This window comes from Brevibacillus sp. HB1.3 (assembly GCF_013186635.1).
Classification (GTDB): Bacteria; Bacillota; Bacilli; order Brevibacillales; family Brevibacillaceae; genus Brevibacillus; species Brevibacillus brevis_D.
In genome coordinates, this window is record NZ_JABMIT010000004.1 from 345,595 (window position 1) to 403,265 (window position 57,671).

General features: G+C 45.4%; 54 protein-coding genes (2 of these 54 only partly in view). 14 read left to right on the plus strand and 40 right to left on the minus strand.

Going from position 1 to position 57,671, the window contains the following annotated elements:
- The 3 genes in view from HPY31_RS12115 to HPY31_RS12125 are tightly spaced (at most 15 nt apart) and all read right to left on the minus strand, a layout consistent with a single transcriptional unit that may run on beyond the window.
- On the minus strand, window positions 1–224 hold the 5' portion of the coding sequence (locus tag HPY31_RS12115) for a metal ABC transporter substrate-binding protein (protein WP_172140909.1). It extends 721 nt beyond the left edge of the window; the window shows 224 of its 945 coding nt (coding positions 1–224); its start codon is at window positions 222–224; the stop codon falls past the left edge of the window.
- 15 nt (window positions 225–239) lie between these two features.
- Window positions 240–1,100, minus strand: coding sequence for a metal ABC transporter permease (locus tag HPY31_RS12120; RefSeq protein ID WP_012685205.1), 861 nt, complete (start codon window positions 1,098–1,100; stop codon window positions 240–242).
- A complete protein-coding gene (locus HPY31_RS12125) occupies window positions 1,100–1,843 on the minus strand; it encodes a metal ABC transporter ATP-binding protein (protein WP_012685204.1) in 744 nt (247 codons plus the stop codon). Before HPY31_RS12125 ends, HPY31_RS12120 begins: the two co-directional genes overlap by 1 nt.
- Window positions 1,844–2,259: 416 nt before the next feature.
- On the opposite strand from HPY31_RS12125, the gene HPY31_RS12130 reads away from it, so the two are divergent.
- The gene (locus HPY31_RS12130) at window positions 2,260–3,630 is read left to right on the plus strand and encodes an amino acid permease (RefSeq protein WP_041749305.1); all 1,371 of its coding nucleotides are present in this window, start codon (window positions 2,260–2,262) and stop codon (window positions 3,628–3,630) included.
- Between the two features lie 49 nt (window positions 3,631–3,679).
- Here the strand turns inward: HPY31_RS12130 and HPY31_RS12135 are convergent, their stop codons facing one another.
- On the minus strand, window positions 3,680–4,021 hold the full coding sequence (locus HPY31_RS12135; RefSeq protein ID WP_172140910.1) for a hypothetical protein: 342 nt from the start codon (window positions 4,019–4,021) through the stop codon (window positions 3,680–3,682).
- Between the two features lie 106 nt (window positions 4,022–4,127).
- Here HPY31_RS12135 and HPY31_RS12140 point away from each other — a divergent pair, with 106 nt between their 5' ends.
- Complete coding sequence (locus tag HPY31_RS12140; protein WP_172140911.1) at window positions 4,128–5,957, plus strand: adenine deaminase; 1,830 nt, start codon at window positions 4,128–4,130, stop codon at window positions 5,955–5,957.
- 53 nt (window positions 5,958–6,010) lie between these two features.
- Here HPY31_RS12140 and HPY31_RS12145 read toward each other — a convergent pair whose 3' ends face one another.
- Window positions 6,011–6,718, minus strand: coding sequence for a MerR family DNA-binding transcriptional regulator (locus HPY31_RS12145; RefSeq protein WP_172141030.1), 708 nt, complete (start codon window positions 6,716–6,718; stop codon window positions 6,011–6,013).
- A 161-nt stretch (window positions 6,719–6,879) separates the two neighbouring features.
- On the opposite strand from HPY31_RS12145, the gene HPY31_RS12150 reads away from it, so the two are divergent.
- Window positions 6,880–7,515, plus strand: a complete 636-nt coding sequence (locus HPY31_RS12150; protein WP_172140912.1) for a DUF5701 family protein — start codon at window positions 6,880–6,882, stop codon at window positions 7,513–7,515.
- A gap of 79 nt (window positions 7,516–7,594) precedes the next feature.
- On the opposite strand, the gene HPY31_RS12155 is transcribed toward HPY31_RS12150, so the two are convergent.
- A complete protein-coding gene (locus HPY31_RS12155; protein WP_172140913.1) occupies window positions 7,595–7,975 on the minus strand; it encodes a MerR family transcriptional regulator in 381 nt (126 codons plus the stop codon).
- 114 nt (window positions 7,976–8,089) lie between these two features.
- On the opposite strand from HPY31_RS12155, the gene HPY31_RS12160 reads away from it, so the two are divergent.
- Window positions 8,090–8,851 (plus strand): SDR family NAD(P)-dependent oxidoreductase, encoded by a 762-nt coding sequence (locus HPY31_RS12160; protein ID WP_172140914.1) that lies wholly within the window; start codon window positions 8,090–8,092, stop codon window positions 8,849–8,851.
- A gap of 70 nt (window positions 8,852–8,921) precedes the next feature.
- On the opposite strand, the gene htpG is transcribed toward HPY31_RS12160, so the two are convergent.
- Window positions 8,922–10,802, minus strand: coding sequence for a molecular chaperone HtpG (gene htpG / locus HPY31_RS12165; protein ID WP_172140915.1), 1,881 nt, complete (start codon window positions 10,800–10,802; stop codon window positions 8,922–8,924).
- Window positions 10,803–11,120: 318 nt separating this feature from the next.
- Here htpG and HPY31_RS12170 point away from each other — a divergent pair, with 318 nt between their 5' ends.
- Window positions 11,121–12,113, plus strand: coding sequence for a GNAT family N-acetyltransferase (locus tag HPY31_RS12170; protein WP_172140916.1), 993 nt, complete (start codon window positions 11,121–11,123; stop codon window positions 12,111–12,113).
- A gap of 298 nt (window positions 12,114–12,411) precedes the next feature.
- Window positions 12,412–12,780: a hypothetical protein gene (locus HPY31_RS12175; RefSeq protein ID WP_172140917.1), complete on the plus strand. Its 369-nt coding sequence runs from the start codon at window positions 12,412–12,414 to the stop codon at window positions 12,778–12,780.
- Window positions 12,781–12,909: 129 nt separating this feature from the next.
- Here the strand turns inward: HPY31_RS12175 and HPY31_RS12180 are convergent, their stop codons facing one another.
- On the minus strand, window positions 12,910–14,073 hold the full coding sequence (locus HPY31_RS12180) for a PstS family phosphate ABC transporter substrate-binding protein (protein ID WP_172140918.1): 1,164 nt from the start codon (window positions 14,071–14,073) through the stop codon (window positions 12,910–12,912).
- Window positions 14,074–14,153: 80 nt separating this feature from the next.
- On the minus strand, window positions 14,154–14,813 hold the full coding sequence (gene catA, locus HPY31_RS12185; RefSeq protein WP_172140919.1) for a type A chloramphenicol O-acetyltransferase: 660 nt from the start codon (window positions 14,811–14,813) through the stop codon (window positions 14,154–14,156).
- A gap of 203 nt (window positions 14,814–15,016) precedes the next feature.
- On the opposite strand from catA, the gene HPY31_RS29295 reads away from it, so the two are divergent.
- Window positions 15,017–15,847 (plus strand): S-layer homology domain-containing protein, encoded by an 831-nt coding sequence (locus tag HPY31_RS29295; RefSeq protein WP_253901775.1) that lies wholly within the window; start codon window positions 15,017–15,019, stop codon window positions 15,845–15,847.
- A gap of 173 nt (window positions 15,848–16,020) precedes the next feature.
- Here HPY31_RS29295 and HPY31_RS12195 read toward each other — a convergent pair whose 3' ends face one another.
- From HPY31_RS12195 to HPY31_RS12210, 4 genes are all read right to left on the minus strand, one after another.
- Complete coding sequence (locus HPY31_RS12195) at window positions 16,021–17,400, minus strand: HAMP domain-containing sensor histidine kinase (RefSeq protein ID WP_172140920.1); 1,380 nt, start codon at window positions 17,398–17,400, stop codon at window positions 16,021–16,023.
- Window positions 17,387–18,094 (minus strand): response regulator transcription factor, encoded by a 708-nt coding sequence (locus HPY31_RS12200; protein WP_172140921.1) that lies wholly within the window; start codon window positions 18,092–18,094, stop codon window positions 17,387–17,389. Before HPY31_RS12200 ends, HPY31_RS12195 begins: the two co-directional genes overlap by 14 nt.
- A 50-nt stretch (window positions 18,095–18,144) precedes the next feature.
- On the minus strand, window positions 18,145–20,148 hold the full coding sequence (locus HPY31_RS12205; RefSeq protein WP_172140922.1) for a serine hydrolase domain-containing protein: 2,004 nt from the start codon (window positions 20,146–20,148) through the stop codon (window positions 18,145–18,147).
- Window positions 20,149–20,292: 144 nt separating this feature from the next.
- Entirely contained in the window at window positions 20,293–20,709 is a 417-nt protein-coding gene (locus tag HPY31_RS12210; protein ID WP_172140923.1) for a VOC family protein, read from the minus strand.
- Between the two features lie 219 nt (window positions 20,710–20,928).
- On the opposite strand from HPY31_RS12210, the gene HPY31_RS12215 reads away from it, so the two are divergent.
- On the plus strand, window positions 20,929–21,666 hold the full coding sequence (locus HPY31_RS12215) for a cyclase family protein (RefSeq protein WP_172140924.1): 738 nt from the start codon (window positions 20,929–20,931) through the stop codon (window positions 21,664–21,666).
- Between the two features lie 73 nt (window positions 21,667–21,739).
- Here the strand turns inward: HPY31_RS12215 and HPY31_RS12220 are convergent, their stop codons facing one another.
- Window positions 21,740–22,771, minus strand: coding sequence for a LacI family DNA-binding transcriptional regulator (locus tag HPY31_RS12220; RefSeq protein WP_172140925.1), 1,032 nt, complete (start codon window positions 22,769–22,771; stop codon window positions 21,740–21,742).
- A gap of 285 nt (window positions 22,772–23,056) precedes the next feature.
- Between HPY31_RS12220 and HPY31_RS12225 the strand changes: the two genes are divergently transcribed.
- Window positions 23,057–24,109, plus strand: coding sequence for a 2,3-butanediol dehydrogenase (locus tag HPY31_RS12225; RefSeq protein WP_172140926.1), 1,053 nt, complete (start codon window positions 23,057–23,059; stop codon window positions 24,107–24,109).
- Window positions 24,110–24,281: 172 nt separating this feature from the next.
- On the opposite strand, the gene mleBRB is transcribed toward HPY31_RS12225, so the two are convergent.
- The 7 genes from mleBRB to HPY31_RS12260 form a co-directional block, all read right to left on the minus strand.
- Window positions 24,282–25,127 carry a BRB family alpha/beta fold macrolide esterase gene (gene mleBRB, locus HPY31_RS12230; RefSeq protein ID WP_172140927.1) on the minus strand — a complete coding sequence of 282 codons (846 nt, stop codon included), beginning with the start codon at window positions 25,125–25,127 and terminating at the stop codon, window positions 24,282–24,284.
- A 100-nt stretch (window positions 25,128–25,227) separates the two neighbouring features.
- Window positions 25,228–25,380 (minus strand): hypothetical protein, encoded by a 153-nt coding sequence (locus HPY31_RS12235; protein ID WP_172140928.1) that lies wholly within the window; start codon window positions 25,378–25,380, stop codon window positions 25,228–25,230.
- Between the two features lie 165 nt (window positions 25,381–25,545).
- Complete coding sequence (locus tag HPY31_RS12240) at window positions 25,546–25,947, minus strand: DoxX family protein (RefSeq protein ID WP_172140929.1); 402 nt, start codon at window positions 25,945–25,947, stop codon at window positions 25,546–25,548.
- A gap of 165 nt (window positions 25,948–26,112) precedes the next feature.
- Window positions 26,113–27,495: a TraB/GumN family protein gene (locus tag HPY31_RS12245; RefSeq protein WP_172140930.1), complete on the minus strand. Its 1,383-nt coding sequence runs from the start codon at window positions 27,493–27,495 to the stop codon at window positions 26,113–26,115.
- A 230-nt stretch (window positions 27,496–27,725) separates the two neighbouring features.
- A complete protein-coding gene (locus HPY31_RS12250) occupies window positions 27,726–29,240 on the minus strand; it encodes an S-layer homology domain-containing protein (RefSeq protein WP_172140931.1) in 1,515 nt (504 codons plus the stop codon).
- Between the two features lie 125 nt (window positions 29,241–29,365).
- Entirely contained in the window at window positions 29,366–30,562 is a 1,197-nt protein-coding gene (locus tag HPY31_RS12255) for a DUF418 domain-containing protein (RefSeq protein WP_172140932.1), read from the minus strand.
- Between the two features lie 108 nt (window positions 30,563–30,670).
- Window positions 30,671–31,204 (minus strand): 3'-5' exonuclease, encoded by a 534-nt coding sequence (locus HPY31_RS12260; RefSeq protein WP_172140933.1) that lies wholly within the window; start codon window positions 31,202–31,204, stop codon window positions 30,671–30,673.
- A 226-nt stretch (window positions 31,205–31,430) separates the two neighbouring features.
- On the opposite strand from HPY31_RS12260, the gene HPY31_RS12265 reads away from it, so the two are divergent.
- Window positions 31,431–32,645, plus strand: coding sequence for a GDSL-type esterase/lipase family protein (locus HPY31_RS12265; protein WP_172140934.1), 1,215 nt, complete (start codon window positions 31,431–31,433; stop codon window positions 32,643–32,645).
- Window positions 32,646–32,714: 69 nt separating this feature from the next.
- On the opposite strand, the gene HPY31_RS12270 is transcribed toward HPY31_RS12265, so the two are convergent.
- Entirely contained in the window at window positions 32,715–33,434 is a 720-nt protein-coding gene (locus HPY31_RS12270) for a metallophosphoesterase family protein (protein WP_172140935.1), read from the minus strand.
- A gap of 136 nt (window positions 33,435–33,570) precedes the next feature.
- Here HPY31_RS12270 and HPY31_RS12275 point away from each other — a divergent pair, with 136 nt between their 5' ends.
- The 3 genes from HPY31_RS12275 (at window position 33,571) to HPY31_RS12285 (ending at window position 38,610) form a co-directional block, all read left to right on the plus strand.
- Complete coding sequence (locus HPY31_RS12275) at window positions 33,571–36,666, plus strand: GNAT family N-acetyltransferase (protein WP_172140936.1); 3,096 nt, start codon at window positions 33,571–33,573, stop codon at window positions 36,664–36,666.
- A gap of 14 nt (window positions 36,667–36,680) precedes the next feature.
- A complete protein-coding gene (locus HPY31_RS12280; RefSeq protein ID WP_012685177.1) occupies window positions 36,681–37,538 on the plus strand; it encodes an amidohydrolase family protein in 858 nt (285 codons plus the stop codon).
- A gap of 226 nt (window positions 37,539–37,764) precedes the next feature.
- Entirely contained in the window at window positions 37,765–38,610 is an 846-nt protein-coding gene (locus HPY31_RS12285) for a DegV family protein (protein WP_172140937.1), read from the plus strand.
- 65 nt (window positions 38,611–38,675) lie between these two features.
- Here HPY31_RS12285 and HPY31_RS12290 read toward each other — a convergent pair whose 3' ends face one another.
- From HPY31_RS12290 to HPY31_RS12345, 12 genes are all read right to left on the minus strand, one after another.
- Window positions 38,676–41,606, minus strand: a complete 2,931-nt coding sequence (locus HPY31_RS12290) for an AAA domain-containing protein (RefSeq protein ID WP_172140938.1) — start codon at window positions 41,604–41,606, stop codon at window positions 38,676–38,678.
- A 97-nt stretch (window positions 41,607–41,703) separates the two neighbouring features.
- Window positions 41,704–42,633 (minus strand): NAD(P)-dependent alcohol dehydrogenase, encoded by a 930-nt coding sequence (locus HPY31_RS12295; RefSeq protein ID WP_172140939.1) that lies wholly within the window; start codon window positions 42,631–42,633, stop codon window positions 41,704–41,706.
- Window positions 42,634–43,009: 376 nt separating this feature from the next.
- Window positions 43,010–43,141: a hypothetical protein gene (locus tag HPY31_RS29020; protein ID WP_256434407.1), complete on the minus strand. Its 132-nt coding sequence runs from the start codon at window positions 43,139–43,141 to the stop codon at window positions 43,010–43,012.
- Between the two features lie 161 nt (window positions 43,142–43,302).
- A complete protein-coding gene (locus HPY31_RS12305) occupies window positions 43,303–43,740 on the minus strand; it encodes an SRPBCC family protein (RefSeq protein WP_012685170.1) in 438 nt (145 codons plus the stop codon).
- 87 nt (window positions 43,741–43,827) lie between these two features.
- Window positions 43,828–44,589, minus strand: a complete 762-nt coding sequence (locus HPY31_RS12310; RefSeq protein WP_172140940.1) for a DUF4253 domain-containing protein — start codon at window positions 44,587–44,589, stop codon at window positions 43,828–43,830.
- An 82-nt stretch (window positions 44,590–44,671) separates the two neighbouring features.
- Window positions 44,672–45,808: a VanZ family protein gene (locus HPY31_RS12315; RefSeq protein ID WP_172140941.1), complete on the minus strand. Its 1,137-nt coding sequence runs from the start codon at window positions 45,806–45,808 to the stop codon at window positions 44,672–44,674.
- A 46-nt stretch (window positions 45,809–45,854) separates the two neighbouring features.
- Window positions 45,855–47,270, minus strand: a complete 1,416-nt coding sequence (locus HPY31_RS12320; protein ID WP_172140942.1) for a sensor histidine kinase — start codon at window positions 47,268–47,270, stop codon at window positions 45,855–45,857.
- 3 nt (window positions 47,271–47,273) lie between these two features.
- A complete protein-coding gene (locus tag HPY31_RS12325) occupies window positions 47,274–47,972 on the minus strand; it encodes a response regulator transcription factor (RefSeq protein WP_172140943.1) in 699 nt (232 codons plus the stop codon).
- Between the two features lie 106 nt (window positions 47,973–48,078).
- Complete coding sequence (locus tag HPY31_RS12330; protein ID WP_172140944.1) at window positions 48,079–48,450, minus strand: YxeA family protein; 372 nt, start codon at window positions 48,448–48,450, stop codon at window positions 48,079–48,081.
- A 20-nt stretch (window positions 48,451–48,470) separates the two neighbouring features.
- Entirely contained in the window at window positions 48,471–50,399 is a 1,929-nt protein-coding gene (locus HPY31_RS12335; RefSeq protein ID WP_172140945.1) for an ABC transporter permease, read from the minus strand.
- Window positions 50,386–51,153, minus strand: a complete 768-nt coding sequence (locus HPY31_RS12340; RefSeq protein WP_172140946.1) for an ABC transporter ATP-binding protein — start codon at window positions 51,151–51,153, stop codon at window positions 50,386–50,388. Before HPY31_RS12340 ends, HPY31_RS12335 begins: the two co-directional genes overlap by 14 nt.
- 220 nt (window positions 51,154–51,373) lie before the next feature.
- Window positions 51,374–51,820: an SRPBCC family protein gene (locus HPY31_RS12345; RefSeq protein WP_172140947.1), complete on the minus strand. Its 447-nt coding sequence runs from the start codon at window positions 51,818–51,820 to the stop codon at window positions 51,374–51,376.
- A 267-nt stretch (window positions 51,821–52,087) separates the two neighbouring features.
- On the opposite strand from HPY31_RS12345, the gene HPY31_RS12350 reads away from it, so the two are divergent.
- Window positions 52,088–53,560, plus strand: coding sequence for an MFS transporter (locus tag HPY31_RS12350; RefSeq protein ID WP_172140948.1), 1,473 nt, complete (start codon window positions 52,088–52,090; stop codon window positions 53,558–53,560).
- A 36-nt stretch (window positions 53,561–53,596) separates the two neighbouring features.
- Here the strand turns inward: HPY31_RS12350 and HPY31_RS12355 are convergent, their stop codons facing one another.
- The 6 genes from HPY31_RS12355 to HPY31_RS12380 all read right to left on the minus strand — a co-directional run.
- Window positions 53,597–54,802, minus strand: a complete 1,206-nt coding sequence (locus tag HPY31_RS12355; RefSeq protein WP_172140949.1) for an MFS transporter — start codon at window positions 54,800–54,802, stop codon at window positions 53,597–53,599.
- Between the two features lie 74 nt (window positions 54,803–54,876).
- Window positions 54,877–55,428, minus strand: coding sequence for a MarR family transcriptional regulator (locus HPY31_RS12360; RefSeq protein ID WP_172140950.1), 552 nt, complete (start codon window positions 55,426–55,428; stop codon window positions 54,877–54,879).
- Window positions 55,429–55,492: 64 nt separating this feature from the next.
- Complete coding sequence (locus HPY31_RS12365; protein WP_172140951.1) at window positions 55,493–56,155, minus strand: formylglycine-generating enzyme family protein; 663 nt, start codon at window positions 56,153–56,155, stop codon at window positions 55,493–55,495.
- Window positions 56,156–56,157: 2 nt separating this feature from the next.
- Window positions 56,158–56,526 carry a DUF4180 domain-containing protein gene (locus HPY31_RS12370; RefSeq protein ID WP_012685156.1) on the minus strand — a complete coding sequence of 123 codons (369 nt, stop codon included), beginning with the start codon at window positions 56,524–56,526 and terminating at the stop codon, window positions 56,158–56,160.
- Between the two features lie 11 nt (window positions 56,527–56,537).
- Window positions 56,538–57,194, minus strand: a complete 657-nt coding sequence (locus HPY31_RS12375; protein WP_172140952.1) for a TetR/AcrR family transcriptional regulator — start codon at window positions 57,192–57,194, stop codon at window positions 56,538–56,540.
- Between the two features lie 130 nt (window positions 57,195–57,324).
- Window positions 57,325–57,671, minus strand: partial view of an AraC family transcriptional regulator gene (locus tag HPY31_RS12380; RefSeq protein ID WP_172140953.1) — the 3' portion only. The gene runs 673 nt beyond the window's last position; 347 of the gene's 1,020 nt are visible here — the last part of the coding sequence; the start codon falls outside the window, past its right edge; its stop codon occupies window positions 57,325–57,327.

The following is a 57,671-nucleotide window of genomic DNA, read 5'->3' on the forward strand; positions in this document are numbered from 1 at the left end:
GGATCATATTCATGCGGATTGGAGCCAATCGGAGCGAGACTATGGATCTCTACCCGATCTCCCCCAACGTTCTTCACGATGTCATACAGGATGGAATACGTGGTTACGACCTGTAGCTTGTCATTCTCTGATTTCGTGGGCTCGTTCGCACTTTGCGGAGCACCACACGCTGCCATTAATACGGTTGCTAGTAGAAAAACGAAAAACAGATTCCATTTCTTCATGACGATGATTCTCCTTTACTTTAAGAGCTCGATTCGTTTTTGCCGAGCTCGGATTGATTTCCATACCACCCCGTGTTTTCGGGAGAAGAGAAAGGCCAGGAAGAAGAGCACAGTTGCAACCACGACAATCGTGGCACCAGAGGCCAAATTATAGGTAAAGCTAAAATAAAGGCCGATAACCGAAGACAGCATCCCAAAACCGCCAGCCAAAAAGATCATGATCGACAAACGATCCGTCAAAAGATAAGCGGTAGCAGCCGGTGTAATCAGCATGGCGACGACGAGCACGATTCCTACGGTTTGCAAGGAAGCGACAGTTACCATCGTCAGCAAGGTCATCAGCAAGTAATGAATGAGGTTGTTACGCAAGCCGTAAGCAGCAGCAATGGTCGGATCAAACGAAGTCAATAACAGTTCTTTGAAAAAAGCGTAAACTGTCACGATGACGATGACCCCGATGCCAACCGTCACCCACATGTCTGAGGAACGCACAGCCAATACATTCCCGAACAAAATGTGATACAGATCGGTACTGCTTTTCAGCATCGTAACCATGATGATCCCGATTGCAAAGGCAGACGTGAACAAAATTCCGATCGCCGTGTCATTCTTGATGCGGCTATTTTGGCTCACGTAGCCAATTCCAACTGCGGTGAGCACACCCGTTAAAACAGCGCCCACGAAGAAATTGATTCCAAATGCATAGGAGAGAGCCACCCCAGGCAAAACAGCGTGTGAGATGGCATCCCCCATCAAGGACATTCCACGCAAGATGATAAAGCTACCTATGACGCCGCAGATTAACCCAACCACTACAGATGTAAACAATGCTTTTTGCAAAAACTCATACTGTCCAATTGCCATCAAGAAATCCATTATGCAAGCACCTCGGTCTTTTCGAGAAATGGTAACTGATAGGAATATGCTCTCGACATGACTTCTCGATTCAGGACTTCATCGACCGTACCGAACTTGATCAATTCTTTGTTCATTAAAAGGAGCTGATCAAAATACGCATATGCTTTGGACAAGTCATGATGGACGACCACGATTGTTTTATCCTGAAATTGCAGCTCTTTCAAAATACGAATAATGGTGTCCTCACTCGCCACATCAATCCCCACAAACGGCTCGTCCAGAAGCAGTAGCTCCGGTTTTTGTGCAAGTGCCCTTGCCAAGAAGACACGCTGTTGCTGCCCACCGGAGAGCTCCCCAATCTGCCTGTCGCGGAAATCCTCCAGCCCTACTCTTCTCAAGCATTCCAGCGCCCACGCTTTTTCCTTTTTTTTCGGAAATTTGAATAGTCCGACGCTTGGATAGGTTCCGATCAGTACGGTGTCCATGACGGTGATCGGAAACGTCCAATCAATCATGCTCCGCTGTGGTACATAGGCGATTTTCTTCCGGAATTCATTTGTCTCTTTCCCAAAAATCCGCACATTCCCCTTATCTCTCGGAATGAGGTCCAAGAGCGCTTTGATCAGGGTTGACTTCCCTGCCCCGTTTGGACCGATGATTCCAACCATACTCCCTAGCTCAACGTCAAACGAGACATCTCGAACAACTTCGTTCCCAAAGTAGGAGACATGTAAGTCCCTTACCGCGATAGCAGATTCCATGCTTCTTCCCTCCAAATCATAGCCCGTTGTATGATCCCGTCCAAAAAACGATGGTGAAACGGGTAATTCCTCTATGCATATATGCCTACACACAACAATGTAGTCTTGCACCAATAATATTTTCTCAAGAAAACTAATGTGGTTGTGTATAAAAAAGTTTCCCTAATGCAAAATTAAATGATTTCCATTCTCATGTCAATATCTTCTTTTTTCTGAAATACAAAAAAAGTGCGGCCTTTGTTTAAAAGAGCCAACACTTCCAAAATGTTACTATTCCGTTCATAATTAAAAGCTTTTTTTCTATAAAAATAAATAAACATATGTGAAACAACAATAGTTATGTTAATATGAACATTATCTGTTTGGTAAAAATCTAAAAATTAAAAACTAACTAAAAATAGAGAGAGGTGGATCGTATGCAGGATCAAAAATTGGAGAGAGGTCTGAAAAACAGACACGTACAACTTATCGCGATCGGCGGAGCAATCGGAACAGGATTATTTTTGGGCGCAGGAAAATCGATTCATTTGGCCGGCCCATCCATTTTATTTGCTTACTTGATTACAGGCATCATCTGTTTTTTAATCATGCGCTCACTCGGGGAGCTCCTCTTGAGCAATTTGAACTACCATTCTTTTGTGGATTTCGTCAAAGACTATTTGGGGAATATGGCCGCATTTGTCACGGGCTGGACTTACTGGTTTTGCTGGATTTCCATCGCCATGGCCGACCTGACAGCTGTTGGTCTTTATACGCAATTTTGGTTTCCAGAAATACCGCAGTGGATGCCAGGCTTAATCGCCCTCGTGATTTTGTTAATCATGAACCTAGCGACAGTGAAGCTTTTTGGAGAAATGGAATTTTGGTTCGCGCTGGTTAAGGTCATCGCGATTCTCGCCCTGATTTTTGTTGGCATTTTCATGATCATTAAGGGCTTTTCTACGAATGCAGGTGCTTCAAGCTTTACGAATCTCTGGAGTCATGGCGGTATGTTCCCGAACGGCTTTAATGGGTTCCTTCTCTCCTTCCAGATGGTCGTGTTCGCATTTGTTGGGATTGAGCTCGTCGGTCTGACAGCTGGTGAAACAGAAGACCCAAAACGAGTCATTCCAAAAGCGATTAACCAAATCCCGATTCGGATTTTGATTTTCTACGTTGGCGCACTCATCGTCATCATGAGCATTTATCCTTGGAACGCGATCAACCCGTTAGAGAGTCCGTTTGTGCAGGTCTTCGCAGCGATTGGCATTGCAGCCGCTGCCGGTATCGTCAACTTTGTCGTACTGACATCTGCCGCTTCCGCATGTAATAGCGCCATTTTCAGTACAAGCCGGATGGTCTACTCCCTTGCCAAAGAAAAAAATGCACCTGTGCCCCTTACCAAATTGACTGCCAATAAGGTTCCGGCAAATGCACTCCTCTTTTCGACGATTGTTATCCTTATCGCCGTTGTCTTGAATTACGTCATGCCAGAAGGCGTATTTACACTGATCACTAGCGTTTCGACCGTTTGCTTTATCTTTATTTGGGGAATTACCGTCATCTGTCATTTGAAATATCGCAAAACGAGACCAGATTTAGCAAAAGCGAATTCGTTTAAAATGCCGCTCTATCCTTTTGCCAACTACCTGATCCTGGCATTCCTTGCCTTCATTCTAGTCGTGCTGGCACTCGCGGAAGATACACGAGTCGCCTTGTTCATCACACCTGTGTGGTTTATTTTACTCGTTGCGATTTACAAACTGCGGAAAACAAAGACAAATGAAATAGAGGTAGCAGAACACTAAGCGGCGCCTCCTGTTTTCACTTTCAACAACGGTGAAAATGGGAGGTGCTTTATTTTGGTATGTTCTCGTGATGCTCCCCTTCAAAAACCCCTTCGATCACAAGCCCCTTTTTGCATTTTAGGTAGTACATAAACGGAAAATAGGAGACACAGCCAAACAAGACTGCACCCACCCCATACAGCAGCGGTACAGAAAGCAACTGCAAAATTCCCGCTACCCATCCCTTTACCTGCATACTGAAGAGCAAAGCTTCCGAAGTGCTCAACTGCCCCATTACGAGTAATAATAGAAAACGGAAGGCCCCATCCAAAATCCCAATTGAAACCCCAGCTCCCACGCACAGCTTTAGGTAGGACGATATTTTCAGGTATTTGACTTTTACTCTCGTCATCCACTGCACCCTCTTTTTAAATTTTTTCTCAAAGAAAACTAGCTTCCTTCTGCTTCGATGTGTACGATATGTAAAAAACCAAATCCAGCATGAGGTGATAGTAAACATGACACAGCAGCATTCGTCCTTTGCAAGACCTCCACTCGCAGATTGCATTCCTGATCTCGTTGCCTTTTCCAGAGGGGATAAAAAAGCCACCCTCTTCATCCATAATGGCACTCTCGTCAATGTTCTCTCCGGTGAAATCTTGCCGAATATGTCCATCGCTGTCGTTGGCACCCGTATCGCCTATGTCGGTCCTTTTGTGGAAGGAATGACGGATGAATCCACCACGATCATCGATGCAAAAGGAAAGTATATGGCACCAGGACTGTTGGACGGGCACTGTCATATCGAAAGCAGCATGCTGTCCGTGACACAGTTCGCCAATGCGGTATTGCCTCTTGGTACCACAGGCGGCTTTTTCGATGCGCATGAGATCTCGAATGTTCTCGGTCTACCTGGTTTGCGCATCATGCTGGATGAGGCAAGACAAACCCCGATGGCTGCTTACATGCAGGTCGCTTCCTGCGTCCCTTCTACAGATGCTTCTTTTGAAACGGCTGGGGCAGAATTCGGGCCAGTGGAGGTCGCGGAAGCATTGAGCTGGGGCCCCGATATGATCGCACTCGGCGAAGTCATGAATTTCCCTGGTGTCGTGTACGGAGACCCGAAAATGATTGGAGAGATTCAAGCGACACTTCGGGCAGGAAAAGTAGTGGATGGTCACTATACATGGCCGTCAAGCGATCCACGTCTGGCTGCTTATGCCGCAGCGGGTGTAACCGGCGACCATGAGTGTGTGACCAGCGAAGATGTCGCACAGCGTGTACGCCTCGGCATGTATGCCAAAATGCGCCGCGGCTCAGCCTGGCACGATGTTGCAGCAACGATCAAAGCACACACCGAACAGGGCATTGACTCCCGCCGGATGATGCTCGTGTCCGATGACCGCATCTGTGATTCGTTGAAAGAAGAAGGACATATGAATTTCATCGTTAGACACGCAATCTCGCAAGGAGTGAAGCCCGTTACTGCCTTCCAAATGGCAACCATCAATACAGCAGAGCGCTTCGGTGTGGCAAGAGATGTAGGCTCGATCGCACCGGGTATCATCGCCGATATCATTTTGCTCGATGGGAATCTGGCTGATGTGAATGTCGTGATGACGATCGCACGCGGTGAAGTAGTGGCGGAAAACGGTGAAATGACGCTCGAACTTTCTCCGTTCCCTTACCCTGAGTTTGCCATCAACTCTGTGAAAATCAAGGCTGAGCTCACTCCTTCTGACTTCATCATCAAGACCCCTGTTCCGTCCGGGACGATCAAGACGCGCGTGGCAGTTGTCCGGGAAAATCACGTAGAGACGGACGAAGTGTTTGTCGATGTGGCTGCCGCAAATAGCGAGCTGCAGATTACGCCTGAGAGCACGCTGTGCAAAATGGCTGTTTTCGAACGCCATGGGAAAACTGGCGGCTCCGGCATCGGGATTGTCGGCAATGTCGGATTTAACCAACCAGCAGCGATTGCCATGACTGTTGCCCATGACTGCCATAACGTGCTTGTCATTGGAAACGACGATGAGCGGATGGCACAAGCAGCCAATGCTGTGATCAGCATGCAAGGTGGTATCGCTGTCGTGACTGGAGACGGCGAAATGGTGGAGCTTCCGCTGCGTTTAGCTGGACTGATGTCGACCGAGCCTTATGAAACAGTTGTGCAGCAGTCCATGGAGATTAGCCAAGCCTTGGTGAAGGCGGGCTGCACGATGAACTACGCCTTTATGACATTGTCTTTGCTTGCTCTGGTCGTCATACCGACGTTGCATATATCAGATACGGGCTTGATTCGCATTTCAGATGCGGGATTTGAGCGAGTATCACTGTTTGTGGAATAACGATAACCCCTCTTTTGCAAATGTGCAGGAGAGGGTTTTCTCTTTTTGCTACCCTATTCTTCGACCAGCTGAACTACTTTGACTAATTGATAGAGATAGAAAACCCCACGCATTTGTACGAGATTCATCTGATCCAGATAGCGCAGCGTTTCCAATGCAATGTTTCGCGCCTCTTTCACATCCTCTTCATTCATGCCCGCAATGGCTTCCTTTAACTCCACAACCGATAAAGAATAGACAGCAGGTCGCAACGTACGAAGCAGCATGATTTTGCGGATTTGCGAGCGATTGAAAAGACGATAGCCATTTTTCTCATCGCGGGAAGTCGTAATGAGTCCGACCTTTTCCCAGTGGCGGATGGTTGAGCTGGGCAGAGAAGTCATGGTTGCTACTTCTCCAATCGTCATCCATTCGCTGATTCCAGCTTCCTCGACCTTACCTGCTCGGCCGTCTTCAAGCATCGCCAAATTTCGTTCCGCTAACTGCTTGTCCCTCTGCAAGTTAGCCTGTACTTCATTCACAAGCCACAGAGCAGCCTGCAACTGTTTATCCTGGATCAACCGCATCACCTGCGCCGTCACATCCATCCCAAAGCCAGGAGACATGGCTTGAATACAAGTAAAATAAGCGACGTGTTCCTCCGTATACTTCCGGTAGCCGCTCGTTGACCGCTCCACAGGTGGAACAAGCCCATGCGCTTCATAATTTCGCAAGGCGCTTGTACTCAGCTTCAGCTTACGTGCAATATCAATAGGGCGTATAGCAGACAGCCCCCTTCCGATTTTCTTCCATCAAGATTAAAGCTAAGTTGTAAAGTTACTTCAACCCAAATCTGCTTTATTCCTTTTATTTTGGAAAAACCTTTGAATTAGCACGAATGTTGTAAGATGAATGTGACAAGTGGAGGGAGGCGCATTAACCCATGCACAGAGCTGAATTCGAACGGCAACTAACAACACTCATTCAAAAGGGCTATCCTGAAATGGCGGGCATGACAGCTGATGAGTTCAGGAAAAGTCTGGCCCCGCTGCAACCGCTGGCAGAAGCTCTTCCCATTCAAGAAGACGAACAGCAAGAGGGCCTCGTACCCTTTGTTCTCGTGGTAAAAGGCGATTGGTTCGACGGAGAAAAAGCGATGCAAGCCATCGAGCGGCAAAGGAAAGCTGGCTTCAGTGTGATGGATACAGAAGAAATCCGGCGGTTTACACCCATCGAGGGCATTGAGATTCCTACAGGAATGGCTTACCTCATGACCGGAATTGATACAGGAAATGAGACGCTGAACGTTACTCCGAATGACGCGATGCCCATCCTCTTGGAGCAACAGCGTTCTCCGCTCACGTTGGAGGAAGGGATTGCCCTGATCACTCACTTCCCGGATCGGGTAAAGAAAAACAACGGCTTTTCCCTGCTCGGCTCTCGTTGTGGCGACCGACGCGTAACAGCCATGTGGATCAGCGAAAATAAACCGAAGCTAGGCTGGTGCTGGGCTGGCAATCCACATACGTGGCTCGGTTCAGCTTCCTGCCAAGCTCGTTTGGACGAAAAAAAACCTTGAAGCCTCACTCAAGGTTTTTTCTATCCATGAATCCATCTTCCACAAGCCTGCTTGTTTCAATGCGCGCGGGCAATGGAGCTTAATCTACCTGAGCTTTAGCTGCTCGGTTACTGATAATATCTTTGTAACCAACAATTTTACGTTCTAGCATACCATCCACATCAATTAAAGTTTTTATTTGTTGCTCAATATAGTGTTTATGATCTTCTAAAAGACTCAATCGAGCTGAGGCAGTATGTTCTCCTTCTAAAAACAGAGAAGCGTACTTCTTAATTTTCGAGATCGGCATTTGCGTTTCTTTTAATTTGATAACAAATCGCAGCCATTGAATATGCGAATCGCTATATCGCCTGTCACCGCGTTCATCACGATCCGGAATCATTATTTTTTCCTTTTCATAATATCGCAACGTATGTGTGCTTATCCCTAATAGATGTGCCACTTCACCAATCGTGTGCATGAGAAACCTCCGAATAGATTTTATACCCTTGACTTAGAGTTTACTCTAATCTGTATACTCAATGAAACATTCCATCTCAATGGAAGCTATTGAATAAATTTAGGAGGGATATACATGAATTATACGGTCATTACGGGAGCAAGCTCAGGAATTGGTTTTGAAACCGCTCTGGCATTTGCTGCTCGTGGAAAAAACTTAATTTTAGCAGCTCGTCGAACAGAGGAATTAGAAAAGCTCCAATCAAAAGTGGCTGAAATCAACGCAAAATTGGATGTAGTCATTCGAACAGTTGACTTAAGTGTGCGTGCAAATGTTCATGACTTTTACGACAGTCTAAAGGATTATGAGATTGAGACCTGGATTAACAATGCGGGGTTCGGAAACTCTGCTACTGTCGGGGAACAAGATTTGAATAAGATTGAGTCCATGCTTCACTTGAATATTGAAGCACTAACGATTCTATCTTCTCGTTATGCTCGTGACTATGCACATGTGAATGGAACGCAAATCATCAATATTTCTTCAGGCGGAGGTTACAGAATCATCGCTAACGCCGTGACCTATTGCGCGACAAAGTTCTATGTTAGTGCCTTTACGGAGGGTCTGGCACAAGAATTGAGGGAGAACGGAGCAGCCATGCAAGCAAAAGTGTTGGCACCTGCTGCAACAGAGACCGAATTTGCAAAGCGTTCCCGTGATATCGATCACTTTGAATATGCCGGTGCATTTCCTAAGTACCATACAGCTAAACAAATGGCCGGTTTCTTGCTCGATTTATATGACAGTGAGAAGGTCGTTGGAATCGTCAATGGAGCAACATATGAGTTCGAGCTAAGAGATCCACTCTTCACGTATGTACCGAGGCCAAGCAATTAGTTTTTTGTCACTCCGAGACGGTTTCCGCATAAAAAAAGAGGATGAGCAAGTCTCATCCCCTTTTTTGTGATTACACCATTACTTTGCAAATATCGTTCGTAAACTCTACCGGGTCTTGAATCGGCAAGCCTTCGATTAAGAGAGCCTGATTGTACAGAAGTGCCGTATACAAATTGACCTTTTCCTTGTCTGTGTCAAATGCACCCTTCAATGACTGGAACACCGCATGGTTCACATTAATCTCCAGTACCTTGTCTGCCTTCACACTCGGATTGTTTGGCATCGCGTTTAGGATTTTTTCCATTTCAATCGTCACTTCACCCTCTGTCGACAAGCAGACAGGGTGTGACTTCAAGCGCTTGGAAGCTTTTACGGCTTTAACTTTTCCTTCGAGCAGCGATGCCATATAGTCGAACAGCTCTTTGTTGTTCTCGTTTTCGGCTTCGGCTGCTTTTTCTTCTTCGCCCGGTTCGATTCCCAAATCCCCGCTCGATACGGATTTGAATTCCTTTTCCTTGTAGTTCATCATCATTTTGATCGCGAACTCATCGACGTCATCTGTGAAGTACAGGATTTCGAAGCCTTTCTCGGATACGAGCTCAGTTTGCGGCAGCTTCTCGATTCGCTCGATCGACTCGCCGGATGCGTAGTAGATGTACTTTTGATCTTCTGGCATTCTCTCTACGTACTCTTGTAGCGTTACCAGCTTTTTCTCTTTGGAAGAGTAGAACATCAGCAGGTCTTGCAGTGTTTCTTTATGCGTTCCGTAGTCGCTGTACATGCCGTATTTCAACTGTCTGCCAAATGACTTGTAGAACATCTCGTATTTTTCCCGCTCTGTTTTCAGCAAGCTTTGGAGCTGGCTTTTGATTTTGCTCGTGATGTTTTTCGCAATCAGTTTCAATTGACGGTCATGCTGGAGCATCTCACGAGAAATGTTGAGAGACAGGCTTTCGGAGTCAACCATCCCTTTAACAAAGCTGAAGTAGTCTGGAAGCAGGTCCGCGCATTTGTTCATGATCAGTACGCCGTTCGCATACAGCTCCAGACCTTTTTCGTACTCCTTCGAGTAGTAATCAAATGGCATACTCTCCGGGATGTACAAAATCGCCTGATAAACAACGGCTCCATCTGCATTAATGTGGATGTGTCCCAGCGGCTTGTCGAAGCCGTAATGCTTGCTCGCATAAAACTGTTCGTAATCCTCTGTTGTCAGCTCGCTTTTATTTTTACGCCAAATCGGAACCATGCTGTTCACGATTTGTTCTTCTGTCACTTGTTCGTACTCGTTTTCGCTGCCCTCTTTTGGCTTATGCTGGGTAATGTCCATTTTGATCGGGTAACGAATGAAGTCGGAGTATTTTTTGATAATGGCTTTTAAACGGTACTCTTCCAAAAACTCGTCGTAGTTCTCTTCTTCTGTATTCTCCTTGATTTCGAGAATGATTTCGGTCCCGACCAAATCTTTGTGATAAGGCTCAATCGTGTAGCCATCCGCACCGCTGGACTCCCATTTGTAGCCCGTGTCGCTTCCAAGTGCTTTACTGATGACCGTAACCTTGTCAGCAACCATGAAAGCCGAGTAGAAACCTACGCCGAATTGACCGATGATGTTGTAGCCATCCTTTGCGTCGTTTTCTTTTTTGAACGCCAACGAACCGCTCTTCGCAATGACACCCAGATTATTTTCCAGTTCATCCTGCGTCATGCCGATCCCGGTATCTGTCAGGGTCAAGGTTCTGGTATCTTTGTTAACCGCTATTTTGATAAAATAGTTCTCTTTATCAAACACCAATTGATCATCGACGAGCGATTTGTAGTAAATTTTGTCAATCGCATCACTCGAATTGGAGATCAACTCGCGCAAAAAGATTTCCTTTTGTGTGTAAATAGAATGGATCATCATTTCCAACAGACGTGTAGATTCTGCTTGAAACTGCTTTTTTTCCATGAAAAAATACCCACCCTTCCGGACTTCTTATGTATTCCTTTTTCAATATTAGCACTCTCACCTCGCGAGTGCTATTTACTATTTTTATAACAGCCTTAGATTTTTCTGTCAATATGATCTAGCTAGAAAGAAAAACCTCCAGCGTGAAGATTATCGAAAGACTGCGCCTATTTAAGAAGTACACTTGAGATTTGACACGTCTGCAACAGTAAAGGTCTACAGAATAGTAGTAGTATCAGGTCTCCGTTCTATTTGAGGAACGTATTGCAATAGATTAAGACCAGCTTTATGATGATACAAAAACAGAGGTGGCATTTCATGTATTTCATACCATTTACTGATGAGTTAATCTCAGAGGCTGGGCAACTATTGTCCAAGCGACATAGACAAGATCGAGAAATCCTTCCCGTATTACCAAGTGAATGTGAAGATGAAAATTATGCAACGAATGCTGTTAAAACGATATGGTCAAAACCAAACAGTAGCGGAGTCGCAGCAATTGAAGATGATAAATTAATCGGGTACCTCATTGGACAAAAGATTGAAAATCCTCTTCGGGATCGACATGTCTGGATGAATTTGGAGGGTCACGCAATCTCTCGCAATACCGCCGTTGAATTATATAGAGATCTTTATTCAGAGGCTTCTCAGCTATGGGTAGATGAGGGGTATTTCAGTCATTTTGCGCTAATCCCAGCCAGTCAACCGGAATTACTTCATTCTTGGTTCCGTTTAGGATTTGGCTTTGAACAAACACATGCATTACTCTCATTACTTGATCAGGAACCTCCCCTTCCCTTGAGTATTCCAGATGTGGAAATTCGCCTGGCATCCCCAGAAGACCGTAGTTTGGTAGAGGATATTGCAAATATTATTAGAACTCATCAAAATAAGGCACCCGTTTTTGCTTATTCTTTACGTGATGACCCTCATGAATTACGTAAAGGCTATGCAAGTCTCCTTGATGATCATGATGTCAATTTCTGGATCGCCTTAAAAGATGGAAAAATTGTTTCTTTCCAAGGATATTTTCCCTTAGATAAAAGTCATGTAAATTTGAATGTACCGGATCGTTGTGTTGAATTAGGGGTGGCTGGTACTCTAGATCAATATCGCGGGCAAGGTATCAATTATGCACTTACACTACATGGACTTGCCCATGCGAAGAAAAAAGGATATACCTACTGCATGACAGATTGGAGAGAAACGAATATACAATCTTCACGTTATTGGCCTCGTCAAGGCTTCCTTCCTGTTTCTTACAGAGTTTCTCGCCTTATTGATAGCAGAATAGCCTCGGTGAAAGAGTAGTTCCAAATCCCCGTTTCACGAATCCTTCTAATTCTTACAAATTTCCGTTTAAGCTGATCTACATTGGATCAGCCTGTTTCCTTTAAGAAATGACACTTAATGCCGGTGTCGGTTACCTTATTACCGAGCTTCCCAACTCTTCACCTATTATCCATGCCCTCTTCGCCAATTCAATTTATACAATTTTATTAACAGATTAATTTTTATTAATTGAGTCATACACTTACCAAATCCTCATAAATTTGAAATTGTGTTCCAGTTGCACAAACAAATTGTGTGCTAAGGGAGAGAATGAGTAATGGGTAAATTTCGGGTCACGTTTAAAAGTATTGTCGTTCATAAATCTGATGATGGCGCATTTGACAGCACTTTAGAAACGAAATGGAATTTCATTATTAATGGATCAATTTTTTCTTGGACAAAAAATCTAAAAGCACAAAACACACCGTACGCCATTGATATTAGTCATGATCTTGATGTTCCTGATAATTCGATCATTCATATCGAGGTTTATGGAAATGAAATTGATACTGTTAGTGATGACGAATTACCAGGCTTTATTCATACCTGGAACAGAGATAGCAGTTGGGGCTTAGGATTTCATCCTGAGAAACAGTCCAATGATCACATAACTTACACACTTAATTATGAAATTTCCCAAATATAAGGTATAGTTGACACCTACCCATTACTAATTCTCGCCCCACGTTTTTTGAAAGCGTGGGGTTATCACGTCAAAGCTGAAGAAGAAACCCTCGGGTCAATTGCCCAAGGGTCTCCTTTGCTTGCTACTTAATTATTCCACTGGAATATAACCCGTTTTTTCTACTAGTTCTTGTCCCTGCGGAGACAAAATCCATTCGATCAGTTTCTCTGCATTCGGATTGTCTGTCCCTGCTGTCACTACGTAAAACTCGGCCGCATACGGATACGATCTGTTTTTTATCGTTTCCTTATTAGGCTTTACCCCATCAATTGCGAGTAAACGAATGTTTCCGTTTCGCACCATCTCCGTGGCATAAAACAAGAACGAGTAACCGATGGCATTCGAATAATTTTTGTAATTGGCTGTTTGCTCGATGATTTCACCCATTCCTGTTACCACGTCTTCTTGCGGTGCTTTCATGAGCTCTTTACCTCCCATGATCTTCTTGAGCATCGTCTGACTTCCGCTATTTTCAGGACGCTGAAAGGAGCGAATAAACTCATACCCGCCCCCGACTTGATCCCAGGAATTGATGTCTCCCGCATAAATGTCCTGAATCTGCTGGGTAGTGAGTCCCTGCACAGAATTCTCTGCATGGACAAAAAAGACAAACGCTTCCCTTCCAATCGGGGTCAGCTTCAGCTCTACGCCTTTTTCTTTGGCCGCTAGGAGCTGTTCCTCAGAAGGAGCTGCCGCAAAGATGACATCGACTTTGCCATCCAGTAAGTTTTTATAAGCATTTGGCGTTTTGCTTACCATGACTTCGCTGTCGTCAAGGTCGTAATCCTTCTTGGGATAAACAGCCTGCACAAAGGAAGCGTAAAGAGGATACAAGGCGGTCGCTCCATCTATTTTGGGCAAATCAGACTGTATCGACAGTGTCGCAGGTTGATCAAGCTTTTTAATTTTGGAGCCTGTACGAAACGGTTTATATTGTTCCAGATCGACCTCTGCCTCACTGACAATAGGAATGCTATTATGGTAATAGCTGCTGATCTCATATCCTGCAACTGGCAGCGTACAAAAGAGAAAATAGACAAAGAGGGCTCTGTTCCATAACCGACTCTTTTGCGGGGCGAACATTTGCCCGATGATGTAAAGGATAAAAACGACTGTCGTGACAGCGACAAGTAGGGAATAAACTCTTCCCTGTGCGTTCAGGGCAGTCATTACCATCGCCACGACTCCGATCACAGTAATGATCGCACCCAAAACGATACAGCCGAAGACTTTTCCTACCATTTCTTTATTCATTCCTTCTCCTCCCAGTTCTCCTACCGTTATTATAAATGATTGGAAGAGATTAGGAAGGAGAAGCTACCAAACGAGCCAATTCACTCGACACCTAACCATTCCTTATAGTTTGTTGCCCATTTTTGCAGATCATGGATGAACACGCTGGCGTGATAGCCATCACAAACCGCATGATGGACCTGCAAAGAAACAGGCAAGAACGTTTTTCCTTCTTGCTCGAAATACTTTCCGCTCGTAATGATAGGCAGCAAATATCGCCCATCTCCCGAAATATTCAGATTAAACCCACTGAAGCTCACCCAGGGAATACACGAGACAGGGAAAGTATTAGGCGGTTCCAGTTCTTTCGCCACAAGACCTTTGTTGTCCCCGTACTGTTTCATATCCGCTACGTAATTTTGATAATACAAATGGAACTCGTCAGCGAATTCCGTCCACATCGTAGAAAAAGTTTGATCGTCCTGATGAAAAAAAGTATAGCTGGGTATCATGCTCTCCCAATAGCCCAACTCGCCATCTGTATGAAAAGAAGTCCGAAATTCACGGTGCGCATTGACAACGTTCGTCACCATATACAGAAAAGCCGGGTACAGCTTCATCCCCTTTTGCTTTAAAGCGGGCAGCAATTCCGTTATATCTATGTTGGCAGTCATACTGAAGGTGCAATTCACTCGGTTCAGATAATGCTCGAAATACGGCTTTCTGCTCCAGTTATCTAGATCGATTCGCTGAAATTTCATTGGATATCCCTCCTAAAATCGAAAACATCATGATTTTAGGAGGTGATTTTGCGTGTCCTTTTCATAACACCATCCCCTTCTCCAATCCTGCCTTACCCTTCCAGCATACCATTTGCATCTCTTCCTGACATCAGCCTGTGTATAGTCGAAATGTTTAAGTAGAAATAGGGTAGGGAAAAGGAAAGGGATGGTAAAGGAGGAACATGATGAGAAATATCATTTTATGCTTAGCTTTTTTCGCTTCTATTCTTTTTTCAACTCCCGTGCCTGTACAAGCCAGTCAGTTCAGCGATATCCCGAATGGACATTGGGCTCGGGAATCAGTTGATTTCATGGTGAAAAAAGGTGTATTAAGTGGTTATTCCAATGGGGCCTTCAGACCGAATGAGGCGATTGACAGAGCTGAACTCACTGTTATGTTTTATAAGCTGTTTAATAAACTTCGTCCGAATCTTAATCCCTCTTACCCGGACATGAAAATACAGAAGTTTGAAGACGTTCCCAAAAATCATTGGGCCTATCAGCCATTGATGGAAATGTACAGTGCAGACGCCCTTGGTGTTGTAGACTGGTTTGGATCAAAAATTTACGTCTATCCCGAAAGAAAAGTGACTCGCTGGGAAGCTATGTACATCTTCCAATCATTTTTTAGTCAAAGGATGCATCAAATGCCCGACGTTCAAGTTTTGCAAATACTTGCCGGAATTGATGACATTACCGTGCAGTCGTTTGACTCAACTGGGTATTCATCACCTTATCCTGGTTCAACTGCTGTGGATTTAATCGAAAGCGACGAATACACGATTAGCTATAGTCCCCTCGACACTGGAGAAATTCTATTTGCCAACCGTGGCAGAGACGCATTAAAAGCTTATGCACTTGCATGGCTTGTGGGCAATAACATCATGAGTACGTGGGGAAACGAATTGGAAATACACGATCCTCTCACACGAGCGGAGGCTGTGGTTATGCTACACCGTACTTACAACGTCTTATTGGCAGACGGTTCTCTCTCAACTTATACGAGTAAATAACCCTCTCCAAAACTCTCATTTCGAAAAAGGAGCCCTCCCATTTGGAAGGCTCCTTTTTCAGCAATTGCACTTTTACTCCATCTGCATTTTGCTCATATCCATATACAAGCAGATTTCAGCGATGACCATCCAAATCAGCGAAGCCCGCTCCATACATTCCCGGACAGTACAGCTCATTCAAGAGGCAACGTTATTTTAAAAAGAGTCGTATACCGTTGATTTCTTTCCAAATGAATGGTCCCCTGATGTAACGTTATAATTTTTTTGCAAATGGCTAGACCGAGTCCTGTGCTATCTTTCACAGGATTACTCCCTTTTATGAACTCTTCAAAAATGTGCTCCCTAACATCCTTTTGAACACCTGTACCGTTATCACCTAACCACAGAGCAACGCCGGCTTCTATTTTCTCGCATGAAACGAATAGCTGCGTTCCCGGAGGATTATGTTTTAGTGAGTTACCGATCAAATTCGTAATAACGCGGTTCATATGCATTTTGTCGAACATGACAAACAGCGGTTCCTCTGGAATTTTCACTTCCAACTGAAATCCCCTATCTTCTATTTCCGGATAAAATTCCGCAACAAGCTGCATAAACCACTTACTAATATTCACCTTTTCTTGATCCAGTCTCACGTGCTGGTCTTCCAGCTTTGCCAGTTCGAACAAATTTTGAATCAAATGGGCCATATAAGACGATTTGTCGTTAATATATTGAACATACTGACGCCTTTGCTCTTCTTCTAGCTCCGGCCTATCCAGCAACAACTGAGAATACCCGAATACAGAGGTAATCGGTGTTTTCAGATCATGAGACAAATGCAACAGCATGTTTCTTTTGTTGTTCGCTACCGCTTCTTTCTCTTCAGAGGTCTGCTGTAGTCGTTCTGCCATTCCGTTAAATGCTTCTCGGATTTCTGCAAATTCCATTTCAGCCGAAAATGTAAGCCTCTTCTGATAATTGAAGCCTTCCATCTCTTTAATGCCCTCTACAATTTGCCGGAGAGGCTTCTTCATCTTCAAGACGGAGTACCGGGTGTAGAAATAAAGGGCAATGAACAACAGAACGACAAACAACGCTAGTAAGATTCCAAGCGCCAATGATATAATTTCCGACCGCTCAGGAATTTTCCATAACAGAACATAGGTCTCACCCTCTGGCCCTTGCACTTGAAAGGCATGGTAGAAAATTGAATCATCATTGCGCAATATGTCCACTTTAGCGTACAGCATTCCATCGCTATATGTCATGATATTGTCTTCCTTGTTGCCTTTTACATAGATGACTGTCCCCGATTCATCCACGATCTCGAACCAGCCGCCGTACTCGTCTAACAACCGACCATCAATCTTTTCAAAAGGGTACTGGTATATTTTACTGCCGTCCACTCGGGTCAAATCAGGTGATTTATCAAAATAGTTGTCCATCAACAGGTCTGTCCCCAAAAGAGCAATCATAATCGTGCATAAGAACAAACCGCTTATCACAACATAGTGCCGAAAAAACAGTTGTTTTAACGGCGGCTTGTCGGGGATGCTCTCATTTTTTTTCAAAACGGTAGCCTAACCCCCTGATCGTAATAAGATAAACTGGCTTTCTTGGGTTATCCTCAATCTTCTCCCTGAGTTTGCTGATATAGACCATGATGAGGTTTTCATCCCCTATGTATTCCTGCCCCCAAACATGCTCGTAAATGGATGCTTTTGTAAAAACTCTCCCCGCCTGCTTCATCAGTAAAGACAAAATCTTGAACTCGTACGATGTCACTTCTTTCTGCTGTCCATTTTTGTACAGCTTACAGCTCACCAAATCGAGCATGACATCGCCAATTTGTATGATTTCATGGTTCTGCTTTTCACCTTTAGAAAATACATCCATTCTTCTGAATAACGCTTGAACTCTGCTGACGACTTCTATGGGGTTAAAAGGCTTCCCCACATAGTCGTCAGCGCCAAGCTGCAGTCCAATAATTTTATCCATATCGTCCGATTTCGCGGACAGGAACAAAAACGGAACTTCAGAAATATGTCGCATCTTTTTTAATAACTCGTATCCATCCATCATCGGCATCATAATATCAGCAATAACCAGATCGATTTGCACGTTTGAGAATACAGCCAGCGCATCAACCCCATTACCTGCTTCATAAGTAGCAAACCCGTAATTTTTCAAATAAATACTGAGTAGTTCACGAATTTGTGCTTCATCGTCGATGATCAATATCGTTTTGATTGTATTTCCCTCCATCGCCTCATGTCGCAACGAAGCACAAATAAGAAGTCACGGCTTGTTGTACACTAAAATAATTGGTCTGCGAACCGAGATAGTAACGCAGCCGCTTCTTTCCTTACCATCGGCTGCTCTGATTTATAATCGAGACTGCCATCTCTGCCTTTCACCACTTCTGGTCCGTATAATCCTTTTGCCACTACGAAATGGACTCCCTCTAAAGCCCAAGCATCTGTCCTACCACTCAACTTGGCTTTTTTCGGCTCTGCATGAAAATAGCCAAATGCCATGCGCCATACGATGGATGCTGCTTCTTGACGCGTCAATGGCTCGTTCGGATTAAATTTGCCATCAGCTGATGCTTTTAGTAAACCTAACTCGTAAGCTGCTTGAATTTCCCGCGCATACTTGTTACCTGAAAGATCCGTGTAAATCGGTTTATGCTTTGATGGGGCAATGCCACTCCACTTGATGAACCAGCCAACAAACTCTCCTTTTGTTATCTGTTGTTCGGGCGAAAAGCGATTGTCTCCTTCCATATCAGCAAAGACACCGATCTGTCTCAGGTGATAAATATAGGACGCATATGGATGGTCATTTTCCACATCCTGATAACGTTGCGGCTCAGGCATTTTTTCTGCCCAACTATCTGATTTTAACTCGTAATAGAAAGCCCGCACATCTCCGTGATCGTTCAGCTTAAAAGCAGCTTTACTACCTTGTTCATCCTGGAATAAGAGTGGCTCCACCTCATATAGGACATGTTCTCCCAGCGAGTCTTTTACAATGAGTTTGCCGCCTTCAGCACGTATACGAGTCGTCCACATCCGGTTTCGCAAATCGCTGTATGTCCCTTCAAACTTCGTGAGTTCTTGTTTCGCTAACTCAATCCCTTTTTTCTGCTCATTTTTCGGGTAGTAATGATCCATAAACGCTTTAATCAAAGGCAGACGAATTTCGAAGTCCTTATTGACTGTAACAAATACTCCCACTTTTTCTTCCGGGATCAACCACATCCCGGTATGGTATCCTTGTAAATCTCCTCCTTTTTCAATAACATATTGTCCATTGTAATTTTGCTGGTTGGCATATTCGAAACCAAGGGCCATGTTATTCAGCTTTGGATGCACGGAAAGATGAGGTCTGTGCATTTCTGCTGCCGTTTCTTCTTCCATAATCGTCGCATTCCCAAGCTTTCCTTTATTGAGATGAGCAATCATGAATTTAGCCATATCAGAACCAGTTGAGAGCATTCCACCATCAGGAAGCTCAGTTGGTACCATTGCATAAGTCGGGATCGGCTGTCCGATAATATTATAAGGTACAGCCAATTCTTTGACTATTGAGGGTGTAAGTCGAAAATCACTATTTTCCATGCCAAGTGGCTTAAAGATGCGTTCCTGCACGTATTCACCAAATGGTTTTCCTGCTACTTGTTCTACAACATAACCTTGAATGGTGAAGCCGAGGTTGTCATATCTGTAAAACTCTCCTGGCTTGCGAATGACATTTGGGAGATTGTCCATAACGAATTTCTTTAAAGAAACCTCCCGTTTCAAGTCGGTTGTTGAACCGTCAGAAGTGTCTCCAAAGTCAAATCCAGTGGAGTTCGTTAACAGATGTTTCATTGTAAGAGGAGCGCCTGTCTTATTCGGAATCCGGGCATCCCCCATATATGCGGATACATCTTTGTTCAAATCTATTTTTCCTTGCTCCGCCAATTGCATAACGGCTGTAGCTGTAATAACCTTGGTTACTGACGCTACACGGAATACAGTCCGATCAGGATCGACCGGAATCTTCTTCTCTACATCCGCATATCCATACCCTTTTTTAAAAAGGACCTTGTCTCCTTTTACAACTACAAACGTAGCTCCTGCCATGTTGTTCTTAATTTCTGACTGGTTAAAAAATTCATCTGCAAATTGCTCTACCTCTCTCGGATCATCCGGCCCAGATACAGAAGATGCGAACACTTTGGTTGGAGAAACAACTCCACTTACAAGGCTGACGCTCATAGTAGTTACAAGTACAGTCGCCATTAATGTCTGTAACTTCGAAAACATTTTCATAAGATTGCTCCTCTCCTTTACCCTTATTTCCTTCTCTAGAAGAATAAACAATCAGTCTTAATCGTATTTCTATACAACCTTAATAGAACATGAATTTTTTGCTTGTTCATGCAAAAACCCCTGATTTCTCAGGGGCACGCTCCTCTATTCTCTCGATATCTGTCTCATATCCATATACAACACATTCCACCGATGACCATCCAAATCAGCGAAGCCTGCCCCGTACATCCCTGGACCGTGTTCCCGTGGCCCACTGAAAACAGTGCCCCCAGCCTCTTTCACCTGTTTCACCAATTCATCCACTTCTTCTCTGCTCTCGGCATCGATCGAAAACAACACTTCCGTTCCGCGCTTCGTATCTGCCAATTCATTTTGCGTAAACGATTGGAAAGTAGCCTCTGGGAACAGCATGATGAGCATGTTTTTTTCGCCGATTACCAAGCCCGCCATCTCTTTGCTATTCTCATGGCGAGGATGAAAAGAGAATCCGAGTGCGGCAAAAAATGATTTGGACTTTTCGAGGTCCTTGACGGGCAAATTGATCCAAAGCTCTTTTGTCATGGGAAATTCTCCTTCGCGTTTTGTTTGGATGATACTCATTCTTCTCCTTTAAAGCATAGCAGAATCATGCTCGAACGCTTCTTCTCGATTGCTATTTTTTGTTAAACATTTCATTTATATAATTTCCGATATTGACACTCGGAATTAGAACCGATAAAGTATTGGATAAACTCGGTTTTATAAGCGCGAAAATTCAAAAAATAGTTACGAGGTGGGCACATGGCAAACGATTTGATTCAAGCAATAACCCTGTTAAAACAAAAAGAATGGGTCGATCTCACGCACACATTCGGACCGGAATCCCCGCACTTTCACGCCTTTGACGCCGCCGAATTCCAAACACTGTTCACACATGACGACGGCTTCTTTGCCCAGCGCTTCTCTTTTCCTGGACAGTACGGTACGCACTTGGACGCACCGATTCACTTCGTGCGCAACAAGCGTTACTTGGACGAGATCGAGCTAAAAGAACTCGTATTGCCGCTCGTCGTCATCGACAAATCAAAAGAAGCCGAAGCCAACAACGACTATTCGCTTTCCGTGGAAGACATTTTGCATTTTGAAAACGAGCATGGTCAAATCGAGAGCGGCTCCTTCGTCGCCTTGCGCACAGATTGGAGCAAGCGCTGGCCAGATGTGGAGTCCTTCAACAATAAGGATGCAGATGGAAACAACCACGCTCCTGGCTGGTCCTTGGAGGCTTTACAATTTTTGTTCGCGGAAAGACAAATCAAAGCAATTGGTCACGAAACCTTCGATACGGATGCGACGATTGATTACCGAAAAAACGGAGCGCTTTTGGGTGAGTATTTCGTCCTCGATCAAGACACCTATCAAGTAGAGCTGCTCAAAAATCTCGATAAGCTACCAGCAAAAGGCGCTGTCATTGTAAACATTACACCCAAGCCTGAAAAAGCCTCCGGGTTTCCCGTTCGTTCGTTTGCGATTTTGCCTTAAACCAAAGCCGAGGAAACGCCAGGTATCATCAACGATCACCTGTCTTTCACTCGGCTTTTCAGCTGAAAATGCCCTACGTATCCAATGACGATTTACGGATAACCGCCACACTGGACTCCCTTACAATCAGCCGGGGCTCGAACTGTACGCGTTCGTACGCTCCTGCCCCCTGCTCGCGAATCCGTTTCAGCAAAAGCTCAGTCGCCAGCCTTGCCACCTCTTCCCCCATGATCGAAACAGAGCTGATCTGCGGAGTCGTAATCGTCGTCCACACATTGTTGTCAATTCCCACGACCGCGACATCTTCTGGTACGCGGACTCCGAGCTCCTTGAACCGATTCACGATCCCGATTGCCACCATGTCATTGATCGCATAGATAGCATCCGGCATGTTTTTCAGGCTAAAAAAGTAATCAGCAGCACGGAGGCCCGTCTCAAACGAGAAGTCCTCACCAAAATACACCAGCGAAGGATCGACGTGCTGAAGCGACGCCTCATAGGCAAAATACCGCTCCTCGATCTTGTCCTTCGGCGCACCAGCGTATGCGATTCGCGTACGGCCAATTTTGATCAGATGCTCCATGACGAGTCGACCTTCTTGGCGGGCCATGCTGACCACATCTGCTTTCACATTGTCTTCGAGCTTTTTTCCATAGTTTATAATAGAAACGGGAACACTCGCTTTGTTAATCATCTGGACCAACGTCTTCGGATAGGCGAGCGGCATGATAATCAGCCCGTCTACATGCAGCTTTTTGACCTCACGCACAGTCTCAAGCTCCATTCGGGCATTTCCTGCTGTATTAATTTGTACGACACGGTAGCCATGCTGCTTGGCTGCTTGTTCGACTGACCAGGCGATATCCGGAATGATCGCATTGCGAATGTCAGGGACAGCCAATGCGATTTGATAGGTTTGGCGTACCTTTAGACTTTGCGCGGAAGTATTTGGAATAAAGCCCAGCTCATCGATCACTTCCAAAATCAACGCTTTCGTCTTCGGACTGATCCCCCCGCTGTCATTGATGGCCCTCGATACGGTTGCGATTCCTACGCCAGCCTTCTTCGCCACGTCTTCTATAGTCACTTTATTTTTTGTATCCAACGCCCTGCTTTCCTTTCCATACCGGAATCGTTTTCTATGTTTCCGAGCTATAATGTGTTTTCCTACCGCAATTATAGCAGACAACTCCGGCATCTGTTACACAACAAGTATACGACTTCTCGACTTGGCTAGAATCAACATCCTCTCTTCTACCAATTGCACACCCCGCCTAGGAAATCAAATTGACAAGATGCTGAACTTATGACATATTATTTTTCGGAAACGTTTCCTATTTTACTTGCTGAATTTCATATAGAATCCAAATCAAACGAGGAGATGACAGATATGAAAGCATTACGTTGGCACGGTTTGAAGGACCTCCGTTTGGAAACCATTTCGGAACCGGTTGCGACCAAAGGTAAAGTGAAAATCAGAGTCGAGTGGTGCGGGATTTGTGGAAGCGACTTGCACGAATACGTGGCTGGCCCGATCTTCATCCCACAGGGAGCTGAACATCCCCTTACAGGCGAAAAAGCCCCGATTGTAATGGGGCATGAATTTTCCGGACAAGTAGTGGAAATCGGCGAAGGCGTAACCACTATCAAGGTTGGCGACCGCGTCGTCGTCGAGCCAGTTTTCGCTTGCGGAACATGCGCCGCGTGCAGACAAGGCAAATACAATCTTTGCGAAAAAATGGGCTTCCTCGGTTTGGCAGGCGGTGGTGGCGGCTTCTCGGAATACGTGGCTTGCGATGAGCACATGGTCCACAAAATCCCAGACAGTGTCTCCTATGAGCAAGGTGCTCTTGTGGAGCCATCTGCCGTAGCCCTTTATGCAGTTCGTTCAAGTCAGTTGAAAGCTGGTGACAAAGCTGTCGTATTCGGTGCAGGCCCTATCGGCTTGCTTGTCATTGAAGCACTGAAAGCAGCAGGTGCAGCTGAGATTTATGCAGTGGAGCTGTCCCCCGAACGTAAAAGCAAGGCCGCTGAGCTGGGAGCTATCGTCATCGATCCAAAAGAATACGACGTAGTCCAGGAAATTCACAACCGGACAAACGGTGGTGCAGATATCGCCTTTGAAGTCACAGGCGTGCCTCCTGTCCTCACGCAAGCCATCGAATCTACCAAAATCGCTGGACAAATCATGATCGTCAGCATCTTCGAAAGAGAAGCTTCCATCAAGCCAAATCACATCGTCATGAAAGAGCGTAACATGACAGGCATCATTGGCTACCGCGACGTATTCCCTGCCGTCATCAGCCTGATGGAAAAGGGCTTCTTCCCGGCAGACAAGCTGGTCACCCAGCGCATCAAGCTCGACGACATCATGGAGAATGGTTTTGAAGCGCTGTTGAAAGAGAAAAACCAGGTAAAAATCCTCGTTAGCCCGAGAGCATAACCGAAAACGATTCCATAAATATCGTGCTGTTTCCTTCCACATAAGGAAATACGCCATTCCGCTACAAAAAAAACGGAGAGAAAGCAGGGTTCATTCCTGTTTTCCGCTCCGTTTTTTCTTGTTACCCTCTTCGATTTGTAACCTTGCGCTCAGTGAAGAGGAGGAAGTGTCATTACGCTTCCTTTTCTTGCGTATGCTTCAAAATCGCTTCGATGACGACATCCCAATCCCCATACGGAAGCTCATGCCCTGTCCCTTCCAACGTGAGCAAGACTGCTCCCGGAATGGTGTCCGCAAGATGTAAGGCATGCGCGAAAGGAATGAGCAAGTCTTCTGTACCGTGAATCACGAGAGCTGGCACAGCGATTTCCGCTGTCCGCAACAAATACGGTTCACTGGCCGTCACAAAGGCGTGGTTGTTTCTACTCGCATAATGGTTGCTTCTGGCGATATCCATTTTGGCCAATTCACGGACGCGTTCCTCGTCAAAAGGATGCTTGGAACCGATCAAAACTTTCGAACTCGCCACTGCCGCAGCTAAAACCGCTTGTTCATCCTCCCAATTGATCTCCCCCATCTTGCTGAAAAACTCCATCAGCTTCTCATCGATTGGTGGTAGGCCAGGAGCAAAATTCGACGTTGCGTGCAATGTGATCGTGCGAACTCTTTCGGGATGTCGCAATGCAATCATTTGTGTCAACATTCCGCCCATCGACATACCAACGATGTGTGCCTGCTGTACACCGAATGCATCCAGGACGTGAACAGCATCATCCGCCATATCTTCAAATGTATAACCTGGATGGCCGACCTCGTACGTCGTGGAGCGTCCGACATCCCGATTATCAAACCGAATAACAAAGCGTCCAGCATCAGCTATTCGCTGACAAAATTCTTCCTCCCACCAAAGCATGGACATCTGAGCTCCCATAATCAGCAAAATCGCCGGATCTGTGGGCTTCCCAAAGCTTTCCGCGCATATTTCCACACCATTTACTTTTAGGATCTGTTCTGCCATTGTAAGTTTTCCTCCTCAACGAACTGAAATAAAAAAACACAGGCTAGGCTGCCTGTGCTTACGTCATCGAAAAAGGAAGAAGAAACGGAAACCATGAACATCAGATACCCGCATCTGATTGTACAGGATGGGTTCCATTTTCTTCACAGATCATGCAAATAGAAGGAGCAGCACACTCGCCTTCCTCACTCCCATTTGCCCATGATTCAATTGGGTTACCGTAGCGGCAAACCATTTTTCGATTCGTATGCACACAACATAGCCTTTTCACGCTATATCATCGATTGTGTTGTGCGAATAAAGCATCGAAAAATTAATTTGCCACACGTAACCCTCCGTTCTTGATAAGTTGTGCCCATCCTACCACATGCTTTTTCATCTGTCAACGATTGGCAGTTTCAACGGTTTTTCGTAGCTATCATTTTTCTTCTTTGGCAGCAAAAAGCAGCTTTCGCACCCGCTCATCCCGCAGCCACAATCCGCCCCACATTAAAATCGCGAGGTAGACAGCAAACAGTGTATGCGTAAAAAGAGGCGCATCGACACGAATCTGGGTCGCGACGCCCCCACCGAAAAATCCAGTCAACAGAAGTGCACCCAAAACTGCTGTCCGGGGTATCGCATACAACACCGTTGATACAAGGGCGAGAATTCCAATCACACCAATGTGGTGCTGCGCATAGCCGAGTACGAGGGTCCCCTCTACGACAGGAGCAGGCTGGATGAGTTTAAATACACCGTCAAAAAGCATAAAAAGAATGACAAGTCCGCTCATAATCCGTGCAATCCACAGACGTGTTTTAGAAATTTGACTCCGCATGGGGGTCCCACCTTTCATTTTTTTCCTAAGCAGATCGTAGCACATTCTAAGCGGAGAGATTTCTTCTGAATTGCTCTTTTGGGGAAATGTTCACTCGGTAACCTGGTTTTTCGGAGCAACAAAAAGAAGTGCCAGCCTGCGCGCCGACACTTCCTATTCCAGCTCTTATTGCAATTGTTGCACCTGATAGCCCTTGGCTTTCAAATGATCGATAACCATGCCTTTCATCGAGAAGTGGGCAGCACCGACCACGACAAAAGAAGTCGTTTCTCCTTTTTTCTCCAACACTTCTGCCAGTTTAATAGCCATGTTTTTGTCTCGCTCACCGAGCAGGCGCTGGTTCACTTCGCCTTCACCGAAATCGCCATTCGTCGTCATGATCTGGGTAAAGCCATTGAGATCGCCTTCTACCCATTCCGTCTGCATATCTTTTAAGAGCTTTGTGCCTTCCTCCAGCCCTTTTTCGGTCATCGCACTATCTAAAATAATGTTCAATTCTTTCTCCTGCTGCTCTGCCGGTACACCTGACAGCAAGTCCGCTTGCAGCTTAATGCCTTCCAGCTCCTTGATCGGCTTCTCATCCAGCATCGCCTTCGTCAGGAAGTACCTGTCGATGCCAGTCAGCATCGCGAACTGAAGATCCGTTTCACCGTCTGCGTAGCCGAGCGTTGGCACAGACAACGAAATAGCAAATGGCTTGTACGCATCAAAAGAATTGGCTGGCAGTTGCAGCTTTGCAAGCAATTTTTGCACCTTTTGGTACGTCTCAGCGGATACGTGATCCTTCAGTGTGGTGCCATCCGTATATACCATCTTTTGTGTTAAATAGTCATTGTCACCGTTGATAATATCGGCTTCGACCCACAGTTCATCCGATTCTTCATACGCTTCCCGGATGTCTTTTTGCATCGGGTACATATCTGCGATCCCCATGTGGATCGAGCCGAGCAAGTACATGGTATTTTTGCCATTAGTCACTTTCCACATGAGACCTTCGGCACCGCCGCCTACCGTATCGAATGCGAACTCGACCAGTCGGCTCGCCATCACCGTCGCTTGTTCAACCGTGCTTGGCTGGTTCAGCTCCAGACCTGCGCTTGTCCCTTTGACCAAGCCTTTTTTCTTCATATAGTCAATCGGGTTATCCCCGGTCATTTCGAATGCTGCTGGCAATTCGTAATTCGCCAGGAGATTGTACAGAGAAGTAATGACTGCTTCTCTCGTAATGACCTTATCAGTCGGAAAGGATAAGGAAGCGTTCTTTTTCTTCAATCTCAGAAGATCCAGCTTTTTCGCCGTTCCTTCCATCAACGAAATAAATTTGTCAGCAGGAATCGATTGCTGAAATGAACCGTCTTCATACCACGCCAGTGGAAAAATTCCGTATTTCTCCCCTTCGTTCAACGTGGTCACCGACCAAGGGCTGATTACGGGAGCTACGGGTGTTTGCCCGTGGACTGGAAGCACATACCCTAGCAAAAGCGCCAAACTGAGTGCACCTGTACCTGCCCAACGAGTCAGCTTGCTCCAGCGTTTGTTTAATTTCATGAAACTTTCTCCTCTCGATTCTAAGCTGAATGATTTTATGCCACTCTATCTTAGTGGTAGATTATACCACATTTTTCTGGAAGAGATAACCGAATGATAGAAAAGAATAGAAAACAGGGCCTTTTTCACTATACATAAAAAGCAACCACTCTGATCGTCAGGATCATGTTCATCACCATAAAAAAACTCACCCCCTATTTTACAAAAGGGTGAGTCCTTTTTCGAAATCGTTACTGAATAGATGCTTCTTCAATTTCTTTATACGCCCAATGACCAGGTGCGACATCCGGCCATCTTTGCGGGCCAGCCTGGTTATCTGGGACGCGATTCAGCACGCGATTGAGAATCGTTACAGCTTCGGCACGAGTCAGCGCTTTCTCTGGCTGGAAGGTGCCATCGGGGTAACCTGTCATGTAGCCTTTCGCAACAACCGCTGCAATGATTGGAGATGACCAGTGGTCTCCCCTCACATCAAAGAAGGCAGTGCCCCCTCCGCCACCTTGCAAGGCCTTGTATTTATAGATGACCGCGGCTATTTCCGCCCGGGTAATGTTGGCCGATGGGCGGAATGTACCATCGGTGTAGCCGCTCATCATACCCGCCGCACTTGCTTGATGAATCGGATTTACTGCCCAGTAGTTGTCGGCTACATCGAAGAACCTTCCCTTATTCACAGAAGACTGGCTCACCATTCCAGCGTTCAGTAAAATGGCAGCCATCTCCGCACGTGTCACCGTGCGATCCGGTTGAAACGTTCCGTTTGGATAGCCGTTGATATAGCCACGTTGGCTCTTACTTTTCTTATTGGTTGACGGGCGTTCTTCTTTCTTATCTGTGGAGCTGCCTCCAGTAAAAAAGCTGTTTGTCGGCGTAGTATAGGAACTTTTGTTACGGCCTTTATCCCGATCCCGATCCCGGTCTCTGTCCCGATGTTTGTCATCCTCTAGATCTCTCCATGCTTTCTTCAAATCGTACAGAGCATCGTCTACCTCCGACTGCGTGGCATGTGGATCGTCGATGACATCCCATGCTTGTTTGAGTGCATCTTCCAAATCACGCCAGCTTGATCTGGTGTAGTCGTCTTTATCCAAGTCTTTGTCCTCGATCTCTTCAACTTTCGCTCTCAATTCTCTTTTATAGACCGCGTCATCCTGTCTCTTTAAATCTTGTCTTGCTTTGATCAGTTTCTCAAGGGCAACATCTACGACAATCTGGCTCGCATGCGGATCATCTAGCACAAAGTAAGCATTCACTAGTCGATTCTGTAGCTCTTTCCAGCTGGCCCTCGTGTAATCTTTTTCTTGCAGCTTTTCTACTGCAATTTCCTCTACTTTCGTTTGCAGTTTACTCTTGTCAACTGTACCTTCCTGCTTCTTTAGCCCGTCTCTTGCTATGACTAACACGGACAAGGCACCATCAATTTCTGCTTGGGTGACGTTTGGCTTCGTCAGTACCGCTTTTGCAGCATCCAACGCATACACAAGCTTGCTCCAACTGTCTGGCGTATATTTTTCCTGGGTTAAGTTCTCGGCGTTAATTTCATTCACTTTTCCTTGTAAGTGACGAAGATCTACAGTGGATTCTACGGCAGGTGTTTCCTCTGCACTTGCTGCTTGGCTTACAGGCACGAATATGGATGCTTGGAAGATCAAGCAAAAGAGGCTAAAGAAAACAAGACTCGTTACGGCTCTGTGAAAACGTCCCAATTCCCATCCTCCGTTCTTTCCGATGACCAATCTGATCATCTTTTTTCCAACCATTTACATTGTATGATGGAGACCGATAAGAGGATTCATATTTTTAGAGGCCAAACAACAAATAAAAAACCAAGTAGCCAATAGAGCAGCTGCTTGGTTTTTATTTTCTGATGCTACGCAGAAATAGGTTTTTCCGGGCGTTGCTTTGTTTTGCCGGAGAGCGAAAAATTCGTCCACATACGCAATAGTCGTTCCACTGGACCATAACGGAATCGTTTTAGATACAGTGGGCTTAAGAAAAGCTGTGCCACATAAATCGTGATCGCTAATCCACAACCAGCCAGTACCCCGATCTTTCCGAACCATCCGAGTCCATATCCATAGAAGATCGTCGTACAAATGACGGTTTGCAAAAGGTAATTGGTTAAAGAGAGCTTCCCCACAGCTTCAAATCTTGGCAGCCAGGTTGATTCCGTGCCTCTGGAAAAGAACCAAACAAAGGCGAAAATGTAACCAATGGCAAGGATCGTTTCCCCCGTTATATCACCAACGCCACTCCACCAAGCTGCCGGCAAATACACATGTAACGCTTTTAACAGAAGTCCCGCTGGCAAGAAGATCAGCATGTTTCGGAGATACGAGGTTCGTTCTTGCTCTGGCTTTTCGAACCACCTGCGCTTCGCAGCATACATCCCAAAAAGAAACATCGGTGCGCTCATAAGCGGCGCGATCAAGAGGAACACAAACATCATGTATTCTGGCAAATCAAGCGGATCTTCGTTGCTTCTGTGATGCACGATCTCCTCGTATGTTCCCGTGCCGTAGACAGTCATGGTTTTGACCACATAGGCTTCCATACGGGCAGAATCGGTAATACTCGCAGGATCATTCGGATCATCTGGAGCAAGTCCCATTAAACTGACGAGGCAGAGTAAGACAATCCCCCAAATGAGCAGAGTTTTCGGTTTCCGGTTCATGAACAGCAACAAAAAGAAGCCCATCATGCCATAAAACCCCAAGATATCCCCTTCCCACAGGAAGTACGAATGAAGAAAACCAAGTCCGATCAGCATCAAAAACCTGCGGGTAAGGTAGCGCTTTTGTCTCAAGCCTTTGGCAGCCAAGCTTTGCTGCATTTTGATCATGCCAAAACCAAACATGAAGGCAAAAATCGGCATAAAGCTGCCTTCCACAAATATTTTCACTAGCTGATAAGCTGTCATTTCATAATCGGGGAGGTCGTACAACTCCAATTCTTGGCTTCCCCAAATCCCATACTGGAAAATCAGCATATTCGCCATCAAGATCCCTACTAAACTAAATCCCCGCAGGCCATCGATGATGCGAACGCGGTTCTGCTTTAGCTCCATGACAATCACCTCAAGCCTGATTGTAACGAGCTAAGCTTAATGGCTTCTAAATCGCACCTTACCGTTACCTTAATTTTACATTTGTCTCAACTTGCGTATGATAGACGATCAGGAGAACTCCAACCGATCAAATATTTCGACGAATATTTTAGCGATGTTTCTGGCATCATCTATTCCACGATGATGCGTACCTTCGAGAGGGATATTTAACATTTGCAATGCCTTCCCCATCCCGACACCGCGCTCGGCTCCAATCATTTTGCCGTGTTGGTGCTTGATGCTGATATGGTGACGAATCCAACTTGACGGCACATTGTGTAATTCACAATCCATTTTCAATTGCTTTTTGTCGTAGAAGCCCCATGAACAAAGGTGATACTCACTGCCTATCCAGTTTTGAAAGTGGCTGATTGCTTCACCAAAGCTCGGTGCTTGATCCACCTCTTTTTGAGAAATGGATGTTAATTTTTTGCAAAAGTCTGAGAGAATAGGGTTTAGCTTTGGCTTGATAAAAGTTTGAAACTCACCGATCACGGCAAGGTTCTCATTCAGCTTTACCGCTCCAATTTCTATGATTTCATTTTGTTTCGTCCTGTCGTTTTCCCAGCATGTAGCTTCCAGGTCAAAGATGATGTAATTCATAGTCATTCCTCCCACATAAAACATCGCATCATAAACCTTGTATGGTTTCTCCGCAAGTATACCAATTTTCCCCTAAAAACTACTACCGCTAGCAATTGCACCTTGTCCAACTTGAAGCAAGCCAATACCTCGCCCCTCGTCTGCACCCAATATTGATCTCATCTGCACCCAATATTGATTTCTCTCTTCTATGATTTGGCTATCTTGCAAGAAGGAGATATTGAGAATGAAAATGGCACAACGATGGGTAAGTATTTTTCTATCAGTGGCGATACTATCGGCTCTCGTCGCCTGTAGTGCGGCCGACAACAAGGGGCAGACTCAGCTCGCTACGACACAGGCGCCTGCAGGTAGCTTTCAGGAATTGTTCGGCAGCAGCTTGTTCGTAGGCGACTCCATTATCGGAGGACTGACGAACGATGACCTACTACCTGAAGCGAACGTTATGGGGGGATTGGGTGGAACGGTCCAATCTACGCTGGACAACGTCGAAGAGATCACGAGCCGCAAGCCGTCCTATGTATTCCTGTCAATGGGACAGAACGATCTTGGGGAACCGCTAGAGGAAGCGGAGAAGACATTCGTACAGAAATACACTCAGCTGGTCGATCGTATAAGGGAACTCCTGCCGGCGACTCGCGTCTACATGCTGTCGATTACGCCGGTAGATGCCGCATCGCCGTTCGGTTCGTCCATGAACCCACAGATTGAAACATTTAACGCAGCCTTGCAGAAGATGGCGAAGGAGAAGGGTATCGATTACATTGACCTTGCCCCCATTTTCCGGCAGCACAAGAATCAATACGATGAAGACGGCTCTCATTTCACGAACGCATTCTACCCAATCCTACTGGGCTATTTGAAGGAGCGGACCGATCTGGCCAATCAGTCTCGCGGTCCGGCGCTCATCGATACGAACGAAGCCTATAAAGCAGCGTTCAAGCACAGTGTTTTCCTGGGGGATTCCATCTTGGGGGCGTTGTCCTATCTGAATAAAGTGGATTCGGCGAATGTCATCGCCCCGAGCGGCGCGACGCTCTCTCTCGCCCTCATGAATGTCGAGAAACTCGCCAGCCGGGCACCGGAGCATATATTCATTTTGCTGGGCAGCAATGACATTAAGTTGTCGGACAAGCAGGAATTCGTCGAGCGCTATCGCCAGCTAATCGATATCACCCGGAACAAGCTGCCGAACGCCAAGCTCCACATCCTGTCGATCCCGCCAGTCGCCGAGGAAACCCTGAAGCAAGTACCGCAGTATGCGAACATTACGGACTTCAACCAAGCGCTTGAACAGTTGGCCGATGAAGTCAAAGTCGATTACGTGGACTTGTCACCCTTATTCACCGCCAACAAAATCCAATACGCAGAAAACGGCGTTCACTTCAAACCCCATTTCTATCCGCTGCTCCTGGACTTCTTGAAGGGAGTTGTAAAGTAAGGAAATGGTCCTTTCGTTGGAAAGCGTCGAACAGCCCCCACCTTTTAACGAGGGTAGGGGCTGTGTATTTTAACATTTGACAAAGTGGTTCCTGTATCCTTCCGTATTGATTTCCAGCGCATTTAGTTGTCCACCAGAATAGCCACACCCGCCATCTATTCCTATTTTATCCCCTTCTATTGAATACCAAATTTGATTGGGTTCTGGATTCGATTTTATTCTCGAAGTTGGGGTATGTCCAAATACCACAACTTTATCAATGCCTGTTGGACTTTCGATAAAATCCTCACCTATCCATACAAAATCAGAAGGTGTTGTTTCTCGCCAATTCCTTGGAGAGACTCCTGCGTGTACAAAAATATGCCCTTCATCTTCAACGTAATAAGGCAAATGATTGATAAAATCAATTTCTTCTTTGCGCTCTACTTTGAGTGTTCTTTTAACAAGCTCTATATCGTTAAAAACGGAATCATCCACACCTTGAAGAAAGCTATCTATTGCGTTCATACCACCCATTTGATGTAGAAAAAACAAATCAAAGGAAGGGTTCCGAGAGTCTAAAAATTCAATCAAAGAATATTCATGATTCCCCATTAACGCAATTGCATCTTCTTCCTCCACCATTCTTTTTATCTCTGAAACAACTTTTAGGGATTCAGGTCCTCGACTTATATAATCTCCAATAAAAATAACTTGGTCCTGTATAGGCCTATAATTTACTTTTTCCAGTAGCTGCTTAAGTACATGAAAATATCCATGGATATCACCAATAATAAGTTTCCGTTTCATCGCTATCTCCTTCCTGCTTGCTCTTATTATCCCATATTCCGATTCTTTTTCCGAAAACTAGCAACAATTTTGTCGATCATACGTACAACTCTTATAAGATACATCATTTAACAATGTAATCGAGGTGTTAACAAGCATGGAAGCATCAATCTCAATTGTCACCTACCGCCCTGAGCTAGCCGCAGCGGTCGCAGATATGTGGAATGCCAGCCGAGATAGCTGGGGAGGCGGAAATTCGATTACGACAGCCGAACAAATCAGACAAGAAGAGGCAGCCTCTGACGCTATCACTGTCTATCTCGCAATGGACGGTGAAACGGTCGTTGGTTATTGTAGCCTTGCCGAATATCGGGAAGATACAGGCGCCCTCTACATTCCGTTGCTCAATGTACGTCCCGACTATCACGGAAAAAAGGTCGGCCGGATGCTACTCTCATGTGCACTGGAAAAAACGATTGAGCTCGGCTGGCCGAGACTTGATCTGTATACGTGGGCAGGAAACACGAAGGCTGTTCCGTTGTATAAAAAGTTCGGCTTTTTCTGGGAAGACCGGGACGACGCCACCCATCTGATGAACATGATTCCTTCTGTGCTCCGTACCGAAGCAATCGCCCATTATTTTGAAGAGCTCGACTGGTATCAGGACTCCACGCGGGAGATCGTTGTAGAGCCGGATGGACGCAAGGAAAACGGCTTTGATTACTTCACCTACTCCTGGGCAAAAGGAGAACAGAGCTTGCGCGTGGAGTTTGAGCGACGCGGTCGAGGCATGCGCCTCATCGAGACAGAAGATTATCTCGTGTCCGCCGAAGTGGAAAAGCTGGAGCTGGTCTTTGGACGGGAGTATCAGATTCACTACCGGATCATCAACAAATCAGGCAAGCCGTTACAAATTTCGTTAAACGGGCAACCGAGCGACACGATCCGCTTTGATTATCAGCACGAGCTGGCTGTGACAGGGGAAACCACGCTGGCTGCAACCTTTTTTGTGGATCCAATCACAGAAGAGCAAAGCATCTGGCGCACGCATCCGCGTGTCTGCACCCACCTGCTGATCAACGGCAAGGCAGCTCTATTTGAGGTGGGAATCCTCCCCAAGTTTCCTGCTACCCTTTCCTTGCATGTACCTGGCCTCTCCTATCCGGGACAGACAAAACTGTTTTATTTGGACGTGGAAAACAACTTTGCGGAAGAAGCGGAGTTTGTATTCGAGCTGCCCGCTTGCTCATTTTTCAGCTTACAGGAACACCGTCACATACTGAAACTGTCCGGCAAAGAGCGCATTTCGCTTCCGCTTAACGCTGAACTGTATGAACACGGCTTTTACGAAGCCAACGTACAGGTGGAGACAAAGCTCGCAGATGGCAGAACGGTTTCTTTTGCCAAAAAAATCGGAGCTGCCTTTACCGGACTAGGTGCGATGGTGTCGGGAGAAACAGAACAGGCTTGGCAAGTTCACCATGGCCGCCATTCGCTCTACTTGAACAAAGAAGATAATGAGATGGCCGTTGTCGGCGGGACAGGCGGAGACCCAACTACTCTCTACTATCCCAAGCTCGGCAAACCGTTTTCCAGTGAGTTCTCGAAGAAGCGTGCCGAGAAAGTTGTGTTTATCGCTGAAAAGGGAGCAATCGGAATCCTTGCGACGTATCAATCCAGTGCCTACCCGCAAATAGCGTTGGTTAGCAAAACGCTGCTGTTCGGAGATGGCACTGTAGAACACAGATTGGAGATAGAAAATCACTCGGCTGACAAGCTGGCTGCTGAGCTTTGGCTTAACCAAGGCTATCATCACAGCTTTCTACGCCCCATTGTGCCGTACCAAGGCCGTTATGTTGAAACACCATCCTCCTATGGCAGCGATATGGATTATTGGGATGCTGAGTTAGTCAGTGAAAACTGGCTCTTTACACAGGATGAAACGGCCCCATGGGGAATGTGCTGGCCTCCTGAATACCGTTTTGACATTCAAGGCTGGTACGTCACACTGGAAACCAATCTCGGCATGCTTGCCCCACATGAAAAAAAATCGTTCGGCCCAATTCACTTCTCGCATGGGGGCTATGCCGACTGGAAAGAGTTCCGCGCCTTTGCCCGTAAGGAACCTATGCCAGCAGACCTGATCTTGACCTCTCACCTGGAGTTGAGTGCCAATGGGCAGAATCCGTTTGTCTCAAGCACAGACGTGGATGTACAGGTGAAAGAGTACAAGCAGCAGTACTTGGAAGGAGAACTGATGGCATCTCTTATGAGTGAGTCAGCTTCCGGACAAACGCAGAGCTTTACAGAAGATGAGGAAGAGAGGGAATCTGGCTTCTCCTTCAAGACGCCGGAAAAACCATATGACCTCGTGCAAGTAGAGGGACGTTTTGCTACGCATGTGTCGCATTTGCAGAGCGCCATTTTCCCAATCGGTCAAGGAAAGGTCATCCAGGAGCAAACAGTGGAAGAGGGACAGCAGGTCTATATCGCCGACAATGGACGATTGCGGATCAAAGCTGCTCCAGATTTTGCTCCGACACTCTACTCGCTTACAAGCAATGGGCAAGAGTGGCTGGACAGCGCCTTCCCTGAGCGGAAGCCGAAATCTTGGTGGAATCCATGGACAGGTGGAATCGGCAACTATATGGAGGAGTTAAGCGCGTTTTCATTGGTTAAGGAAGAGCGTACCGCTTCCTTTGTCGAGCTAATCGACAACAAGCAAAATGCGTGGCAGGGAATCAAGGTGAGCTATCATGTGAAAAAGCAGGAGAAGTATCGCGGGTTGACTTGCCACCAGTATTACTTGCTGCTGCCAGGGGTACCTGTCCTCTGTCATACCGTAGAGATCGAGCAGAATACCGGAACGTACTTTGCTGGCAAAGAATTGGCCACTGACATCTTTTTGCAGACAGGAACCGAGGACGAGGCGGTATGGCTGAAAACCGTCGGTACAAATGGCGAGGAGCTCAACTACAAGCTGGCACAAGGTGAATTGGATGTCCTTGAAGTCTCCGATTATGTCCTCGGGCGAGCTAACGGCAAGGATCAGATGCATATCGTTACTGACCTCGAAACTGCGGACCTCCAAGTATACGCAAACAAAGAAGTGGCCGTAGCTTCTGTCATACGCGAACTGAATCTGCCAAACAACAGCACGACCTTTACTCCGCCTGTCTTTTTCCTGTTTGCTGACAACACGCTTCCATCCAATGCCTTATCTGACTTACGGGCGATTCGCTTTGCCAAATAAGGGAGGGCTTCACAATGAAAATCATTGATGCGCACATGCATTTATCCCATATCGAGGAATTCAAGCGGACGGCAGCTGAAAAGTCATTTGTCGATTACTCTGTCGCTGGTCTCTTGCAAGAATATGCCGAAAATGGCGTGGTTCTTGGGATAGGCATGGGCTTGACAGAGACTCAGCCAGACGGCTTTCCTGATGTGGAAGCTCTCACTCCCATGGGACTAGACCTGACAGACGAGTTGCCGCCACAGTTCGTCTATTGTCTGGGAATTAATCCGTTCAAGCTGGATGAAGCAGCAGTCGCACGCTTGGAAGCTGATTTGCAAAAGCCCAACGTGGTCGGGTTGAAAATCTATTTGGGCTACTATCCCTTCTACGCCTATGATAGCGTCTACGATCCCGTCTATGCACTCGCTGCCAAATACCAGGTGCCTGTCGTCTTTCACACCGGCGATACGTACTCAGAGCGCGGGCTCTTAAAATACTCCCACCCTCTCACACTGGACGAGGTGGCAGTGAAACATCGAGATGTCAACTTCATGATGGCCCATTTTGGCGATCCGTGGGTACTCGATGGGGCAGAAGTTGTTTATAAAAACCGCAATATGTTTGCAGATCTCTCCGGCTTAATGGTCGGTGACGCAGCCAATTGCAAGCGACTCGCGGAATCTCCTCTCTTCTTCTCCCATCTGCGCCACGCGATCACCTATTGTGATCATTACGACAAGTTTTTGTTCGGAACAGACTGGCCGTTGGCACCAGTGAAGTCTTATATCCAGTTTGTACAGGACCTGATCCCAGCGGAGTATCACGAGGATGTGTTTTACAAGACAGCATTGAAGGTATTTCCCAAAATCAAGCCGTTAGTTGAGTAGACGATACGAATCCTAAATCCCATGTCTCTTCTCTCGAAGAAACATGGGATTTTTCATTTGTTCAAGAAAACTTCTTCTATTTACGACAAAAAACGACAGTTTTCGTATTATGATACGTATATGCGAGTTTGCTTATACATCGTCAGGTTCGGACAACCATGACCCTAAGCTTTCGAGAGTAAAGAGATAGCAAGGTTTCTACTAAATTGGGGGAGGACATGTTTCCTTGAAGAAAAAAATTGCCTGGGTTACAGACAGCACCGCGCTCATACCTGAACACGTCATGGAAGAGCATGACATCTACGTCGTTCCACTGGAGATTATCTTTGAAGATGGCACTTATGAAGACGGCATTGATTTAGCACCTGAACAGCTTTATCAAAAAATTGTGCACGCCAAACATGCTCCAAAAACGTCGCAGCCTTGCTTAGGAAAATTTGTGTCGCTTTACGAACGATTAAAGGAAGAGTATGAATGCGCGATTGCTGTCCACCTCTCCTCTGATCTGAGTGGGACCTATAATACAAGCGCAACAGCAGCCAAGATGATTGACTTCCCTGTCGAGTCGGTAGATTCCAAACTGATGTCGTACCCGATTACCTCGATTATCTTAAAAGGAATCGAACAAGCCAAGGCAGGAAAAGGCTACCAAGAGATTGCAGCTTCCTTGCGCGAAGAATACAAATCTTTTGAGAACTATATCCTAGTCGGCAGTCTCGACCAGTTTTACAAGGGCGGCCGAATGACCGGTTTGCAATATTTCATCGGCAATCTGCTTCAGATCAAGCCGATTTTCCAAATGAAAGATGGACTGTTTGAAGTATATGAAAAGGTTCGTACCGAAGGAAAAGCGGTCAAACGTATGCTGGAACAGTTGGAGAACGCCAAACAGAATTACTCCGTGAAGCACGTGCAGATTTTGCATGGCAACGTCTTGGACAAAGCGCTGGAACTGAAAGAGAAAATTCAGAGCAAGTACGCCGATGTCGAGGTGTTGGTTGGGCCGATCAGTTCTACGATTGGGGCGCATGCTGGGATGGGGACGCTGGCGCTTGCGTGGAGAAATGAGTAGGGCTTGAACGTAAAAAGTCGCTCAGGTATTGAAAGATGATACCTAGGCGACTTTTTCTTGAATTTCTATATTGAATTCCCCACTAGACTTGCCATAAGCAACCCGCTTGCACTACTTGGCTCGTCTTTCAAACACCGATTATCGCCAAATACAAAAAAGTGATCTTTCGCCCTAGACACTGCAACATTCATCAAACTCTTGTTTGCATCAATAAAAAAGCAACCTTCGTTCCCTCCATATACTGTGGACATAAGAATAACATTTCGTTCGGCCCCTTGAAAAGTATGCACGGTACCGACACTTATCTTCGAACGTAAATGAGGAGCTTGCTTTCCAATTTCTGCTTGGATGCATCGAACCTGTGCCTTAAACGGAGTAATGATTCCAAGCAAATTGTGCTCTGCTTCCTTTGGATATGCAGCCTGAATGAGTGCAAAATGATCGTTCAACCATTCAGCTATCTTGGCTGCCTCCTGTCGATTGTATCGACTCGTTCCTCGCTTGCTAGAGTTTTCAGAGTTAATCTGCCGATATGCCATTTGAGGCCACTGTTTTATTGCTCGCCCTGCATGCTCCGTACCTTTTCCTCGTTTCGGCTCCAAATTCCCTTTGTAAACCAGCTTGTTACAATAATCAATTATTTCGTTATAACAACGACGATGCTCAGATAGAAACAATCCCCTTTCTTCATATTTTTGATAACGGCAGCTTTTTGCGGCCACTCTCATCACGCTTGAGCCATATCCATTTAATCCACATAACTCCAGTTGGTCATACTTGTCCAATGCATTAATCGCTCCACTGGAAAGTGTAAGTGCTTTATCCAATGCCCGGTTTATGCTCCATACTGGCTCAATTTGATAAACGTCCCCAACAACGATCGCTTTTTTTGCCAGAGCAAATGCACCTGCACCGATTTCTGGAGATACTTGCCCCGCCTCATCCACAATTAACAAATCGATGTAGTTATAAAGAAAAAAATTAGTTTGGTCACCATATGCTAGAAATTGTTTCGGAAGCATGAAAAAAGTCATCACCAGACAGGGAGTAATCATCGCAAGCCGGTTATAAAACTTCTCCAAAACATTCTTAAAAGATTTCCCAACTTGCTTCTCGGTTAATGCATCCTCCCCGTTTACCCACCGACATTCAAAATAATGAACAGCTAGCCAAAACTCAACGTATCGAATCTTTTTATCTATCAGATCGTTCGTCTTATCAATTGAAACATCATATTTGCTTGTTTCGTCATCATGCCATTCGACTCCATGTTGATTTAATAGCTGTAATTCGTTATCATACCGCTCGATCCATTTCAGTACAGCATCTCGTTTCTTTTGGAGATCCGTAAGCTTTTGATTATATTCAGCAAGGCGCACGCTGTACATTTCTTTGATTTCGATTAGCTTCATAGTGCCTTGCAAGAAAGTCCACTCTTCTTCGTTCATGAATAGCGTGAACTCTGTTTGTACACGCTTTTTCGAGAACCATCTAAAGAAAAATGGAATCTTTTTGTAACAGCCTTCCCACTCCTTTACTCTCTTAGGAATTTCTCGAATCGACTTTTGAACCCGCTCGATCCCTTCCTCCAACAAATGGAGGTAGCTATCTATTCGCTCCCCATTGCATTCAAATTGATTTAACGTGTCACACAATACCAGTAAGGCTTGTTTTCTCTCCTCAAAAAACAATAATTCTTCGTGTAGCCTTGTTTGGCAGTCAGCTACTTGTACATATTCTGTTTCAAAATATTGATTGCAATTTTGTAGCAGCTTGCTCTTTGATTTTTCGAGATTTTCTCTCTCTTCAACACTGGCAACAAAATGCTCTCCTCTAGCATTCGTGAATTGATAACCATTATTTCGTGCTTCCTTTTCTTTTTGTCCCGATGGAAAATAGGTAGCAAAACTAGTTACCCCTTCAATCCAACGTTCCTCTAGATTAGAAAGCCCAACCTTATTTATTTTTCCAAATGAAGCGATTATATTCGTAACGGCTTGATTGTTTGTCGAGGTCGCTACAATAAGCGGCGCTTTTTCTTTCTTTATTGCCCTTTTAACATATAGATCAGCAACGATAGATTGCAAGAGAGTCGTTTTCCCCGTACCCGGTGGCCCATTGACTGCCAGAATATCGCCGTCTCTCATGTGATTAAAATGATTGACTGCCTCTCTTTGAGAAGGGGATAAAGGAAATTCTCCCCCCATTTGACCAGCGTGCAGCTTCATATTCGACAGACTATTCTCGATTAGGGAATCAAGAGTAGCAGGCTTGGTTGAAATGAAACGTTCATATAGAGCCTTAGGTAAATCATTTTCCAGCAAATGGTTGTACAAATTCATGACATGATAGGTGGAATTTACTGTGTTATCAACGAAGAGATACACATTACTCTCCAACTCGATCGGTAAATCGTCGCCTCCTCGATTTGGAATTTCGTTTTGTTCGAATTTAGCTCCGGTAATATACTCATAAAACGTTTTGAAAAATTCAACGTAATCGGACCATGTCTTGAGTTGTTCTATTCGATCTACATGGTTACTAATAAATTGGTCCACCTCATCCGCATAGCCAACAGACAGCTTTGGCTCCACCATGGGCTGAAGGTACTCTCTTGGAAACCATGGCAGTTTCTTATCGCTGCTTTCGTATCTAAACTTTCCATCTCTATGAAGAATCGCTGGAATAAAGAATAGGCCAGTCAATTCTTCTATTTCTTCTTGAAACTTGACATTAGCCTCAAAGATAGTTTTCACTGTTTTGGCGCAAATCAGGACATTGATCGTGTCCTTTTGAGACTTGTTTTCTTCATTTGCAAAACCCTTGTTTCCTTCCAAAAAGATTTTATTACAGACGTCCGCTTCTATCTGTCCGTTGATAAGCTCAACTGGATGCAAGATATAAAAGGGGTCGACCTTAAAATCAATTCCAGTCTGAGTATTCGCCGCGACTACGCTCCTGAAATACCGTGTGATTTCTTTACCTGTTGCCCCCATATCATTCTCCTAATCCTTCGCAAGTAGTAGACAATAAAAAAAGAAGGCTGAGGAACGCCTTCCCTAAAACTATCATAATACAGTTATTTCCTCTTTTTCAATTTTCCTTTTTAACCTCTTCCACCCTAATCACTACATTCCCCTTCTTCCGCCCTGTCTCCACATATCGATGTGCCTCCGGTACTTGTTCCAGCGGATAACGTCTATCAATAACCGCTTTTATCTCCCCTGCCTCCATCAACTTTTTAAGGAAAGCCAAATCCTCCGTCCGCACCTTCGCAATCCCTTGCCCATCCACTGTCAGGAATATCCCGTTGGGCACCAATGCTTTTACGCAATGGGACTTCGTTGCTTTCCCAACCGCATCAAATATAACGTCATACCGCTCTTCTTTTTTCGTAAAATCCTCTTTCGTGTAATCGATGACGGTTTCGGCCCCCAACGATTTCACCAAATCGAAATTGGCTGAGCTACATACCGCTGTCACCTCAGCCCCCAAATACTTGGCAAGCTGTACCGCGGCGGTTCCTACCGACCCAGAAGCCCCGTAGATCAGCACTTTCTGTCCCTTTTGCAGCTTTCCTTTTCGAAAAAAATGCAAGGCAGTCGTTCCCCCAAAAGGAATGGCGGCGGCTTCTTCATGTGTTACATTTATCGGCTTTAAGCCCACGATTGCGTTTTCTTGCAGACAGATGTACTCCGCGTGCGCACCGCATCGCATCCCGCTTAATGCATAAACTTGGTCGCCTTTTTTAAATCGTTTTACATGTTTTCCGATCGCTTCGACTTCTCCAGATAGCTCCACACCAAGAATCGGATTTCTCGGTTTGGTGAGGCCGAGCACGAGGCGCATGGGAATCCAGAGCAAAAATGGACTTTTGAAAGCGCGTATTCTACAGTCTCCAGAAGTAACCGTTGTTGCATGAATTTTTATCAGAATTTCATTATCCCTAGGCACAGGCTTTTCTACTTCTCTTAGCTCCAAAACATCGGGCGGTCCGTATTTTGTGCATATCACGGCTCTCATTGGCATCCTCCTATCCTGTACTTTGCCATGAGTATAGCGGAAGCACGGTATTGGTATACAGATACTTAAGTATTGTTTTGCAATTTACAACAAGCCCAACTGGCGAGCCCGTGCGACTGCTTCCGTACTCGTAGGCGGGCAATAGGCAGTCGTGGTTCCTCACGGGTTGCAATTACCAGATGTATCTGCCGGGGCATGCGTTCAAGCAGAAGAGAGATGGCATCGTCAAGAGGCCCCGTTTTCAAATCAATTCGATTGGTAGAGGTTGAAGAGAATGGAGCAAGGATATATGCCCGATCCAATATTCGGGCCAATGTTTTGCAGCGCTGGGAAGAGGTATGTAAAAAAACGCGAAGGGTCGATCACCGCTAGCGAGTCATTCACTGACAAGTGTTGTTTTCACGGAGCCTGCTGGTGCTGAAATGACCGTCAGTTTACGGTTTCGGCCCTCGTTTACCTGCTCGATTAGTCGATGACGGGTAACGGCCTTCAACCGTGGCGGAGACATATACAGTTTGGTGGTTACAATTGGAATCGTCTAAAGAAATTATATGTATCGCTGTCTCTAAGCGTCAACTCCGCCCACTTTTTGATTTACTCTATCTCCCAATCGTACATGACACAAAAAAACACGCCGCGCTGGCGTGTTTCGTTTTGGTGGCAAGGATGCTATTTCGTTATACGCTTTCCAATAGCCTCCACGAGCTCTCGCGTTGTCTTGGGCAGATTGGATTTCAGAATGGAATTAATCATGGGACCCTTCACACCATGGGCTGTGATATCCAGACACCCCGTCATTTTCGTCCGTGCCTCACCCAATGCCTTCGCTTTGAAGTAGCCATGACCGGTAAAATTCCCACTAATCCCGGTCAAGGTAAACCTCACCTCGGTCGGAGGCGTCCATTCGGTGATATCCACTTGCAGGCTGATGGTCTTCTTCATGATGCCGATATCGCCTGTAAACGTCCAAGCGACACGACGTTCATTAATTACCTCGTGGCTGATGTAGCCAGGTACCAGTGGAACCCAATTCTCCACTATACTCACAAACTGCCATACCGCCCCGATGGGCTGGTTCAGCTCCACATCATGTATTCCTTGAGGCATGATTTGCTCATCCCTTCCCCCAGTGTTCTTTGGTATCTTGTTATGTTTATTGTCGGAACACGGGAGATATTTCAGGAATATGGCGGGTTAATCCCACCAAAAATGCCATACATCCTGTTTCATTAAATAATCCGCGTAATGCCCTAATGAAGGAAACTCATCCAAGACGTACTGACAAAAGATGAAATGCTCTTTTGCCAGCTTAATGGCCTCCTCGTAGGTCTGCGGTCTTGAACCGGCTTGAAAAATCCACGTATCCTCTGTCACAGCGAGAATCTTAATCCCATACGCCTCCTGCCAGTGCTTTACGATAACGGACTGGTAAACGGGCAGTGGGCATTCATTATAGCCGCCCATCGGGACCCACAACGGTGCTTCATAGCCGGATGCTTTCGGCAATTCCAGGACAATCAGGGCGTCATCTTGTAATCGATCCTGCACCCATTTTTCACTTATGAGGAAGGACTCCGTCTCTGTTTCACTGCGTTGTTCATTGATCAGCTCGTCCCCTTCCCATATCAGGGAATATGCCTCATAGATGCCTTCAAAGTTCTTTCCTTCCAAACTTTTCAACTCGGATTCAATGTCTGTATACAAAAGGCGAGATTTCACAATTCGCCGAAAGACATCCTCCACAGATAAACCGTGAACCTCCTCTAGCTGTTTATGTACATAATCAGAGAGTGATCCCTCTTCGTCCACTGCTTCTTCTATCATCTCTAGTATATTATAGCTAGGCAGAACCAAAATGCTGTGCTTATCATCCTGTGTAGCAGGTACCGTGAAATCCTCCGCAGCAACCACTTCTATGTCACATTCTTTTAGGTAATTCGACAACTCTTCTACCATCGTCACACCTCTTTTTTTGCTTTTTTCATACCGTATATCTTACCACATCTAACAGAAAAATCCTGCGCACCCTCTCTTGGATTCACTTTCGAGTTGGTCTTATTCTGGACGCATAGTCAAAATAAAACCTGCGTCTACCGCCGGAAAACACCACGAGCAGACCGTGAACGAGGAGTACAAGCGAAATCAGTACGAAGACGCCAAAGAAGAAAAGGATAAGAAATGGATAAAAAGCCGACTCCATTACACTCTCTATCTGACTGAGTGCACTCGAGGTGTACGTGAAAAACCAAGTGAAATATAGCGCAAGAAATCGCTTGAATAAAGCAATTCCGGATGGCTTCCCGGAATCTTCGTTCACTAGTCTGAACCGCAATATCGCCGATCCAATCGTCTTTCCATTCCATATAATTGGAATGAAATAGAAGCAAAGCAGCATACCGAGCGAGGTACTGATCACCTCTGTCAGCCAGCCAACCGGAAGAAGAAGGCCAAACAAATCCGACAAGAACTCAACTGCGATACTGTCGATCAACAAAGCCAGCAATTGTGGTACAGGGAGGACGATACCACTCTCCATGACACTTTCTCTTTTTGCTTCTATGCTTTTATTGGACGGAAACAAAGCCAGTATGATCGGAGCAATGAGAAATCCAAATAATGCACCGCTGCTGTTGAGTATAAGATCATCGACGTCGAACAGTCGATAGGGACAATTATAAATCCCATAAATCCCTGTTAATTGTGTGACCTCAAAGAAAAGCGACAACCCAAAGCCAAGCCCCAATGCCCGTTTCCAATATTCCCGCTTCTGGAAAAAGTACCGGAGATAAACGCCAAATGGGAGCAGTAGCAAAAAATTAAATGCGGCTTGCAAGAAAGCTCGTTCTAATATGAGTTGAATATAGCTGGATGGATGGGACCATACTATCGAAGTTTCCTTGAGAATATCACGGACAAAGGTAAAGGGAATCAGCGAATAATAAACTGTATTCTCTGCTTGCATCGCGCAAGTATCCCTCGTATCTGGCAAAGGAAGCAGCACCAAAAACAAAGAGCAAAGCAAGTAAAAAAGAAAGGAGGCGTTTAAAATGAACCTCCACCAACTAAAAAACCCATCTTTTCTATACGTGTAAATGAGCCAGGGAACAAACAATAAACAAGAACCGAGCATAAAAACAAGAAAAGCATATTGAATGGGAAATACGTACGATGACATGAGAGTACTCCTTTTACCTGTTGAGTAGCTGCTTTAGCAGCCTTTTTCATAGTTGGATTTCAATCTTTGTTCCTAGCCCCAATAAACTATTCACCTTTATTTCTCCACCGTGCGCCACAATAATATCCCGCGCAATGGCCATACCCAGCCCGGAGCCTTTGTGCAGCTCCCCAGTATTCGTCCCCCGGTAGTAACGGTCAAAGATTCGATCAAGCTCCTGCTCTTTCATTCCTTTGCCGTTGTCCTCGATTCTGATCAGGGTGTGCTGACCTTTCTCTACACTTACTTTGATGAGGACGGAAGGATCATTATGGACGATGGCATTGTAAATTAAATTGGTGATCGCTCTACAAATCAGAATTTCATCCATATCCACTTTGATCATTTCATCGCTAAATCGGAATTCCATGTTCCTGTCTGCATATCTCGCATCGTTCAATGTATCAATGACGACATTTCGTAACAGGGTCACGATGTTCTTATTTGATTTGTGCAAGCGCAATTCTTTATTTTTTAGGCGGGCAGATAAATTCAGATCCTCAATGACGTCTTTCAGGTACAATGACTTTCGTTCAATAATCTCCGCAAACTCTCTCATTTCCTCATACGAAAAGTCATACTCTGTGTCTTTCATCATTTCTGCGTAGCCTTGGATCGACGCTAATGGCGTTTTTAAATCGTGAGAGACATTGCCGATCCACTCTTCTCTCATTGCATCTAATTTTTTTCTTTCATTTTCCGCCGCTCTCAGTTCATGTGATAAATAATTGACATTATAGAAAACATCTTTATAAATGCCAATCGGTTCATAGTTGATATGGTATTCCTTATTAGCGAGCTTTCTTATTCCCTCTATGAGTGACAGCAGTGGTTTTGTTAGTCTTTTGCTAAAAAAATATCCAACGATCAGCGCGATCAATCCGTCGACGGTCAGAACGAGAATGCTTCCTATGTTAAAAACTTGCACGACCTCCCGGATATCATAGGACAATACGTATCTTTGCAAATTTCGATTTTGAAACCCAATAAAGTAACTATAATGGCTAGAACCTGTTTGCTTCTCACCAATAAACACCATCGTGTTCATATCAATTTCTTTGTATTTGTACATCTGGATAATGTCTATGGGCGCATATTTTTCTTTTATACCCACCGGCAATCGATAGCCAAAGATCTGTTTGCCATCTTCGTCTAGAATTTGTATCCATGCGTTATGCTGATCCAGCTCGGCTTTCCCTTTGTCTGTAAGCGTCGCCTGATGATTCGAAATGATAATTTGCTCATGGAAACGCCTGGTTATTGCTTCAGCAGAGTTTCCTTTCTCGCTTATAGCAGTTTCATCCCAACCCGTTTGTGTGGTGACCACGATCGACAAAACAAGAAGAACAATATTGCTTAGTACAACCAAGATGACAATCAAAACAACAGACGCCAGAAATCTCCCAGTCACCCTCCAATTCATCCACTATTCATCCTTTACCGCCAGCTTATATCCCAAGCCCTTCACCGTTAAGAGGTATGTTGGATTGGAAGGGTCATCCTCTATTTTCTCTCGTAATTTTCTGATGTGTACCATCACGGTATTGTCAAAGCCAAAGAAATCTTCACCCCATACTTGGTAGTACAGCTTTTCTTTGCTGATAATTTGGTTAGGATGCTTGAGCAAATGGGTAAACAGCCCCAGCTCTTTCCGTTTCAACTCGATGATGGTTCCATGCTTTCGCAACTCGACCTTTTCTTCATCAAAGACAAATGGGCCGACCTTAATGATAGGATCCGCCTTTACTTGAACTTGCTGATATTCAGCTCTTCTTAACTGTGCTTTCACTCGATAGGCCACTTCTTTCGGACTGAACGGTTTGCCAATATAGTCGTCACCACCGATGGCCAAGCCTACTAATTTATCCACTTCTTCCGTTTTTGCGGATAGAAACAGGATCGGGACATGTGAAATGCTTCTGATCTTTTTGCATACGTCATAGCCTTCCCCGTCCGGAAGCATAATATCCAAAATCACAACATCTGGATGCTTGTCTTGAAACTGCCCGAATCCTTCGGCTGCCGTTGAAGCCGTGTATACATTCTCGATGCCTTCCTTGATCAGAACCGTTTTCAACAGTCTGACGATATCCTCTTCATCGTCCACAATCAGTACTTTGCTCACGTAGAAGCCCCCCTGCCAAAACTAGAATCATTGCTTATCCTTTCCTTGAACAAACAAGGATACACCGAAGCCATCCTTAAATGACTTCGGCATAACCTTCTTTCGTTTACTGCTGGATTGCCAATTTTTCTTTCGCTTTATCAGGCAGTTCGTCCACTTTCACTTCCTGATAAGAGGTAACTCCTTTTCCTTCTTTTACGAATACGCACAGATAGGCATCTTTACGCAGCTCTTTCATCGCCATAAAGTTGAGTGCTTTTTCTTCGCCATTTGCATTATAGCCTTGCAGCGTATAATCGTACGAGACAAACTTCTCCCCGCTATCCAGCGTAACTTCATTCTTTTTCCCTTCTTTATTAATCTGAACATAATACTCATCTGCACCCAATCTGTTAAAATTCACGTTTTGAAGCAAGAGTATAGCTCCTATCATAAGAGCAAGTATGACTGATAATACAATGATGGTTGTCTTTTTCATAGATAGTCTCCTTTAAAAGTTTACGATTTTGTTTTCGTGACGATTTTGTAGTACGCATGGACGGTCAAGAAATAGTAGGCAGTGTACATGCATGTATAGATCGCCATACAAATCATCACAGGAACGAGTAAGTTCATTTGCAACATCCGTGATAAAGGCGTGAGGGCGACGGCACTATGCCCGATACCAGCCAGCAAGGGTAACGCGAAGATGAACAAGACTTGTTTGGCAATGGTTTTTTTGATTTCTTTTTTTCTGACGCCGATTTTGTATAAAATCTCATATCGCCCTTTGTCTGCATGGGCTTCCGTTAGCTGTTTAAAGTAAATGATGCTACCAGTTGCAGCCAGGAAAACGAGTCCCAGAAATCCGCCCATAAAAATGAGTAAGCCGGAAGTTTCCAATCCTTGTGCATAGTCCTGATAGAAGCTTGCAAATCTTGCTTTTTCGGGTAAGATCGCTTCAATCTCTTTGGTTAATTGCTTGGCCTGATCTTCCTGTGTAATGGCATATGCTACCAAGCTCGCCTGATTCACTTCTTGTTGCAAGCGGACGAACAGCTCATCGCTGACGACGATCGTCGAAAAGACCGTTTGCAGATTCAAGACGTTGTAATCCTTTCGTTCCTTGATCGTTATAATCACTTCGCCGCCCTTCGCTTTTAAAGGGAGCCTTGTCCCGACATATTGAGGGGAAATACCCTCCATGTAAAAGGGGTCTAATAAAACGGCTTCCTGCGCTTGTAAGGAAAGCACATCGTCTTTTCCTTGTAATTGGGTCAATTGGTTGAATTCACGATTTGACATCACGGTATATGTCCGTTCATTACTTCCAACATCCAGATCACCAGTATCTACATCCATCTGAATAACCGGAATGGTTCGATGATACAGAACTTCATGATTGGGATGCTTCGAAATCAATTCCTCCACCCGTTTGGTTAAACGGCTGTCCGTAGCGATAAACATCATGCTGTTTGGATTCACCTTTTCGACAGTGCTTCTATTGTTGTAATACAAGCTGTATGCCGTTCCAACAGATGTAAGTGTCGTGGCGCTTAGTACAGCGATGATGGTTAACGTACGAGCATTTCCTTTCATTCGGTACAGCAGCTGAGAAATTCCTATTACGTTAATGCCATTCCAATAACTCTTCTTATGGTTTCTTAACCTTTTCAATAGCGTAACGCTGAGAACTCCGAATAGGAGATACGTACCGAGAATGACGGTTAGTAAGATGAGGAGCGGCGTTGCCATTATCCCTACTTTTCTCCATATCGCTGACTCAAAGATGTTTTGCAGTGTAAGCCAATAACCGAATCCAATCAACGCAATCGATAAGATAGCAGTGATCCAAGACGTTCTTGGTTCTTTTTCGCTTTCTTGATCCGCGCGAAAGAGTTCGATTAATTTGAAGCGATAAATTAACCGATAGCCTTGGAGCGAATTGATGAACGTAATGATAGAGAAGACGGTGATCGTGTCTATAATTGCCTCGGATGAAACAGAGAAATTAGCGATGGCATCATAACCCATGACCTTCATTAATACCGCAACAAAAAACTTGGACAACACAGAACCAAGAGCAATTCCGATCAGGAGTGCAATGATTCCCATTATGAAGTTCTCGTAAAAAAGCATGCGGCCGATCTGCTTCTTGCGTACGCCGAGCAGGGAGTAAAGCCCGACCTCACCCTTGCGTTTACGTGTAAAGAATGCGTTGGAATACCAGATAAAGATGGCCACGAAGATCATTAACACGACCGAAGCTCCGCTAAATACAGAACTTATTTTATTCGACCCTTCGGCGGCCAGCTGAATGGAATCGTCATACTTTAAGGAAACAAACGTGAAGTAAATCACAATACTAAAAATCATCGAAGCAAAATAGATAAAATAGTTGGTGAAATTTTTTCGGATATTTTTTCTGGCAATGCTAAAGAGCGTCATGATACCCACCCCCAAGCGAAGCAAGAATTTCCAGTATCTTTTGGAAAAACTCCTTCCGGGACTGCTTTTCTTTGTGAAACTCGGTAAAGAGCTGACCATCCTTGATGAAAATAACCCGTTTGCAGTAACTCGCCGCATATGCATCATGCGTGACCATCAGAATAGTAGATCGATTGGTTTCATTGAGTCTGCTTAAGCTTGCTAACAAGCTTGCTGCCGATTTGGAATCAAGCGCACCTGTGGGCTCGTCCGCCAAAATGAGGCTTGGATTGGCCACGATGGCCCGCGAAGCCGCTGTCCGTTGTTTTTGACCTCCTGAAATATGGTAAGGGTATTTGTCTAAGATTTCTCGAATGCCAAACGTGTCCGCTATCTCGTTGACTCTCTTTTCGATTTCAGCCGCTGGCACCTTCGACAAGGCAAGCGGAAGCAAAATATTTTCTTTGACAGTCAACGTATCGAGAAGATTATAATCTTGAAAAATAAAGCCCAGTTTATTCCGGCGAAAGTCTGATAATTGTTCTTCGTTCATGTTGACGATATTTTGATCAGCAATAACGACCTCACCCGAAGAAGGCATATCGATGGTTGAAAAAATATTGAGCAAGGTTGATTTGCCGGCTCCGGATGGGCCCATGATTCCGACAAATTCACCCTCTTGTATTTTTAAGTTAATATCTTGCAAGGCTGTATACACATTTCCTTTTGTACCAAATGTTTTTTGCACGTTGATTGCTTCCAGAATGGTTTTCATATCGCTATCCTTTCAAATGCAACTCATTTATTCGTACTGCATTTATCATAGCGATCGAACCTTAGAGCATTTTTATTTAAACCTTATATAATCCTTAAAAATAGCATCCGAAAAGCAAAAAAGCGTCCTCCCTCGGACGCCTCCCACGTTACTATTGGAAACATACTTTGCTAATCTGCGTAGTACATGGAAAAATAAATCCCCGTTCCGACAGAATCTTTTATCCCCTCTCCATCAAGGAGAACTTTTGCCTGATTTCATTCAGAACTTCTTCCCAATGAAGCTTCATTTGCTCTCGTGTATTCTCATGATCCAAGTTCTCTTGATGAAAACTAATGGTCGTTCGGTCTGGCTTGTCGGATATCAGCCGGATTTGCAATGTGGACGGCTTTTCCCAATCCTTCATCGACCACTTTAAACGAAACTGCCGGAACGGCTTTACCACACGAAATTGACCCGATATCCCATCGCTGGAAGTAAAGGTCTCCCCCTCGCTAAAGGTAAGGTTCGCTACATCTCCAAGCCATAACTTCGCCCCTTCGGACGAGGTTAAAAACGCCCAAGCCTGTTCTGGGGTAATGGGCATCGTCCTGCGTACACCTACCTGGAAGCCTGTCGCTGCCGTTTGACCAACGATTTTACTCGATTCGGGATTTTGACTTTTCATCGGGACACCTCGCCAATCATATTTGTTAGGGCGAACTTTGGAACCAAACTTTTATGATCGATTTGAAATTCCTTCAAAAACTTATGTAAATTGTAAACAATCACCCATAAAATGTCACTCTTAAACAGAAGACCCGTCGTTAGAGTCGTGATTGGGCGTCCGCCCTCATGATATCGACACAGGAATGACCCGAATTTGTTCACTTTCTTCCTCAAAAAAAATGGTAGGATAGAGGCATTACTTCATAAAAAATGAGGAGAGTCACAAGTGCGGGTACATCCAATTTACTTTTTACGTCTGACAGGCCTACTCGATGGTCTTTCTTTATTAGTATTGATGGGCATCGCGATGCCCTTAAAATACGTGTGGGGCTTAGACAAAGCCGTAACCATCATAGGAAGTATTCACGGCGGGATATTTTGCTTGTATGCTCTGGCGATACTCTATGCAGCCATTCGCGTGAGATGGAGCCTGTTCTGGTCTCTTGCTGCAATACTCGCCGCTTTTGTACCGTTTGGGAACTTCCTTCTGGATCGCAGACTGAAAACGGCACAGGCTGTGTATCCTCTGAAGCCGTTTAACAATGCCCTGCTCGTATATGCCATCGTTTTTTTCTCGTTCTTTGATTTGTTCTCGCAGCTGCCGGTCATGAGTACATTTGCTGCTTCCGTAGGTGCCAGCTCATTTGTTATAGGATTTGTCATCGGTCTGTATTCGCTAGCCAATACCTTTGGCAATATTATCTCAGGCATACTGACAGATAAGGTTGGTCCATCCAAACCACTGTTGATCGGCTTGGTTTTATCGAGCTGTGCCTTGCTGCTGTATCACATCGTCGATCAGCCGTTTCTGTTGATTATCGTGCGAATCATTCACGGATTTGTCGCCGGTTTGATCGTTCCTGCTGCTTTTACTTTTTCTGCGAATAACACGACACATGAGCAGCAAGGACGAAAGGTTGCCTTCACCGGTACCTTTGTGGGACTCGCAGCGATTATCGGACCTGCATTCAGCGGCATTATGGCAAGCAAAACCTCCGTGCCCTTTGTCTTTACATGTGTAGCTGTTATGGGCTTTTTCCTAACCATCCTGTCCGTCATTTTTCTGAGATCCACTCAGGCCTGCAAGAAAGAGAAGCTTAAGAAGGACGTTCCGACCTCAGCCTTGATCTTCAATGCTGGGATAATCAAGGCTTACGGCGGTGCCTTTTTGCTCATGTTTTCACAAGGTGTGATCGCTTATCTTTTGCCCTTGCATGTGCAATCGCTTGGATACGATTCGAAACTAAGCGGTACATTAATGAGCACTTTTGGGATCATTGCCGTCTTGCTTTTTGTGCTTCCGACAAACCGGATTTTTGATCGTGTAGCTCCATCCAAAACGATGTCCATCGGAATTGGCTTCATGGGCGTGAGTCAGCTGCTTATTGGTCAATCCAACACGACATTGGCACTGTACTGCATTTTAGGACTATATGGGATCGGCTTTGCTCTCTTGTTTCCCTCTGTCAATACGATGCTCATTCAATCGACGCCACAAGAATTGCGGGGGAAAGCACACGGTTACTTATACGCCTTTTTCTCTCTCGGTGTGGTCGTCGGCTCAGGCCTTTTAGGTTGGCTGCCCTTCTCCATTGAGGAAGGGTTTCTGTTCACAGGATGTCTCCTGCTCGTGTTTGCCGCTTTCATTGCCGTGCATAAGCGGCGAGAACGCTTGCTGAATCAACAAAATAATCAATAGCAGCCATCGTTTCTAACAACAAAACCTCCTCAACCACTAAGCTAGTGGCGAAGGAGGTTTTGTGCTACTACTTTCAACTGCGGAATCACTGCGAATCAGGCATGCAGCCAACAGACCAATTCCTAGTACGATTGCAAGCAGGATAAAAGTAAGTTCATAGCTTCCAACATTCATTAATCGGATGGACAATATCGGCCCAAGACTTGTTCCCGAAAACAGGATAAACGTATAAACAGAAACCGCAATTCCCCGCGATTTTCCCCCTAGCTGTCCAACAAGCGAGATCACGGAAGGAACGGATAACGCAATTCCAGCAACGAAAAGCACACTGGTACCAATCAAAAGAGCCAAGTTAGATATCATACCGAGGGAAGCCATACTAACCACTGCCAGACCTAATCCAAAGCGGAGCACGGTACGTAAGCCAAACCGTTTTGCCAGCCCGCCCGCCAGCGGAGAAATGAGCATACCCACTACACCAATCGTTCGAACAAGCAGCATCTCCTTGTTGCTAAGCCCAAAATCAGATCCCGCCAAATAACTGCCCAAGACCGTATACATATTAACGAATGACATAAGCAATACAAGAGCGATTATGTAGCTCAAGACAATATTTTTTTGTTTGAACAGGGAGGGAATTCGCTTAATCGGCTCCCAAATATTAACGGTAGCAAGGGGACTCTCTTCTTTTGGCAGCCACCTCATCACCACAAACAGCGTCACGAAATAGATAGCAGCAAGCATATAGAATACGGCGTGCCAACTGTATTGTTGACTCATTAAGGTGCTGAGCACTTGACCAATGATTCCTGCTGCCAAAAATCCTGTGCTGATAAATCCGATTGCCGTTACCCGTTTTGCCGCAGGGAACATTTCCACAGCATAGGCGAGTGCAACAGGCGAGAACGTAGCAGCGGCAGCACCTTGCAAGCCCCTGAGTACAATGATCCATACGAAATCATTTGCACTACCAAGCAACAAAGAAAATAGAGCCAGGGCAATCATCCCGATCACAATAACGTTCTTGCGGCCATACTTTTCGGACAGCGGTCCGTAAATCAGGCACCCTATGGCAAACCCAACCGAAAATGCGCTGCCTACTGCTGCAGCCTGTGTCAACGTTATACTGAAAAGATCGGCAAATAGGCTCATAAGGGGAATCGTAACGTATAAGCTCGACATGACGACGATTCCAGACCAGCAGAGAATTGCCGTCATGAGTGAGTAGTTTCTCTGTGACATCGCACACCTCTTTTTCAAATAGTTACATACATTCTAGTTAGATTATCTAATTATATTCACAAAAAAATATGATCTTATCTTCCCACCCCCAGTTTCTCTTCCATGCTGTTGTTCAACTTCATCAAGATTTTTTCAAGCAGCATCCGTTCTTCCTCTTCTAATTCGCTCATAATAGAGGAGCAAGCAGACCAAAAAACTGGCAGTACGCTGGTTACCAATTCTCTGCCTTCTTGCGTTATTTTGACATGAATCTTGCGACCATCCAGCGTGCTTTGCTCCCTGATGATCCAGTGCCTTTTTTCCAGCCAGTCCAGCAAAGCTGTAACAGAAGCACGCCGAATACCCAGCCTGTCTGCAAGCGAAGAAGGGGTGATAAGTTCTCTGTCTTTATGTAACGTAAGCAACAGCAATACGTCCCATTTACACTCCGTTATGCCGAATTTCTCCAAATTCAAATCAATGACGTCTATGGCGTTATCCCCCAGCCATAGCATCAATAATCCCAAATGAGCCAATTTGCGATCCGTATTTTGCAGAGCAGTTGCTTCCATCAGATGCAAATATGGCTGAATACCAAGTTTCGGCAATTGATCGGATGTATGCTCACACTTATTTTTTCTGCTCATAATCCACCTTGAATATAATTAGATTATCTAACTAAAATCAATATAAAGGATTTTTTTGGATTTTTCAACCCCCTCTGGCAAGACGAAAGCCTAGATCATCAATTCGAAACGTGGGGTGACTGCGTCTGCGGCACGTCGCCCCACAGCCTCTGGCCTCTTCTGCCCAGCTGCCACCGCGAAAAATTCGGTAGGAGCCATACACGTTTACATCGTAAAGGTCCCAGCACCACTCCCAAACATTTCCCAGCATGTCATAGAGCCCCCACGCATTCGGCAGCTTTTGTCCTACTGCATGTGCTGTACCCTCCGCATTCTCTTGGTACCATGCGATCTCATCCAGCTCGCCGTACCGATAACCGCCCGTCCCTGCTTTGCAAGCGTACTGCCATTCCGCCTCTGTCGGCAGACGATAGCCATCCGCTTCCTCGTTCCAACCAACACGCTCACCATCTTCACTTATCGAGTAGCATTCCGTGAGACCTGCTTGCTGAGAAAGCAGATTGCAAAACGAAATCGCATCGTTCCACGAGACGTTCACGACGGGAGCTTCTGGGGGGTCACTCGGTCCAGCTGCTTTTTGGACAACAGAGAAATATAACGCATTCGTAACAGGAACCGGTGCGAGTGAAAAAGCGTTCACCTCGGTTGTCCATGTCGCCTTGATCCGATCGTCCCGTAATTCGATATGCCCTGCTGGGATGCTCACCATGTTGTACGGCCCCTCCATCTCTATTTCACCTGGCTTAACTTCTCGATCGCCTGCTCTTCGGTCGGCAAGAAAAAGATGTCGTTTCCGTTGTTCGATTCATAGATGAAGTCTTTTAGACTTTTACTTGTGTACACCGAAAAATCGCCTACAATTGCCACTTTCACCCGATAATTGATGAACTTCTGAAGGATTTCCCCAGCAAGGCGTGTTTTCAAATCGAAAAAGCTTTCGTTGAGCAATGATTTGTTGAGAACAATACGCTCACTGTCTGCTTGATAATGGACCGTTGCGATCAGGTCCAATGCGGACTGTACATCCCCTATAAGAACCTCGCTACCACTCACAATAGCAATATTTTTCCCGCCAGCTTCTACCTTTGTAATATTCATGTGTACCCTCCTCATCTTCTATTGCTAATCTGCCTCACATAATCCTCACAAATATATCGGTTGTCTTCACCGGTTGCTGGCGAAACGCTCGCCACTCGAAAGAAGCTCAAGCCAACAACCATCGCCATGAGTCCGTAGGCAGCGTTTTGTGAATCCTCTACAGACATAAGCCCGGTTTGCTTGCCGTATTCAAAAATCTTGGTGATGCCCTGCAAATCTCTCGCATAACTCTTCGCAACCACTTCTTGCAACTTGGGGTCCAATGCGGCTTTGGAGAAGAATTGGACAAAGAGTCTTGCTTGATCTTCATGCGGGATGTACATCTCAGCGATGCCGTCCAGCTGCGAAACATTGATCCGTTTTTCCTTGTCGTTCACGTATGGCGGCAAGATGTGCGCAAGCGTAACGTCCATCATTTCCTGAGCGGTCATGGTGCTCTCAATGTCAGCTTCGATTTTCAAGCCATAATAGGCCAAAAATGCCTGAAAGGATTCACTCGTCAAATTATCCTTATTCTTAAAGTAATACGTGACCACACCCTTTGAGCAGTCCGCATACTCCGCCACCTTATCCAGCGTCATGCCATCAATCCCGTGATTGCTAATACAAGTGAGGGTCGCATTGATGACATCTGCTCGGCGCTTTGGTTCCATTCCTAATTTGGGCATGATTTTACCTCGTTTTTTTATACTGTACAGTCGGAATAAAAAAAGTGTACACCATGATTTTCCAACCTGTCAAACGAGTAGGCTCCACAACACAAAAAAACACGCTTACGCAGCGTGTTCGATCATGCCGTTACATAGCAAGCGCTTGGCGACTGATCCGATATTGCCCCGGTGTCAGCCCCGTCCATTTCTTGAAAGCATTTTGAAAAGCGCTTGGATCTGAAAAATGCAGCAGGTATGCAATCTCTCCAATGGAATGCTCCGCTTGCTGTAAATACCCCATCGCCATTTCTTTGCGGACATTCGTGGACAATTCATGATAGGAAGTGTCCTCTGCCTTTAGTTTCGCTTGCAGGGATCTCGTACTCATATGAAAAGCAGCGGCAGTCTGCTGTAAGGTCGGAAAAGCCGCAGGCATACATCCCATCATCCATTGAAACACACGGTCCGACAATTCCCGCCCCCTGTTCAGCCTCT

What these genes read in the sequence shown, in the direction of transcription:
- HPY31_RS12120 (WP_012685205.1), bottom strand. Translation starts at nt 1,100, where the DNA reads ATGGATTTCTTGATGGCAATTGGACAGTATGAGTTTTTGCAAAAAGCA.
- HPY31_RS12125 (WP_012685204.1), bottom strand. Translation starts at nt 1,843, where the DNA reads ATGGAATCTGCTATCGCGGTAAGGGACTTACATGTCTCCTACTTTGGG.
- HPY31_RS12130 (WP_041749305.1), top strand. Translation starts at nt 2,260, where the DNA reads ATGCAGGATCAAAAATTGGAGAGAGGTCTGAAAAACAGACACGTACAA.
- HPY31_RS12135 (WP_172140910.1), bottom strand. Translation starts at nt 4,021, where the DNA reads ATGACGAGAGTAAAAGTCAAATACCTGAAAATATCGTCCTACCTAAAG.
- HPY31_RS12140 (WP_172140911.1), top strand. Translation starts at nt 4,128, where the DNA reads ATGACACAGCAGCATTCGTCCTTTGCAAGACCTCCACTCGCAGATTGC.
- HPY31_RS12150 (WP_172140912.1), top strand. Translation starts at nt 6,880, where the DNA reads ATGCACAGAGCTGAATTCGAACGGCAACTAACAACACTCATTCAAAAG.
- HPY31_RS12155 (WP_172140913.1), bottom strand. Translation starts at nt 7,975, where the DNA reads ATGCACACGATTGGTGAAGTGGCACATCTATTAGGGATAAGCACACAT.
- HPY31_RS12160 (WP_172140914.1), top strand. Translation starts at nt 8,090, where the DNA reads ATGAATTATACGGTCATTACGGGAGCAAGCTCAGGAATTGGTTTTGAA.
- htpG (WP_172140915.1), bottom strand. Translation starts at nt 10,802, where the DNA reads ATGGAAAAAAAGCAGTTTCAAGCAGAATCTACACGTCTGTTGGAAATG.
- HPY31_RS12170 (WP_172140916.1), top strand. Translation starts at nt 11,121, where the DNA reads ATGTATTTCATACCATTTACTGATGAGTTAATCTCAGAGGCTGGGCAA.
- HPY31_RS12175 (WP_172140917.1), top strand. Translation starts at nt 12,412, where the DNA reads ATGGGTAAATTTCGGGTCACGTTTAAAAGTATTGTCGTTCATAAATCT.
- HPY31_RS12180 (WP_172140918.1), bottom strand. Translation starts at nt 14,073, where the DNA reads ATGAATAAAGAAATGGTAGGAAAAGTCTTCGGCTGTATCGTTTTGGGT.
- catA (WP_172140919.1), bottom strand. Translation starts at nt 14,813, where the DNA reads ATGAAATTTCAGCGAATCGATCTAGATAACTGGAGCAGAAAGCCGTAT.
- HPY31_RS29295 (WP_253901775.1), top strand. Translation starts at nt 15,017, where the DNA reads ATGATGAGAAATATCATTTTATGCTTAGCTTTTTTCGCTTCTATTCTT.
- HPY31_RS12200 (WP_172140921.1), bottom strand. Translation starts at nt 18,094, where the DNA reads ATGGAGGGAAATACAATCAAAACGATATTGATCATCGACGATGAAGCA.
- HPY31_RS12205 (WP_172140922.1), bottom strand. Translation starts at nt 20,148, where the DNA reads ATGAAAATGTTTTCGAAGTTACAGACATTAATGGCGACTGTACTTGTA.
- HPY31_RS12210 (WP_172140923.1), bottom strand. Translation starts at nt 20,709, where the DNA reads ATGACAAAAGAGCTTTGGATCAATTTGCCCGTCAAGGACCTCGAAAAG.
- HPY31_RS12215 (WP_172140924.1), top strand. Translation starts at nt 20,929, where the DNA reads ATGGCAAACGATTTGATTCAAGCAATAACCCTGTTAAAACAAAAAGAA.
- HPY31_RS12225 (WP_172140926.1), top strand. Translation starts at nt 23,057, where the DNA reads ATGAAAGCATTACGTTGGCACGGTTTGAAGGACCTCCGTTTGGAAACC.
- mleBRB (WP_172140927.1), bottom strand. Translation starts at nt 25,127, where the DNA reads ATGGCAGAACAGATCCTAAAAGTAAATGGTGTGGAAATATGCGCGGAA.
- HPY31_RS12240 (WP_172140929.1), bottom strand. Translation starts at nt 25,947, where the DNA reads ATGCGGAGTCAAATTTCTAAAACACGTCTGTGGATTGCACGGATTATG.
- HPY31_RS12245 (WP_172140930.1), bottom strand. Translation starts at nt 27,495, where the DNA reads ATGAAATTAAACAAACGCTGGAGCAAGCTGACTCGTTGGGCAGGTACA.
- HPY31_RS12250 (WP_172140931.1), bottom strand. Translation starts at nt 29,240, where the DNA reads ATGATCAGATTGGTCATCGGAAAGAACGGAGGATGGGAATTGGGACGT.
- HPY31_RS12255 (WP_172140932.1), bottom strand. Translation starts at nt 30,562, where the DNA reads ATGGAGCTAAAGCAGAACCGCGTTCGCATCATCGATGGCCTGCGGGGA.
- HPY31_RS12260 (WP_172140933.1), bottom strand. Translation starts at nt 31,204, where the DNA reads ATGAATTACATCATCTTTGACCTGGAAGCTACATGCTGGGAAAACGAC.
- HPY31_RS12265 (WP_172140934.1), top strand. Translation starts at nt 31,431, where the DNA reads ATGAAAATGGCACAACGATGGGTAAGTATTTTTCTATCAGTGGCGATA.
- HPY31_RS12270 (WP_172140935.1), bottom strand. Translation starts at nt 33,434, where the DNA reads ATGAAACGGAAACTTATTATTGGTGATATCCATGGATATTTTCATGTA.
- HPY31_RS12275 (WP_172140936.1), top strand. Translation starts at nt 33,571, where the DNA reads ATGGAAGCATCAATCTCAATTGTCACCTACCGCCCTGAGCTAGCCGCA.
- HPY31_RS12280 (WP_012685177.1), top strand. Translation starts at nt 36,681, where the DNA reads ATGAAAATCATTGATGCGCACATGCATTTATCCCATATCGAGGAATTC.
- HPY31_RS12290 (WP_172140938.1), bottom strand. Translation starts at nt 41,606, where the DNA reads ATGGGGGCAACAGGTAAAGAAATCACACGGTATTTCAGGAGCGTAGTC.
- HPY31_RS12295 (WP_172140939.1), bottom strand. Translation starts at nt 42,633, where the DNA reads ATGAGAGCCGTGATATGCACAAAATACGGACCGCCCGATGTTTTGGAG.
- HPY31_RS29020 (WP_256434407.1), bottom strand. Translation starts at nt 43,141, where the DNA reads ATGTCTCCGCCACGGTTGAAGGCCGTTACCCGTCATCGACTAATCGAG.
- HPY31_RS12305 (WP_012685170.1), bottom strand. Translation starts at nt 43,740, where the DNA reads ATGCCTCAAGGAATACATGATGTGGAGCTGAACCAGCCCATCGGGGCG.
- HPY31_RS12310 (WP_172140940.1), bottom strand. Translation starts at nt 44,589, where the DNA reads ATGGTAGAAGAGTTGTCGAATTACCTAAAAGAATGTGACATAGAAGTG.
- HPY31_RS12315 (WP_172140941.1), bottom strand. Translation starts at nt 45,808, where the DNA reads ATGTCATCGTACGTATTTCCCATTCAATATGCTTTTCTTGTTTTTATG.
- HPY31_RS12320 (WP_172140942.1), bottom strand. Translation starts at nt 47,270, where the DNA reads ATGAATTGGAGGGTGACTGGGAGATTTCTGGCGTCTGTTGTTTTGATT.
- HPY31_RS12330 (WP_172140944.1), bottom strand. Translation starts at nt 48,450, where the DNA reads ATGAAAAAGACAACCATCATTGTATTATCAGTCATACTTGCTCTTATG.
- HPY31_RS12335 (WP_172140945.1), bottom strand. Translation starts at nt 50,399, where the DNA reads ATGACGCTCTTTAGCATTGCCAGAAAAAATATCCGAAAAAATTTCACC.
- HPY31_RS12340 (WP_172140946.1), bottom strand. Translation starts at nt 51,153, where the DNA reads ATGAAAACCATTCTGGAAGCAATCAACGTGCAAAAAACATTTGGTACA.
- HPY31_RS12345 (WP_172140947.1), bottom strand. Translation starts at nt 51,820, where the DNA reads ATGAAAAGTCAAAATCCCGAATCGAGTAAAATCGTTGGTCAAACGGCA.
- HPY31_RS12355 (WP_172140949.1), bottom strand. Translation starts at nt 54,802, where the DNA reads ATGTCACAGAGAAACTACTCACTCATGACGGCAATTCTCTGCTGGTCT.
- HPY31_RS12360 (WP_172140950.1), bottom strand. Translation starts at nt 55,428, where the DNA reads ATGAGCAGAAAAAATAAGTGTGAGCATACATCCGATCAATTGCCGAAA.
- HPY31_RS12365 (WP_172140951.1), bottom strand. Translation starts at nt 56,155, where the DNA reads ATGGAGGGGCCGTACAACATGGTGAGCATCCCAGCAGGGCATATCGAA.
- HPY31_RS12370 (WP_012685156.1), bottom strand. Translation starts at nt 56,526, where the DNA reads ATGAATATTACAAAGGTAGAAGCTGGCGGGAAAAATATTGCTATTGTG.
- HPY31_RS12375 (WP_172140952.1), bottom strand. Translation starts at nt 57,194, where the DNA reads ATGCCCAAATTAGGAATGGAACCAAAGCGCCGAGCAGATGTCATCAAT.